At 60.4% G+C, this 48,027-nt stretch carries 46 protein-coding genes and 1 pseudogene; 45 read left to right on the top strand and 2 right to left on the bottom strand.

Features of this window, described 5'->3' with window-relative positions:
• The first annotated feature begins 443 nt into the window (after positions 1-443).
• From AB8C10_RS06880 to hemW, 32 genes are all read left to right on the top strand, one after another.
• Positions 444-746, top strand: coding sequence for a VRR-NUC domain-containing protein (locus AB8C10_RS06880; RefSeq protein ID WP_368867285.1), 303 nt, complete (start codon positions 444-446; stop codon positions 744-746).
• Positions 743-1,417 (top strand): DUF7341 domain-containing protein, encoded by a 675-nt coding sequence (locus AB8C10_RS06875; RefSeq protein ID WP_368867284.1) that lies wholly within the window; start codon positions 743-745, stop codon positions 1,415-1,417. The genes AB8C10_RS06880 and AB8C10_RS06875 overlap by 4 nt, the downstream gene beginning before the upstream one ends.
• Positions 1,418-1,630: 213 nt before the next feature.
• The gene (locus AB8C10_RS06870; RefSeq protein WP_070676444.1) at positions 1,631-1,954 is read left to right on the top strand and encodes an HNH endonuclease; all 324 of its coding nucleotides are present in this window, start codon (positions 1,631-1,633) and stop codon (positions 1,952-1,954) included.
• Positions 1,955-2,146: 192 nt separating this feature from the next.
• The gene (locus AB8C10_RS06865) at positions 2,147-2,458 is read left to right on the top strand and encodes a hypothetical protein (RefSeq protein ID WP_368867283.1); all 312 of its coding nucleotides are present in this window, start codon (positions 2,147-2,149) and stop codon (positions 2,456-2,458) included.
• On the top strand, positions 2,421-3,869 hold the full coding sequence (locus AB8C10_RS06860; RefSeq protein ID WP_368867282.1) for a hypothetical protein: 1,449 nt from the start codon (positions 2,421-2,423) through the stop codon (positions 3,867-3,869). The genes AB8C10_RS06865 and AB8C10_RS06860 overlap by 38 nt, the downstream gene beginning before the upstream one ends.
• Entirely contained in the window at positions 3,866-5,341 is a 1,476-nt protein-coding gene (locus tag AB8C10_RS06855) for a phage portal protein (RefSeq protein ID WP_368867281.1), read from the top strand. Before AB8C10_RS06860 ends, AB8C10_RS06855 begins: the two co-directional genes overlap by 4 nt.
• 26 nt (positions 5,342-5,367) lie before the next feature.
• Positions 5,368-6,705 (top strand): VG15 protein, encoded by a 1,338-nt coding sequence (locus tag AB8C10_RS06850; protein WP_368867280.1) that lies wholly within the window; start codon positions 5,368-5,370, stop codon positions 6,703-6,705.
• The gene (locus AB8C10_RS06845) at positions 6,698-7,033 is read left to right on the top strand and encodes a hypothetical protein (protein ID WP_070593333.1); all 336 of its coding nucleotides are present in this window, start codon (positions 6,698-6,700) and stop codon (positions 7,031-7,033) included. The genes AB8C10_RS06850 and AB8C10_RS06845 overlap by 8 nt, the downstream gene beginning before the upstream one ends.
• Positions 7,034-7,169: 136 nt before the next feature.
• A complete protein-coding gene (locus AB8C10_RS06840) occupies positions 7,170-7,694 on the top strand; it encodes a hypothetical protein (protein ID WP_368867279.1) in 525 nt (174 codons plus the stop codon).
• Between the two features lie 31 nt (positions 7,695-7,725).
• Positions 7,726-8,631, top strand: a complete 906-nt coding sequence (locus AB8C10_RS06835; RefSeq protein ID WP_303975796.1) for a phage major capsid protein — start codon at positions 7,726-7,728, stop codon at positions 8,629-8,631.
• 27 nt (positions 8,632-8,658) lie between these two features.
• Positions 8,659-9,105 (top strand): Gp19/Gp15/Gp42 family protein, encoded by a 447-nt coding sequence (locus AB8C10_RS06830; RefSeq protein WP_368867278.1) that lies wholly within the window; start codon positions 8,659-8,661, stop codon positions 9,103-9,105.
• Between the two features lie 298 nt (positions 9,106-9,403).
• Positions 9,404-9,652, top strand: a complete 249-nt coding sequence (locus AB8C10_RS06825) for a hypothetical protein (RefSeq protein ID WP_070676428.1) — start codon at positions 9,404-9,406, stop codon at positions 9,650-9,652.
• A gap of 71 nt (positions 9,653-9,723) precedes the next feature.
• Positions 9,724-10,083, top strand: coding sequence for a hypothetical protein (locus AB8C10_RS06820; protein ID WP_368867277.1), 360 nt, complete (start codon positions 9,724-9,726; stop codon positions 10,081-10,083).
• 30 nt (positions 10,084-10,113) lie between these two features.
• Positions 10,114-10,644 carry a hypothetical protein gene (locus AB8C10_RS06815; RefSeq protein ID WP_070676424.1) on the top strand — a complete coding sequence of 177 codons (531 nt, stop codon included), beginning with the start codon at positions 10,114-10,116 and terminating at the stop codon, positions 10,642-10,644.
• Positions 10,645-10,813: 169 nt separating this feature from the next.
• A complete protein-coding gene (locus AB8C10_RS06810; protein ID WP_368867276.1) occupies positions 10,814-11,137 on the top strand; it encodes a hypothetical protein in 324 nt (107 codons plus the stop codon).
• Between the two features lie 35 nt (positions 11,138-11,172).
• Positions 11,173-11,547 carry a DUF5361 domain-containing protein gene (locus AB8C10_RS06805; protein ID WP_297606711.1) on the top strand — a complete coding sequence of 125 codons (375 nt, stop codon included), beginning with the start codon at positions 11,173-11,175 and terminating at the stop codon, positions 11,545-11,547.
• A gap of 21 nt (positions 11,548-11,568) precedes the next feature.
• Complete coding sequence (locus AB8C10_RS06800) at positions 11,569-14,901, top strand: tape measure protein (protein ID WP_368867275.1); 3,333 nt, start codon at positions 11,569-11,571, stop codon at positions 14,899-14,901.
• A gap of 20 nt (positions 14,902-14,921) precedes the next feature.
• Positions 14,922-15,776, top strand: coding sequence for a hypothetical protein (locus AB8C10_RS06795; protein ID WP_368867274.1), 855 nt, complete (start codon positions 14,922-14,924; stop codon positions 15,774-15,776).
• A gap of 10 nt (positions 15,777-15,786) precedes the next feature.
• Positions 15,787-16,692, top strand: coding sequence for a hypothetical protein (locus tag AB8C10_RS06790; protein ID WP_368867273.1), 906 nt, complete (start codon positions 15,787-15,789; stop codon positions 16,690-16,692).
• Positions 16,693-16,694: 2 nt separating this feature from the next.
• Positions 16,695-17,801: a hypothetical protein gene (locus AB8C10_RS06785; protein ID WP_368867272.1), complete on the top strand. Its 1,107-nt coding sequence runs from the start codon at positions 16,695-16,697 to the stop codon at positions 17,799-17,801.
• Between the two features lie 20 nt (positions 17,802-17,821).
• Positions 17,822-19,072, top strand: a complete 1,251-nt coding sequence (locus AB8C10_RS06780) for a hypothetical protein (protein WP_368867271.1) — start codon at positions 17,822-17,824, stop codon at positions 19,070-19,072.
• An 11-nt stretch (positions 19,073-19,083) separates the two neighbouring features.
• Entirely contained in the window at positions 19,084-19,281 is a 198-nt protein-coding gene (locus tag AB8C10_RS06775) for a hypothetical protein (protein ID WP_368867270.1), read from the top strand.
• Complete coding sequence (locus AB8C10_RS06770) at positions 19,271-20,740, top strand: spherulation-specific family 4 protein (RefSeq protein ID WP_368867269.1); 1,470 nt, start codon at positions 19,271-19,273, stop codon at positions 20,738-20,740. Before AB8C10_RS06775 ends, AB8C10_RS06770 begins: the two co-directional genes overlap by 11 nt.
• Before the next feature lie 7 nt (positions 20,741-20,747).
• Positions 20,748-21,866, top strand: a complete 1,119-nt coding sequence (locus AB8C10_RS06765) for a hypothetical protein (protein WP_368867268.1) — start codon at positions 20,748-20,750, stop codon at positions 21,864-21,866.
• A gap of 54 nt (positions 21,867-21,920) precedes the next feature.
• Positions 21,921-22,295 (top strand): hypothetical protein, encoded by a 375-nt coding sequence (locus AB8C10_RS06760; protein WP_368867267.1) that lies wholly within the window; start codon positions 21,921-21,923, stop codon positions 22,293-22,295.
• 7 nt (positions 22,296-22,302) lie between these two features.
• Positions 22,303-22,788: a DUF2746 domain-containing protein gene (locus AB8C10_RS06755; RefSeq protein WP_297606687.1), complete on the top strand. Its 486-nt coding sequence runs from the start codon at positions 22,303-22,305 to the stop codon at positions 22,786-22,788.
• A gap of 40 nt (positions 22,789-22,828) precedes the next feature.
• Positions 22,829-24,160 (top strand): right-handed parallel beta-helix repeat-containing protein, encoded by a 1,332-nt coding sequence (locus AB8C10_RS06750; protein WP_368867266.1) that lies wholly within the window; start codon positions 22,829-22,831, stop codon positions 24,158-24,160.
• A 12-nt stretch (positions 24,161-24,172) separates the two neighbouring features.
• Positions 24,173-24,757, top strand: coding sequence for an N-acetylmuramoyl-L-alanine amidase (locus AB8C10_RS06745; protein WP_368867265.1), 585 nt, complete (start codon positions 24,173-24,175; stop codon positions 24,755-24,757).
• On the top strand, positions 24,750-24,983 hold the full coding sequence (locus AB8C10_RS06740) for a phage holin (protein WP_070676396.1): 234 nt from the start codon (positions 24,750-24,752) through the stop codon (positions 24,981-24,983). The genes AB8C10_RS06745 and AB8C10_RS06740 overlap by 8 nt, the downstream gene beginning before the upstream one ends.
• Before the next feature lie 1,129 nt (positions 24,984-26,112).
• Positions 26,113-27,135: a PAC2 family protein gene (locus AB8C10_RS06735; protein ID WP_368867264.1), complete on the top strand. Its 1,023-nt coding sequence runs from the start codon at positions 26,113-26,115 to the stop codon at positions 27,133-27,135.
• Positions 27,136-27,231: 96 nt separating this feature from the next.
• Positions 27,232-29,073 (top strand): translation elongation factor 4, encoded by a 1,842-nt coding sequence (lepA, locus tag AB8C10_RS06730; protein ID WP_371260001.1) that lies wholly within the window; start codon positions 27,232-27,234, stop codon positions 29,071-29,073.
• Between the two features lie 179 nt (positions 29,074-29,252).
• Positions 29,253-30,539, top strand: a complete 1,287-nt coding sequence (hemW, locus tag AB8C10_RS06725; RefSeq protein WP_368867263.1) for a radical SAM family heme chaperone HemW — start codon at positions 29,253-29,255, stop codon at positions 30,537-30,539.
• Positions 30,540-31,240: 701 nt separating this feature from the next.
• On the opposite strand, the gene AB8C10_RS06720 is transcribed toward hemW, so the two are convergent.
• Together AB8C10_RS06720 and AB8C10_RS06715 are read right to left on the bottom strand one after the other, a co-directional pair.
• Entirely contained in the window at positions 31,241-31,660 is a 420-nt protein-coding gene (locus AB8C10_RS06720; RefSeq protein ID WP_368867262.1) for a DUF4870 domain-containing protein, read from the bottom strand.
• A 234-nt stretch (positions 31,661-31,894) separates the two neighbouring features.
• A complete protein-coding gene (locus tag AB8C10_RS06715; RefSeq protein WP_368867261.1) occupies positions 31,895-32,764 on the bottom strand; it encodes a DUF3097 domain-containing protein in 870 nt (289 codons plus the stop codon).
• A gap of 229 nt (positions 32,765-32,993) precedes the next feature.
• Between AB8C10_RS06715 and dnaJ the strand changes: the two genes are divergently transcribed.
• The 13 genes and pseudogenes from dnaJ to AB8C10_RS06650 form a co-directional block, all read left to right on the top strand.
• Entirely contained in the window at positions 32,994-34,130 is a 1,137-nt protein-coding gene (gene dnaJ / locus AB8C10_RS06710) for a molecular chaperone DnaJ (protein WP_296546127.1), read from the top strand.
• Positions 34,131-34,308: 178 nt separating this feature from the next.
• Positions 34,309-35,082, top strand: a complete 774-nt coding sequence (locus AB8C10_RS06705) for a 16S rRNA (uracil(1498)-N(3))-methyltransferase (RefSeq protein WP_368867260.1) — start codon at positions 34,309-34,311, stop codon at positions 35,080-35,082.
• 123 nt (positions 35,083-35,205) lie between these two features.
• Positions 35,206-36,339 (top strand): PhoH family protein, encoded by a 1,134-nt coding sequence (locus AB8C10_RS06700; protein ID WP_368867259.1) that lies wholly within the window; start codon positions 35,206-35,208, stop codon positions 36,337-36,339.
• Between the two features lie 3 nt (positions 36,340-36,342).
• On the top strand, positions 36,343-36,864 hold the full coding sequence (ybeY, locus tag AB8C10_RS06695) for an rRNA maturation RNase YbeY (RefSeq protein WP_005505992.1): 522 nt from the start codon (positions 36,343-36,345) through the stop codon (positions 36,862-36,864).
• 9 nt (positions 36,865-36,873) lie between these two features.
• Positions 36,874-38,340, top strand: coding sequence for a hemolysin family protein (locus AB8C10_RS06690; RefSeq protein WP_368867258.1), 1,467 nt, complete (start codon positions 36,874-36,876; stop codon positions 38,338-38,340).
• Positions 38,341-38,477: 137 nt separating this feature from the next.
• Positions 38,478-39,635: a GTPase Era gene (locus AB8C10_RS06685; RefSeq protein ID WP_368867257.1), complete on the top strand. Its 1,158-nt coding sequence runs from the start codon at positions 38,478-38,480 to the stop codon at positions 39,633-39,635.
• 187 nt (positions 39,636-39,822) lie between these two features.
• Positions 39,823-41,262 carry an LCP family protein gene (locus tag AB8C10_RS06680; protein ID WP_368867256.1) on the top strand — a complete coding sequence of 480 codons (1,440 nt, stop codon included), beginning with the start codon at positions 39,823-39,825 and terminating at the stop codon, positions 41,260-41,262.
• A 401-nt stretch (positions 41,263-41,663) separates the two neighbouring features.
• A complete protein-coding gene (leuA, locus tag AB8C10_RS06675) occupies positions 41,664-43,412 on the top strand; it encodes a 2-isopropylmalate synthase (RefSeq protein ID WP_368867255.1) in 1,749 nt (582 codons plus the stop codon).
• Between the two features lie 191 nt (positions 43,413-43,603).
• Positions 43,604-44,506, top strand: a complete 903-nt coding sequence (locus tag AB8C10_RS06670) for a hypothetical protein (RefSeq protein ID WP_368867254.1) — start codon at positions 43,604-43,606, stop codon at positions 44,504-44,506.
• 244 nt (positions 44,507-44,750) lie between these two features.
• Entirely contained in the window at positions 44,751-45,599 is an 849-nt protein-coding gene (locus tag AB8C10_RS06665; RefSeq protein WP_297606640.1) for an undecaprenyl-diphosphate phosphatase, read from the top strand.
• 158 nt (positions 45,600-45,757) lie between these two features.
• A complete protein-coding gene (gene mshC / locus AB8C10_RS06660; RefSeq protein ID WP_368867253.1) occupies positions 45,758-47,074 on the top strand; it encodes a cysteine--1-D-myo-inosityl 2-amino-2-deoxy-alpha-D-glucopyranoside ligase in 1,317 nt (438 codons plus the stop codon).
• Position 47,075: 1 nt separating this feature from the next.
• Positions 47,076-47,198: a hypothetical protein gene (locus AB8C10_RS06655; protein ID WP_306525624.1), complete on the top strand. Its 123-nt coding sequence runs from the start codon at positions 47,076-47,078 to the stop codon at positions 47,196-47,198.
• A gap of 224 nt (positions 47,199-47,422) precedes the next feature.
• Positions 47,423-48,027 (top strand): annotated as a pseudogene (locus tag AB8C10_RS06650) (tRNA (adenine-N1)-methyltransferase); the annotation flags it as partial.

Raw genomic sequence — 48,027 nt, 5'->3', positions numbered from 1 at the left:
TTCGGATATGCCGGGTCGGGACGGGACGGGAACGGGCAGGGCACCGCTCGCGGTAGCGAGCAGAGTGCCCCTGTAACTGAACCTTCCGCTGGGACTCAGGCGGCGAATTCCTCCCAATTACTCCGAATCGATTTGAATCATGAGGGTGACGGATTCGGATATGCCGGGTCGGGACGGGACGGGAACGGGCAGGGCACCGCTCGCGGTAGCGAGCAGAGTGCCCCCCTAACTGAACCTTCCGCTGGGACTCAGGCGGCGAATTCCTCCCAATTACTCCGAATCGATTTGAATCATGAGGGTGACGGATTCGAATCCGCCGGGTCGGGTCGGGACGGTAAAGCCGATAAGAACCTAACCACTTCAGAATCGAAACGTCCTCGTCATCGCCGAGCTCGACCCCGCCGAACTAGCAAGAGGTAGAAGTGAAAGCACAAGACTATTTGATGCTCAATGCACGAACCATGACTGAAGCTCAATTCCAATCAGCAATCATCACCCTGGCAACCCGCCTGGGATGGATGCACTACCACACCCATGACTCCCGCCGGTCGCCGGCTGGTTTTCCTGACCTGGTCCTCGTCCACCCCCTCAAGCGGCGAACCCTATTCAGGGAATTGAAGACCATGAAGGGGCGAGTCTCCGCAGCACAAGTCCAGTGGCTCGATGCGCTCGCTTCAGCTGGCCAGGACGCTGGAGTGTGGAGGCCTGACATGTGGACAGCAATCGTGAAGGAGCTGAGTCAATGACTGAGCAAGATGTCGCTGAGATGCGCCGCCGGGTGCGAGCCACCCTGAATGTCTTGGCCTTTGCCCACGTTCGAGCTGAGGACATGGGGGCATCAGCTGAGGCGCTCGAAGATGCTCCGTTGGAAATGGCGTTGCTAGATCAGCTTCGGCAGGCTGTGGTTGAACAGGGTACCGAGCACGGGAAAGGTCCTTCATCTGCCGGGTCGCGCTCGCCCTTGGATGTGGCGGCGTTGGATTTGTGGACTGCGGTGGGTCGTTCTGCTGCGGAGACTGCGACAGCTGTGGGGGTACCTGCGGGGAAATCTCCAGCTGACACTATGCGTGCCGTCATGCCTCATATCGCTCATGCTAGTCTTCCTGTTCTGATCTGGATTGGCGAGGAATGGAGCGAGTGGCAGTCAAAGATTCAGGAGTATCTGCAACCTACCCGCCGTACACCGATAGACCGCGTGTGCCCTGTCTGCCACCAGAAGCTCCGAATTTGTCGAGATGAATTCGGGGCGACGGTGCAGAAGCCATGCCTGGTAGCTGTCTGGGACATCGAGGGGGAGCAGGTTCAGCGCGTCGAGTGCTCTGCTTGCTCTGCGATTTGGCCGCGTGCTTTCCTCTGGAATCTGCTATCTGCCGATGAGGAGGAGGAGACGCTGGTTAGACTGTCCTCTGGTGTGTAACGGGGGTGGTTGCACAGGTGGGGATGATGACGCTAGACTATCCCGCTTACCACTGGTGTGTCCTCTGCCTAGCAGGGGGGTGGTAATGATGCGGGAGACATGTTCAGTCGTGTCGGATTCTTCCTCTGGTGGGGGAGGAGGGAAAGCAATAGCCTCCCCCACCAGGTACCAGCCCGCAAGCTACAAATGAATAGTGGAAGAAGGAGGAAGCGTATGGCGACTAGCCGCACCGGAACCGCCCGCTGGAAGAACCTCCGGAAGCAGGAACTCGCCGCAGCTTTTGAACGCGGCGACATGCGCTGTCCTATTTGTTTCGTTGCCTATGATTGGCACAGGTCGAAGCAACCGAATAGTCCCGAGCTTGACCACGTGACAGCTCACGCTGAAGGTGGCAAAGATGTTGTGGAGAATACCCGTGTCATCTGCCGCCAATGCAATCAGAGACTCGGCGGAAAGCTTGGAGGTAAACGCTCTCAAGCTCGCAAGACGATTAGAGTTGCTGAACCGATTCGACCGAAAACAACGCTGATCCTTTAGCCCCAACCACACACCCCAGCCGGTGACCTCTCACCGCTATAAGGGGGACATTATCAACCGGGGCAAGCCACCTGGAGCAAACAGGACCAGGGGGGTACCCCCTCCCCCGGGGGACGAGTTCGCGCCCTCCGGCGATAGCGATATATCCACAGCAAATTTCCACATAATACGGGTTCGACAAGGAGTGATACCTTGAGTAAAGGCAAGCCTAAGCAACTCGAACCTATCGATTTCGAGGGAGCCACCCAAGAGGAAGGCTCCCTTTCTCATGCCACCGCAACCGGCACGCGCCTCGACAGGCTCCGTGCCCTGCGCAGCAAACTCGCCGCGCACATCGACAACCCAAACACGCTGGCCCGTGACCTCGCAGCGCTCGCACGCCGATTCCAGGATCTCGATAAGGACATCGAGGAGCTGGAACAGCTAGAGCAGCAGTACGGGACCGAGATTGAAGGAGAGCACCATCATGAAGAAGATGCCCCCTTCGACCCGTCCACTCTCTGAGGTCGCCGCACAGCTCAAGATACCTACTGGAATTGTGGCGACCGGCTGGCCGTCCATTGCCCGGCAGCTCATGAAGATGAGCTACCCACTCGACCCCTGGCAGATTGATATTGGCAAGCTCATCTTCGCGAAGCGCAAGGACGGGTTCTACGCCGCAGGCGTGGGTGGCGCCGCACTGAGCCTGCCTCGACAGGTCGGCAAGACCCACATGATTGCTGGCTTTATCTTCGCCGCATGCATCGCTTCTCCGAATACGCTCGTCCTCTGGTCGGCGCACCGCGCTCGCACCCACAACGAAACCTTTCAGTCGATGCAGGGCATCGCGGCTCGCCCGGCGGTTGCCCCGTTCATCTCCCATGTCCGCCGCGGTGCCGGCCAGGAAGCCGTAGAGTTCGCGAATGGTTCACGAATTCTCTTCGGCGCTCGCGAATCTGGCTTTGGTCGCGGCTTCGCAAAAGTGGACGTCATTGTTCTCGATGAGGCGCAGATTCTCACCGAGAAAGCGCTTGACGACATGCTCCCTGCGACCAACGCCGCCCCGAACGGCTTGGTTCTGATGATGGGAACGCCACCGAAGCCGACCGACCCAAGTGAGGTGTTCACCCGTCACCGCGCCGAGTCGCTCGCTGGGGATAAGGACAAGCTTTATATCGAGTGCGCTGCCGACCCCGGAGCCCGAGCCGACGATAAGAAGCAGTGGGCTAAAGCCAACCCGTCCTTCCCGACCCGAGTCAGCGCCGTCGCAATCGAACGCATGCGCAAGAACCTCACTCCCGATTCATTCAGGCGTGAGGCACTCGGAATCTGGGACGAAGCCACAGCAACCCAGTCAGCCTTCACCCCTGAAGCTTGGCACGCCTGCGAGGGCGAAGCCCCCAAGGAGGGCCGCACCGTATTCGGTGTGCGATTCTCGCCCGACGGTATGGAAGTCGCGCTCGCTGTCGCTCGCCGCCCGGATACTGGCGGCCCAATCTTCATCGAGGGCCTGCGATCTGAACCTCTGTCCAATGGCACCGGCTGGCTCGTAGACTTCCTCGCCGCGCATGCCTCCCGCGCCGCCCAGATTGTCATCGACGGCAAGGCGGGTATCGGCTACCTTACGAACGCGCTCCGTGAAGCAGGCGTGAAATCCAAGACGCTCATCTGGCAGCCATCACTGGACCAGGTCATTGTTGCGCACGCAACGGTAGAGCAGGCAATCATCGGCAAGGACCTCGCTCACAGCAACCAGCCTGAACTAACCCAGCAGGTGCTCTCCTGTACCCGCCGAAAGATTGGCAACCGAGGAGGTTTCGGCTGGCAAGCTGCAGAAGGCGGTAGCGTCACGATGTTTGAAGCTGCCACGCTGGCTTACTGGGGCGCACGCGTAACCAAACGCAACCCCGCACGGAAACAAAGGATTAGCGTATGAGTGACTTCTTCCCTATCCCCGCCGATGGTGGGGATATTTTTACGCCCACCGAGTTGGCGCAGCTACGGCTCATGCGAGACCAGCTACAGGCCAAGCGCGCCAGGAACCGGGTACGACAGAACTATTACGACCAGCGTGTAGGACTCAAAGATCTGGGCATCTCGATTCCTCCGCAGCTGCGGAATATCGATTCAGTGCTCGGATGGCCTGCCAAGACCGTGGATGTACTTGCTGACCGTATCCGATTTGAGAAGTTCATCTCGACTCATGAGAGCAATACCGACCCGTTTGGCTTGAATGAGTTGGTGGCGCAGAACGATTTTCAGGAGGTGTTCGCCCAGGCGGCATCCTCCGCTCTGATTAATTCGTGCGCGTTCATCACGGTCACCCAAGGTGATACGGAGGCGGGCGAGCCGGAGGTCCTTTGGCTACCTCGTAGCGCTCACTGGGCTACCGGACTGTGGGACCAGCGCAAGCGCTCGCTCGCCGCAGGGTTGTCTGTGACCCGTACGGATACGGACGAGTTTGGGGACGTGACGGTACGTGAGGTGACCGTGTACCTGCCGGATAAGACGGTGGTGCTCGGGTTCCCTGCGGCTGGTGAGCGTGCTGAGGCTACCGCTGTTGTGCTGCCGAACCCAGTGGGGCGTCCTTTGATGGTTGCTCTGGTGGTGGGGGCTGACCTGCGCCGCCCGTTTGGGCGCTCGCGGATTACGCGGGCGGTCATGTCGCTCACGGATTCGGCGGTGCGTACGATTGTGCGTTCCGAGGTTGCGGCGGAGTTTTTCTCGACGCCGCAGCGCGCTATTTTGGGCGCAGACCCGGAGGCGCTGGAAGCGTCGAAGTGGGACGCAGTCATGTCGAAGATGCTCGCGATTAGCAGGGATGAGAACGGTGAGTTGCCGCAGATTCAGCAGTTCTCACAGATGTCGATGCAACCGCACACTGAGCAGTTGCGACAGTGGGCGGCGTTGCTGGCGGCGGAGTCGTCTATCCCGTTGGATGAGCTTGGTTTTCCCTCTGATAACCCTTCGAGTGATTCAGCAATTCAGTCGCAGCGCGACCCGTTGCGGCTGGCGGCGGAGCGCTGTATCAGGGGGTTCCAGTCTGCGTTGCGTCAGGTTGCTGTGCTGACGGTGGCTTTGCAGCATGGGTGGGAGACCGCCCAGGAGGCAACAACTGTACAGGCGCACTTCGCACCGACGGTGCATGTCTCGGATGCGGCTGCGGCGGATGCTGTGCTGAAGCAGGTGCAGGTCATGCCGTGGCTCGCGGAATCCGGCGTGGTGTTGGAGAAGCTCGGATACAGTGCAGCGACAGCGGAGCGGCTCATGAGTGATAAGCGGCGTGCCGAAGGCGTCCAGGCTCTTGGGTTCTATAAGCGGTACAAGGAACGCAAGGATGCTGAGAAGGCGCAGTGGCAGGAGAAGCTCGCGAAGCAACCGCTGGGTGAGTTTGAAGTAACAGAATAACGGAATGATAGCGAGGTACCCCCGGTATGGAAATGCAGGATATTAGGTACCTCGCCGAAGGCTTGAACGGTATCGTGGCGGAGGCTACAGATCTGTTTGAGGCACGCATCAGGGAGCTTGTTGAGCAGGGTGCACCGTGGGAGCTGGTGCGTGAAGAAGCACGCCGCATGTTCATCTCACTGGTGGACGGATACCGTGTGCAGGCTGAAGCTTCGGGGGAGGAATGGTACCGGTATCTGCGGGAGCTCGCTGTGGGGGAGGCCGCAGGGTTGCCTTCTGTTGAGGTGCCGCTGGTGGAGCGCAGGAAGTTGAGCTCTGCTGTCTGGTGGGCTTCGCAGTGGCTAGAAGAGCCGAACGTGGATGTGGAGCGTGCACTGGCGGTGCTATCCGAGCGACTCGACCAGTTCATCAAACATGCCGGGCGTGAGAAGGTCACGCAGCTTGCGGTGGCAGATCCGGCGGCGAAGCGTTTCGGGCGTGTGCCGGTGGGCTCCACCTGCACCTGGTGCGAGATGCTCGCTTCGCGCGGGTTCGTCTACACTAGCCCTAAAAGCGCCGGTATGTTTATGCGGTTCCATTACAAGTGCGATTGCCAGGTGGTGCCCGGGTTTGAGGGCAAGAACCCGGTGGAGGGTTACGATCCTGGCGTGTATAAGGCTCGGTATGATGCGGCTGTTGAAGCGTTGCGTGCGGAGTCGAAGCCTGGAACACGCTTTGTTGATCGGGACGTGGCATTGCAGATGGGGGCGATGTTTCCCGAGGTGTACGGCCGTAAATCGGCGGCTCTGGCATGGGAGGGTGAGACTATCCCTCTTGGAGATGGTGTTGCTGCACGTGTGGCGGCAAAGCATACCAAGCAGGATGCTCAAGCGTTGCAGCGCTGGGCAGAAGGTAAACAGCCAGATGGGACACCATATTATGTGCGTCTGCAGAAGGCGATTCTGGGTGAGATTCCCTGGACTCGTGAGCTGAAAAAGCTTCGTCACGACTTGGATAGCGCGATTGACCGGTCTGTGGTCTTAGAGTCGTTTACGGTATCGCGATGGGCACCATTAGAGACTTTCGGTGTGGGCAAGATTGAGGAAATATACTCGCTTCGAGGCTCATTCATAGAGCACAGACCGTATATCGCTGCTGCTGATAAACCTAGTGGGGTAAAAACTAGTAGTGGACGAGTTCAGATGCACGTGTACGTTCCTGCGGGGTCTGGGCTCGCGCCGGTCTGGACACACACAGAGAAATATCGGGGCCAGCGAGAAATTCTGTTGTTACGAGGTGGTATGCTAGACATAATAGACGTCATGAGTATGCCTGACGGTTCCCCGCTGGTTTTTGCATATTATCAGGAGGTTCCCCATGAGTAGCGAGATCGCAGAAGAAGCTTACGATTATCGTGAAGACCCTGAGTATTGGCGTGCCCCGTTCGATTTTACGAAGCCCATATCTGATGCAAATACTCCGGAGGGGTGGATGCGTGCTGAGCTGAAAGGGCGTTTTTTCAACGCTCCGGTGGCACGCCCCGGTGCCGAATATGAGTGGGGTTTAGCAGAGATTAAGCGTAGGAACGAAGCTAAGGAATTCCCCTTCAAATATAGCGAAGTAACCAGGTTGTATCGTGAGAAGGTAGCTAATGGTGAGTTGCCGGATGTTTATGCTGGCACTCCATACGATTTGGCGCTTCTGCCTTTCTAACATAGTTTCCCTTTCCGCCCGGGGTTTTGGGCGGCATAACCGAATATAGAACATATTTTTTACAACACCACCCGTGTAGACGAGTTTTCGTCTGCACCGGGTGGTGTTGGTGCTTAACGAAGCAAGGAGCAACCCTATGAGTGAGAACACCACAGTCGAGACGGCAGAAGCCTCCGAGCAGCCGCAGGTAACCCCCGCGGATGTCGCGGCGGCGCAGCACGAGCACATGGAGGAACCCGCGTTTCGCACCATCACCTCGCAGCGCCAGCTTGACACCATTATCGCCGAGCGACTCAAGCGTGAACGTGCAAAGTTTGCCGACTACGCCGACCTGCGCGAGAAGGCAGCCACCGTGGACGAGCTGACCACTCGTGCCGAGCAGGCAGAAGGGCGTCTAGCCGAGCTCGAGCACGCGGAGAAGGTGCGCGGATGGCGTGAAGCCGCCGCCGCCGAGTACGGTGTTCCCGCTTCCGCCCTGCGCGGGGAGACGCAGAAGGAGCTAACCGAACACGCGGCGCTCTTGTCTGAGCTGCTCCACGGCGGTGCTACCGGTGGTGCGGCGGGTAACCGCACCGTCATCAAGACCGAGGGTGAAGGTGCGGGGCTTGCGCTCAATGGCGACCCGCTACTGGACAAGCTCAAGGGCGTCCTCGGCATCTAGCTAATCCTCTTCTAGGAAAGGAAAAACCGTTATGGCTATTACCGCCGCAACTAAGACCAGCAACCTCGCCGGGTTTATCCGCCCCGAGATTGCGCAGGCATACTTCGCAGAGGTTCAGAAGGCCTCTGTGGTGCAGTCTCTGGCACGTCAGGTGCCTCTCTCTGTCTCTGGTGAGGCTATCCCCGTCCTGACTGAGAAGCCCACCGCCTCCTGGGTGGAAGAAGGCGCTAAGAAGCCCACCACCCAGGCGGGGCTGACCATGAAGACCATGACCCCGAAGAAGATTGCCGCCATCGCGGTGGTCTCCGCCGAGGTCGTCCGTGCGAACCCCGGTAACTACATGGAAGTCCTTCGTCAGGAGATCGCTGAGTCGTTTGCTCGCGCGTTCGACGATGCCGTTATTCACGGCACCTCGAACCCGTTCGGTGTTGGTACTAACCTCGCCTCCACCAGCAAGACTGTGAAGCTCGGTACTTCTCCCGCGAACAAGGGCGGTATCTTTGCCGACCTGAACTCGGGTCTGGATCTGCTGGTGAAGGACAAGAAGAAGCTCAACGGCTTCGTGTTCGATGACGTTGCTGAGCCGCTGTTTAATGCCTCGGTGGATGCTAACGGTCGCCCGCTGTTCGTGCCTGAGCCGACCGTGGCAACCGCTGCTGTGCGTTCCGGTACCGTGCTGGGTCGTCCTGCTTCGTTCGCTGATACCGTGGCGAACGGTACCACTGCCGGTTCGGTGGTCGGTATCGGTGGTGACTTCTCGAAGGCGCTGTGGGGCACTGTGGGTGGCATCAACTTCGATGTGTCCACCGAGTCCACCGTGACTATCGGTAACCAGCTGGTCTCTCTGTGGGAGAACAACCTGGTCGCGATTCGCGCCGAGGCAGAGTTCGGTTGGCTCATCGAGTCCAACGCCCACTTCGTGAAGTACACCCTCTAACCTGGGCTGGGAGGTGCGTGACCTGTGATGATGGATGATTTTCCCGAGGTCACCGTGGAGGCGTTGCGGGCGCGTTGGCCGGATATGCCGCCGGGCTCCGAAGAGCATGCTCGTGTCCTTCTTGAGGATGCGGGCGTACTCATCCGTGCGGCAGCGCCCGGCTGGTTCAACCTGCCGGCAGAGGCTATCACGATTGTGGCGTGCCGGATGGTCAAGCGCGCCATGGCAGCAGGGGCATTTGTGGAGGGTGCGTCATCTTTGACGCAGACGGCGGGGCCTTTTAACCAACAGGTTAGCTTCGCAAACCCGAACGGGGATTTGTACCTATCCCGAGCTGAGAAGAAGCTGCTCGGTATCGGGTCGCAACGCGCCACCACCATTGACCTATTCCCTGCCCCCGGTTGCGGGATGGGAGGTGAAGTGCATGGGGTGGCTCAAACCCCGGTTCACGGTCTCACACTCGGCCTGGACTGAAGAAACACCTGATAGTTGGGGTTCCCCTACACGAGGCTGGAGTGCTGCAGTGCAGGTTGAGGTGTTTGGGTGGGCTCCACCGGGCGCGGATTCTGAGATTCGGGATACCGCGACCGGGGTTCGCCGTGACCTTGACCTGTACGCTCCAACCGGGTTCACCCGCCCCCGCGACCGGGTAACCGTGGACGGGGTGCTGTACGAGTGCGTCGGCTGGCCAGAAGACTACACGCACGGCCCTTTCGGATTCGAGGCGGGGTACCGTATCAATCTCAAACGAGTGGAAGGATGACAGACGAGTATGGGCAAGACGAAGGTGAAGCTGACGTTGGCGGGGTTCTATGGGCTGCGCACCAGCCCGGAGATGCTTGCCGCCCTGAACACGGAGGCGGCGAAGGTTCAGGCTCGCGCCGGAGCCGGGTTCGCGTCCTCCGCGAAAGCTGGCGCGAAAACAGCGGTGGCGCGTGTCTACCCGACCGGTGCCGCTGGTGTCCGGGCGGAAGCTAAGCACGGTGCCCTGTCCAAGGCCGTGGGCGGGTGGAACCGATGACACCGCAGGTTGGTTCTGGCAGGTTGTATGCTCCGGATGTGTTCGCAGCGCTCCGCAAGGAGGCAAAAAGCTTGTGGAGTTCCCCGGTGTATGTAGCGGAGCCGCCAAACCCGCGCCCGGACGGTGTGTTCGCGGTGTTCACCCCTTCGGGTGGTGCCGAGGGGTCCCCGGCGCATGGGCAACGAGCATTTATTGCCGATGTGTGGGGTTCCACCGCGCAGGATGCGTACAACGCTGCGGAGACGTTGCGGGGTGCGCTGCGCACCATCGTGAACCAGGAAATCCTCGTAAGTAATGGACAGAGCGTGCTGGTCTACGGTGTGGAGCCTGTGGGGGGTGTGGTATGGATGCCAGACCCTGACGATAAGATCCCGCGATTCCGGATGAACTTCACGGTGACGTACCGGAACGCACAGACAGACCTGTTATAGCCCCTGTTGTGGGGCAGGAAGGAGCATATTATGGCGCTTGTTGCTGATAATGTGCGTGTCGCTGTTACCGGCGGCGTTTACGTTGGTGCCATCGGCACCGCAACCCCGGCTAACGCGACCGCCCCGGTGGACGCGAAGCTGAAGGACCTCGGCTACATTAGCGAGGACGGGGTAACTCAGAGCATCGACTCTGACACCAGTGAGATTAAGGCTTGGCAGAACGGCGACGTGGTGCGTGTCATCCAGACCTCGCACAAGGTCACTTTCCAGTTCACGCTCATTGAGACGAACGAGGAAGTACTCAAGCTGTTCTACGCGGACACCACTGCGAACGGCTCGCTGGTGCGAATGACCGGCGCACAGTCCCCGCACCAGACGTTCGTGCTGGACGTCCTGGACGGCAAGAAGGTTCTGCGCATCGTCATCCCCGACGGTCAGGTAACCGAGCGTGGCGAGGTGACCTACAAGAACGGCGAGGCTGTCGGCTACCAGGTGACCGTCACCGCGTACCCTGACTCGCAGGGTGTGAAGGCGTACAAGCACCTGGGCACCAAGCTCTAAGAGGCTGGTTTAGGTTTGCGGCACGCCCCCTTCTTCTGGTTGTGGCATTGTGGTTGGCTCCCTTTTAGGGTTTCTGGAGCCACAGCCTGCGCACACCATGGGGGGCGTGCCGCGCTCGCTTCCCCTACGAAACCCTACCCGATACTTTTGATTTGGAAGGAAACCCCTCATGTCGGAGAAGAACTACGCGTTTACCCGCACCAGCGATAAGAAGGCTGCAGGTGGCGCGCCGGTCGTGAAGGTGAAGCTGCGCGGCAAGACCTGGCAGGTAGACCCCGCAGCGCTGGATGATGCGGAGCTGATGGAGCAGCTGCTCGCGATTGACGAAGGCAACCCCAAAGGCATGTTCTCCGCGGTGGAGTCATTGCTCGGTGCCGAGGCAAAGCAGGACGTGTTCGACACGCTACGCGACCCTGAGACGGGGCGTGTACCCATGACCTTGTTCACCGGGTTCTTTACCGACATGATGAACGCTTTGAACCCAAACTCCTAAAGCTCGCGGCTCTCCTGCGGGAAAACCGCGAGCTTGTGGAGATTGACCTCATCCGCTACTACCATGCCCCGTACGCCGCCCTTGCCGCGGAGTATGGGGCACAGTTGGTGGCGGCGATGGTCGTGAACCTGCCGCCAGATTCGGCGACCATGCGGCATTACGCGCAAGGTTGGGGGCTGGAAGCCCAGCTGCTGGCCGGGGTGTTTGACCGGCTGGTGGAGGCGAACTGGCAGCGCAGTGCAGACGGGCAGAAAGGCAGAAACAAGCCGAAGCCTCTGCCTCGCCCCGGTGTGCAGGGCGCTGGTGTGCGTGTCGGTTCGGGCAGTATGAGCCTGGACGAAGCGAAATACTGGCTGGCGCAGCGGCGAGCCGGTGGTGGCGCAGTGGTGGGACAAGAAACAATCAAATAACCGGATAGAGGAAGTGATGATATGGCTGGCGGGTATGAGCTTGCGAAGGCGTACGTGAGTGTGCTCGCCTCGACCAAGGGCGCGGGCGCACAGATTGTATCTGAGATTGGTGAGGCTGGCGACCGTGCAGGTTCGCAGGCAGGCACTAAAGCGTCCTCAGCGTTCGGGCGTATCTTCTCATCTTCCGTTGCCCCGCTGGTGGCGAAGGCTATCGGCGGCATCAGCATTGGCTCGGTTTTTGGTACCGCGTTTGCGAAGGGTTTTAACCGCCTGAAGGCTATTGATGTGGCGCAGGCGAAGCTCCGAGGCTTGGGCAATGACGCTGACGCGGTGTCCGTGATTATGCAGAACGCGTCCGCGTCTGTGAAGGGAACGGCTTTCGGCCTGGACGCAGCGGCAACCGCCGCAGCTGGCGCGGTGGCGGCTGGTATCCAGCCGGGCGAACAGCTTGAAGCTGTGCTCAAGTCCGTCTCGAATTCGGCTGCGGCATCAGGCTCCAGCATGGAGGAAATGGGCGGAATCTACGCTAAGGTCGCGAGTGTCGGCAAGGCACAGAATGACGTCCTCGCACAGGTCGCAGACCGAGGAATCCCGATCTACCAGGCATTGGGTAAACAGCTTGGCGTGACGGCAGAAGAAGTTTTCAAGATGGCCTCTGACGGCAAGATCAACTTCGAGCAGTTCGAGAAGGCGATGACCGCCGCCGCCGGTAACGTCGCATTTGAGATGGGCAACACGCTACCTGGCGCGTTCGCCAACGCACAGGCCGCGCTCGGTCGCTTCGGTGCAAACATCCTTACCGGCATATATCCCGCGCTCACCAAATTCTTCCTGGCATTCCAGCAGTGGATGAAGCCGGTCGAAGCATTCGGTAAGGTTATCGGCGCACAGATTGGGGCGGGTATCACCAAGGCTGGAGAAGCCATTAGCGCCTTTGCTGCGGGCTTCAAGTCCACCATGGGCGATGGTAAGAGCTTCACGGTCACCTTCGAGATTATCCGTGAAGAGATTGCCCGGTTTGCCTCCGCGTTCCAGACCCAAGGCACGGGCATTGTCGGTGTAGCCCAGAAGGTAGGGGCATTCCTTGGGACCGTCTTACCTCCTCTGCTGCATTCCTTCGTCTCGGTTGCACTGAATATTATCCGAGTGGTGGGCTCCCTGGCGGTTGCGTTCAAATCCGTACTCCCTAACTTCAGTGGAGCAGGGGACGGCGCAAACATAGCAACAAGTGCATTCGATATCCTCGAATCTTCTATCCGTCTACTCTCAACTGGCCTCTTCCAGCTCTCCCAGTTCATCGAAAACCATCAGCAGGGAGTCGGCAGGCTCGTCCTCGCACTCGGGACCGCCGTCACCGCATACAAAGGTGTGACAACCGCAATCGGGCTGGGAAAGAGCACCATCGAATCCTACAACACCGCTATGGGCGCCATTTCGTCGGCCAAAGACACCGTCATGGGCGTAGCCGAAGGATTCAAAATGCTAACCAGCGGAGCAGGCTCCGCCCGAGAAATCGCAGAACTCGGAAGGAACTACCAGCTGGGTGCAACCGCCGCCTCCGTCTACGAGGTCGCAGTCCGCGCAGCAGCTACAGCACAAACCGCCTTCAACACCGCCGCCGCAAACATCGCAGGCAACCTCTCCAAAGCATTTGGTCTGATGAAGGCTAATCCCTTTACCTCTCTGGTCGGTGCTATCGGCATCGTAGCAGGTGCGCTCGCCTACTTCTTTACTCAGACGGAGACTGGGCGCGCCGCGTGGGAATCGTTGATGCAGGCTATCCAGCCCGCACTGAACACAATCCTGCCACTCATTGGCCAGCTGGGCGAGAAGCTCATCCAGTCACTGCAACCGGCACTTCAGCTCATCATCCCCGCCCTGCAGCGGTTCGCAGTCATGGCAACCCAGCTATTCACTGAGGTTGTCCAGGCTGTCCAGCCAGTCATTGACAGGCTTATCCCGCTCATCGGTCAGGCAATCGCGGCGCTCATGGCGTCCCTGGGACAGATTGGCCAGCATCTTGCACCGCTGCTCCCGATGATTGTCCAGTTCGGCACCCAGATCATGCAGGCGCTCGCTCCGGTGGGAGAACAGCTGATGAATCAGCTTGTCCCTGCGCTCGCTCAGCTGGGAGCTGCGGTCATGGCGATGCTCCCGCAGATTATGGAGATTTTCCGTCAGCTGGGGGAGATGTTGCTTCAGCTCGTGCCGGTGTTTGGTCAGATTGTGGCGGTAGTCGTGGATTTGGGTACTCAGGTGCTCGCTGCGCTGCTGCCTGCAATTCAGAGCCTTCTGCCAGTGCTTGCGGCAATCGTGGGGGCGGTGGCAGGTGTTGTCGTTGTCCTCGTGACCTCGCTGATTCCTGTCTTCGCCTCCGTGGTGCAGGCAATCGTCCCTCTCATCACGACGCTGATTGACATTCTGGTGCCTGCAATTCAGGCGGTCCTGAATGTGGTCACGACCGTGGTGCAGGCAATCGTCCCGATTGTCCAGGGCGCCCTCAATATCGTCGTCGGCATCATCAAGACGGTGACCGCAATCATTAAGGGCGACTGGAGCGCTGCGTGGGAGGGCATCAAGCAGATTGTCGCTGGTGTCTGGGAAGTCATCAAGGGCATTGTCGTTGGTGCAATCAACATCGTTAGCTCCATCATCACGAACGCTGTGAACCTGATTCGTAGCATCTGGGATGCCGCCTGGAACGGTATCGGACGAATCGTCTCAACCATCTGGGAAGGCATTAAGAACGGCGTGGCTGCAGGCATCAACACCGTGGTCGGATTCTTCCGCTCGATGGGCTCAGATATCATCGGCGTGGTGCGGGGCATCCCTGGTCAAATGATCTCTATCGGCCGCGACATCGTGGGAGGTATCGCATCTGGTATCCGCAACGCCGCCGGCGCGGTGATGGATGCCGCCCGCAGTGTCGTCAACGCTCTGCCTGATTTCGTGAAGTCTGCTCTAGGAATTCACTCGCCGTCTCGTGTCATGCGTGACCAGGTGGGCGTGTGGATTCCTGCGGGCATCGCCGCCGGTATCGACAAGACATCCGACATGGCTGTGGACGCGGTGCGGTCGATGACGGACGCTGCTGTTGAGGCAGCACAGGATGGGATGGGTTCTCTCTCGATGGCGCTCACCCCGGGCGCTATCAGTGGCGGGTTCAACATCGGTGGAGTTGCCGCTGGTGTGGGTCGCGCTTCGGCACGCGCTGCTGTGGCGACCCCTGCTGTTGGTAGGGCGTTGCATGTGCATGTGAATGCTGGTGAGGAGATGGCTCCCGAGCGGTTCGGTCGGCGTGTTGGTGAGGCCATGTCGCACCAGCTGAGCGGTTTGGAAGGAGCGTTGCTTTGATAGGTAAGGATGGGCTCCGCGTGGAGCTGACCGGGGCGCACGGCACCCTGGTACTCACAACCTTTGAAGAGCCGGCAGGAGACTTGGAAGTGTGGGTAACCGACCTGGCGGGCTGGGTCGGCGGCGTTGGGGTTGAGTCTGATGATGCGCAGCGCAAGCTCGGGCACGGCATGGTTCACGCCCCGGCGCGCCGTACCGGGCGCACGCTCACGCTCAAAGGTAGCGCTGTGTCGAACACGGGCGTGCAGGTGCGCGAGCTTGCCGACCGGTTCGTTTCATCCCTGCTGTGGGATGGGCGACTCGGCACGCTCCGGGTCGCCACGGACACGCTCGACCTAACGGGAGAGGTCCGGTTGGATGGGGACGTGAAGGTAGAGTTCCTTGGGGATTCCGCCTTTCTATTTGAGGTGCCCCTGTTTGCACCCGAGCCGTGGCTGTACGCGCCACCGCGCACCTATCAGCTTTACCCAGCCGGCGCGGGGGTTGGTTTGCGATTCCCGCTGTTCGTGCCTGAGCAACCCACACGCGGTGTGCTCTCGTTTGGCTCGCAGGCTCCGATGACGACTTCGATTGTAAACGAGGGCAACGTGGATGCCTACCCGATCTACACAGTGCGTGGGGATTGGTCTAGCGGGTTCCGCATCACTGCGGAGAACCGGATTATCGAGTACCCGTACGCGGTATTGGCAACCGCGCCAGTCACAATCGATTGCGCCCGAGGCAGGTTGCTGATTGGTGGCGTGGACAGGACGAGTGAGCTGGTGTCGCGCGAGTGGCATAAAATCCCGCCGCGTGCCGGGTTCGTGCCGGTTGTGCAGGCGCTCGCGCCGGCAACCGGTTGGGTCGATGTAACCGCACGCTCAACATACATTTAGGAGAGAACATATGAGTGTTGGTTTTGGAATGGCGCCGGACGCGCAGGGGAACGGAACCACCCCTGACGACTTGCAGGCAGTGCTCGCGGCGCAGTACCCCGAGCCGGGCATTATCTCCGGCTGCACGGTGGGCACCCGCTCCAGCATGGAATACGTCATCGCCCCGGGCGCAGTCGTGGTACATATCGCGCCGAGCCGTGCGGTGCTGGTGCCGGTGGTCGGGCAGACCATCACCACGCGTCCAGCGCCGGCGACCGGCGCTCGCACCGACTACATTTATGTGGAGCAGCAGACCCAGCCCGTGAACGGATCCATCAGCGCGCGAGTCGCGGTCGGCACCCAGGTGCCAGACAACGCGGTGGTAATCTCCAAACGCGAGATCAAAGCGGGCATGACTGGCACGAACGCTGCACCCGAGACCGCCAACGTGACATTCGCCCGACCTATCGGCGGCACCCTCGGTGTGCTTTTCTCGCACAAGACCGAGACGGATACGGTACACGACAAGACGGACGGCGTGATTACGCGCGGCAAGGGCATGTTCTTCCTGCCCACCGACCGTACCCTCGATATTCGACTCACCTCGTCCATCTCAAGCGTCGCCGCCAACGTTGCGAAGGGGACACTCTCCACCTCCGCAGCTTCCAGTTCCCCGTCCGACCGGGGCAGCGTGAACTACGACATTTATATTGACAATAAGTTGGTGCTGCGCCGCGAGCGAGTCTTCACCAATGTGTGGGACACCGTCGATTATTCGGATGTGGTGGTGCTGCCGAAGGGCTCGCACACGATTCACTACACCGTGAGCCTGCGTGTGTGGGGTTGGGAGAAGTGGACCACCCGCTATGAGGGCTTCGGAGCGAAGTACCCCTCGGATGTTCTGCGGGTTATCGATATGGGCGTGGCGAAGGAGTAGCTGTGGGATTCAGGCTGTATTGGCTGGATACGGTGACCGGTGCGGTCGGTTCCCCCATCCAGGACGTGACCGCATGCTCCTGGGCGATAAGCCTGAACAAGGTCGAGGAACTTACTTTCACGATTCCGAAGCGGAGCTTGGCAGAGCACCAACGCACAACCTATGAACCGCTCACAGGCGGCGTGCTTCTCACCCACACCGGGCAGGACGGCACCGAGTACCCGCTCATTGCCGGACCCATCATCGATTGGGGCACAGAGACCGGCACGAACCTGGAACTCAAGTGCGCGGGTGTGCGTGAGCTGTTCGAGCGACGCACCATCTGGGACACCCTCACCTATAAGAACATGAGCCTAGGCGAGATTGCCTGGGCTCTTGCTGTTCACGGTATGAACCGCCCCGGCGGCGGACTACCGGTGGTGCACGGCGTGCAGGGTGGGCTCGGGGCACAGACCCGAGAGCGCACCTATGAGCGATGGAACGTCGCGAACAACCTCATCGGCAAACGCTGGAGCGAGCTGTCCGCGGTTATCAACGGCCCCGACATCATGCTGCGCCCCCGCTGGAAGAGTGAGGCGCACACTCATATTGAGTGGGTGTTCATGCACGGGGTTGAGGAATACCCATTCATCGCGCAGAAGTTCACGCCGGACTTCGACACAACCGCGCTCGCCGCAGCCGACATTGAGGTGAAGGTGACCTCCACGGGCAAGGACATCACGCACCGCATCTGGTGCACCGGTGCAGGAGAAGGCGAAGGAACCGCCATCGCCTGGGCGGAGAACCTCTCGCAGGTGTGGCGCGACCACGCTCCGTTTGTCGAGGGCATCATTACCGATGCAGATCAGGCCGACACGTTCGTGCTGAAGCAGAAAGCTGAGGGTGCTTTGGCTGCGCGGGCAAAGATGATTGACCAGGTCACCATTGAGATGGGCACCGACAGACTCGGCGCACCGCTCGGGTCGTGGTTTGTGGGCGATACCGCCACCGTAACCCTGGCAGGTTGGCTGTCGGTGCCGGATGGGACGCGGCAGATGCGCATTATCAAGATGACCGGTACCCTCGCCGGGTCGGTGACGCTGGATTTTCAAGAAGCATCCTGGCAATAAAAAAGACAGGGAGGTAACCGGTGGTTGATTATATTGACCAGCGCCCTACGCCCGCGCAGGCGGTGGACACGCTACGTGCGCAGCTCATTAGGGCGCGCACGCCCGCATCTACGCCGCACGGTATTAAGATCGCGCGCCAGAACGAAGCGACCCTGTACCTGGATTCCACCGGTTCGGCGCGCCGCTGGGACGGAGACACGCTCGCGAACTTCGATGAGCGTCTGTCCGAGGCAGGCAAGGTCGTAGTGCAGGCACGACAAACCCTTCAGAAGGCCGAGCTTGGGCTGGTCGAGGCGGAGTCCCGCATCCAGGCGGTGGAGCAGCAGACCAGCAAAGACGCCATCACCAAAAAGGCGGTGGCGGGACTTAAGGGTTTGTCGGAGCCGTGGATTGGGCGGGACATGATTGTGCCCGGCACGATTGATGTGCGGCGTTTGAACGTGACGCAGGAGTTGGCTGCGCAAGTGGTGCGCGCGATGAATGCGGAGACGAAGAACCTGGTGGTGACCGAGGACGCGATTCTGAACAGAGCCACGATTATCGAGGGGCTGGTAACTTCGAAGGTCGCGGCGAAACTCGTAACGAGCGGCCTGCTTCAGACGACGGATGCGGAGCGGCGCGGCCTGAAAATCAACTCGTCCGGCATCACCGCATACAACCACTTGGGTGAACAGACTGTAAAGATTGACGCCAATGGTGTGGAGAATGAGTTCCGCGGCACCTTCCACACCTCCGACAAGTCCAAGCCTGGCCTATCGATTTACACCACCCCCGGTCGCGGCCCAGCGGGGAGCATAGACTCGGTCATCGAGATGCGCACCGGCGCGAGCAATGCCACCACCCCCTCGGGTGTGGTCCGCATGAACCCGCAGGGCGCGCTCACCCTCGGTGTGCAGCCCTCGGGTACGAACCCCGCCGATGTGAAGGGACTCGTGGTGCTCCCTGACGGAGATGTGACCGTGCAGGGGCGCATGATTATGAACCAGGGCATGTACCTGCGCACCCTCATCGAGCAGTCCGAGACGACCATCTTCATCGCGGTTGGGCCGCTGGAGATCCCGCGCCACTCTGCAGTGCGGAGGCGCATCACATTCCGTGAGCAGGTGCAGCTCCCTGTGGTGGTCACGCAAGCCGGCAACTCGATCTGGCCGATTGTGTCGAACGTCTACTCAAGTTCCAGAAGCCACGTTGAGGTGATTGTGCACAACGTGACGAATGAGCTCATCCGGGATGCGTGGGTGGATGTCGTCGTCCTGCCCATCAAACGATAAGGAGAAACGAAGTGACTTTGGAGCAGTGGCAGGCTAAAGCCTTGTACCTTCAGCAAGAGAACGAGAAGCTGCGGCGCGAGCTGCTGGATGAGCGGATTCTTGCCGGTGTCATCCGCCTAGAATCCCCTGAGACCACCCCGGCACCTGATTCGGAGCCGGTGGTGGGTGAGGTTATCGACCCGGGCGAGCTGGTGGGCGATGGGCTCTAAAATCGAGGTGAACTTCGGCAAGACCGGGTACCCGCCCGGCACCACCGGAGCCGTCGCGTTCATCCCCGCACACCCCGGCATCGAGTCCGGTACCGCCGAGACGGCCGGGTGGCTCGGGGTAGGGCAGCAACTCTATGAGGCTGCCACCGAGACGGGCATGGTCGAGCTGGCTGTGCCAGAATCTGGTGCAGTGTCCTATGACGTGGTCGCTTACCTCAAAGACGGGGATGGCGTGATGCTGGAGGGGCAGCCCGTGCAGCGTCTCACCATCCAAGCCGGAGACGGTACCGTGACGCTGCAGGACGCACCACTGCTCGTCCAGGCGGGGGAGACTGTCACGACGCAGACCTATGCACGCCCCTCCTGGGCGTCCAGTCCGGTAGAAGTACCCGCTCCCGCGCCGGTACCGCGCCCGGATAAACCCGGTAGTGAGGATGAAGAGCATGTTGCCCCGGTTGCGCCTACGGTGCGTCCCATCCTGGACATGTCCGAGGTACGCGACTATGTAGACAAGCAGCAACGCATTTTGGACGCGAAGCGCTCCTACCGGGCACGGATGCGCTCGATTGTGCCGCCCACCTATTTTTACCCCGACTACTGGAAGCCGGTCGCGGAGCAGAACTGGCACACAATGGCGCAAGCATCCGAAGTCTGCCCGTTCCTCATCATCAACCCGGCGTCTGGCCCTGGAGAAGGCCCCGGCTCCCCGCAACACAAGGATTTCACGAATCAGCTCAAGCTCAACAGGGGTGAATACGGGCAGAAAATCTACGGCTACATTCGGACGGGTGCATCGATTGGGCAGCCACGCGACCTAGAGACCCTGTTCGATGAGGTGCGCAAGTACATCGACTGGTACGACGTGGACGGCATCTTCTGGGACGAAGCGTATAACGGCTGGGGCGACCAGGCAGGCAAAGAGGAATTCCACCACCGCATCGCCGACCGTTTCAATGCCCTGTACCCGTGGATGCCCACAATCGTGAACCCCGGCGCGAACACCACCGCCGGAATGGTCGGCACTGGCTGGCACATGATGACCTTCGAACAAGAAGCCTCCCTGTATCTGACTGATAAGTACCTGGTGCAGGAGCACTATAAGGGGCAGCCGAGGCAGATGTTCTGGCATTGCATCCACGACATCACGGGGTTTGAGCAGGCGGTGCAAGTGCTGCGCCTGGCGGACACCCTGAACGTGGGCATCCTTTATCTGACAGACGACACGATTTGGGAGATCAAGGACGGAGTACGTTCCAGGACGGCGAACCCGTACGATCGTTTGCCTGCCGCGTGGCTGTGGAGGTTGCAGATTGCATGGGCGAAGGGCGAGCTGGATGATTACCTCACCCAGGTTGATATTCTGCGGCAGAACCTTGCCGTGCTCCAGTCTGTAGGTGCTCCGGCGGAGACGCTAACTGTTGCAAGGTTGAAAATTCAAGCGATGACAGGAGGAAACTAGCATGGGTGTGAGTGACAACCTGGCAGAGTCCGGGTTCGTGCCTGCTTATGGGCTGGTGAAGGCGAAGTTCGTTACGCACCAGCACGCGGCGGGTAATGAAGCGGATGGTGTGCCGGTGCAGGGACGTGTGGTGTTTACCCCGACTACTCGGGTTGCGGATGCTGAGACGAAACGAGTTTTTGTTCCTGCGCCGGTGACCGGGTGGCTGCGTGACGGGGTGCTCTGGGACGCACCGCGCGGCGGGAACCAGGGAGTGCGCCTGATGGCTCCGAGCCCGGGGGCGGTGCCTTCTGAATGGGGGTACCGTGTGGAGACGCAGCTACGGGATGTCGCGGGATGTGCCGCGCAGCTGCCGTACCCGAGCATTTATGTTCGCGCGGGTGTGACGCTAGATTTGGCGACGGTTGCCCCCGCCGGTGCGGAGAGTACGATTCCTGCGCCGGTACCGGTGAAGGGTGACCCTGGCGAGCCTGGCCCCAAGGGTGAGCGTGGTGAGGCTGGAGAGCGAGGCCCCAAGGGCGACCCTGGCGAGCCTGGCCCCAAGGGTGACCGTGGGGACCGTGGCGAGCGTGGAGAGCCCGGACCCAAGGGCGACCCTGGTGAACGTGGCGAGCGTGGCGAGCAGGGTCCTAAGGGTGACCCTGGCGGACTGGACGCGGAAGCCGCCGCACTTGTGCAACGCCTCGCCTCCGGGGCAGCCCCGCGCGATACTGGCTGGCGCCGCGAAGAGTCCCCAGCCCTTGCCGCCGGAGCTCTCTTCTACCGTCGCGTCGGAGACTGGTGCATCATCGCCGCCCGCGGCGGCCCATGGGACACTATCACTGTCCACGACCGCCCCGACATCACAGATTTGAATTACCAAGACAGGGGCGAAAAGATACGTCTCAGCAACAACGTTCCACCCGGGTGGCAATCCAACAATCCTGTACTAGCCCCCGTGGTCACAGACACGGGAGAACCCCGAGGTATCATTCTCCTCCACTCAAGGGGCGACGGTAACCGGATTACCTGGCGCCGCGGGACCCTTGACCTTTCCCCACAAAACCGCAGCAACCTGCGGTGTGGCCTGCTCATCTACCCAGCCTACGATACGTTCCCGACCGTGCTGCCGGGCACCCCAGCCTAAACGTGGCGCGGGAACACCCAAAAAATTATTCACTTAGAAAGGACGGAACCAGACATGGCTACCATCGCACAAGAACTCGCTGCCTCCCAGGACGCCGACCTGCTCAAGCGCGCCACCCAGGCCGCCCAGCGCCAGCGTATCCCCAACGCACAGTACTCCGTCGAGGCAAACATTGGGCTACTCGTCTCCCTGCCCGCCGGGGCAGGCTCCACCCAGACCATCGCAGACGAACACGCCTACGCCGTCACTGAGCACGCCAAGGCAGTGGCAGCACTAAATGAGGCGCAGGCCGAACTGGACGCCAAGCGTGCCGCGCTCGCTTCTCCTGGTGCGGACCCGGCTCGTGTGACGGATGAGTACATCATGCACGCCATCGGAGTTCTCTTCAAGGCGCCCAACGCCGAAGAAGCCCCCGCCATGAGCGAATAGGAGCGGTATGTTGCCAGAGATTCCCCGCATCGGGCACCCGGTGCTGGACGGCATCATCCAAGCTACAGTCTCAGTTGGAGCCGTGCTCTTCGCCTTGCTGGTTGCCTGGAATAAGTGGGGCGCCCCTCAATGGGAGCGCCTGAATTCCAGGGTGAGCTCCATCAAGGAGCAGACCAACAATAGCCACGAGACGAACCTGCGCGATGACCTGGATAAGGTTCTCGCGCAGGTGGAGCAGGTGAGTGGGGCGCTGGAACAGATGAACTCCGAGACGAACACCGCCATGCAGAACGTGATGAAGCAACTGGATGTCATCGCCGAGGACTTTACTGCAGCTCGCGCCGAGCACGCCGATTTCCGGAAAGATATTGGTGGGCTGCGGGATGAGATGCGGCATGCGCGCAAGCGCCATGATGCCAGCGAGGACAGGATTACTGCCATCGAAACACGAGGCAGCTCATCTTTTGCCCGCGCTATGAAGAAGGAAGATTAGCCCCCAACATGGGGGCTTCAACGTTTAAGAAGAGGGAGCGATGAGGTATCTCGTAGAAGTTATTGAGGCTGAACAGGCGCCGCCGGGTCAGTCGGCTCAGCCGCAGTCAGAGCAGGCGGCGGTAGCGCCTACCCACCGCACTGTGAATGTGGTGGACGCTGGTGCAGACCCGACCGGTGTGAAGGATTCTACCGCTGTGATTAACGCGGCTATTCGCCGTGTGCATGAGGCTGGTGGCGGCACCGTGCACCTGCCGGCAGGTGCGTACCGCGTGTCCGCGCCGTTCATTGAGCTGCTTGGTGGTGTGCATCTGCAGGGTGCTGGTCGCGAGTCGACCATCATCTTTGCGGACACTGGTGCCGGTTCGGAGCAGAAGACGGCAATCATCCACGCCGGCACTTGGTTCACCCCGCGTGTCGGCAAGGACAATTTGTTGATGGGTGTCTCTGACCTCTGGATTAAGAGCTCGCATCCTCGCCCGTCACACGTCTCGTCGATGACTCCGCGCCCCGGCCAGGACGGGATGCATCCGAATATCGGCGGCATCCTGCTACACACTGAGCTGGGGGACAACCCTCCCGAGCCTGACGGAGCCCACCGCATCGAGAACGTCCTCATCTGGGACACCGCGTTCGGCGTAGCAGTCCTCGGTCTGGATGATCAGGGATGCCAGCTGCGGAACATCCGTGTCCGCCGTACCCTGGGGCCCGGCGTCGTCATCGGCAAGTCACCGGAGCACATCACCTCCGTGACGGCTGGTCGCCGTGAAATCGGTGCAGCAGACAATATTCTCGACGCTGTCGACGTATCGGGTGCCAACATTGCCGGCGGCACGTCGGCGGGCTTCGAAATCTACGCCACCAACACCACCCTGACCTCGTGCAAGAGCTGGTACAACCGACGAAGCATCCACGGCATCGACGGCAAGCCGGCAGGCATCTGGGACACCTCCAACATGCACCGCTTCACCGCCGCCGGCGCAGGCTTCTTCATCCGCGGCGGACGCAACATCCTCACCGCGTGTACTGCTCAGGAGAATGGCGGTCACGGCTTCGTGCTGGTCGGTCATTCCTCGCAGGTCACCGGGTGCCGTTCTGCTTCGAGCTCCTGGCATGACTGTGTCAGCGGTGATGCTAAGCCCAGCGAGGCGGCGGACTTTTTCGTTACGAATTGGGCGCATCACCTCATCTTCTCGAACAACATTGCGCAGGCAGAGTACAAGGGCAAATCCGCGAAGTACGGTGTCGCCGTCGAGAAGTGGGCTCACGACATCAGTGGCACCTCAAACATGACCGTGGACATCCCCACCCCGCACCGCGCCACCGACATGGGCGTGGCTGTGAAGCTGGAAATCAACAACACCATTAATTAAAAGGAGAAAACAATGAAGTATCAGGACATCACCGAGTACGATGCGACTTCGTTCACCGCAGCGAATCGCACTATCAACGACATCGACACCATCGTCATCCATCATTGGGGAAACGACGGGCAGCGCTTCGAGGACGTCTGTAATTTCTTCGCCGGCGGCCCCGGCACCTCCGCACATTTTGTGGTGGAATCGGGTCGCTGCGCCCAGCTTGTGGAGTTCAAGGACATCGCCTGGCATGCGGGCAATTGGGCGGCAAACCAGCGCTCGATTGGTATCGAGTGCCGCCCCGAGATGAGCAACGAAGACTTCGAGACCGTCGCCCAGCTCATCGCCGATATCGAAACCTACTACGGCAAGAGCTTCTATGTGCATGGGCATAAGGATTTCTTCAATACTGCCTGCCCGGGGCGCTGGTATGACCAGTTGGACCGCCTCATTGATCGTGTGAACGCAATCAAGGAGGGTAAGGTTGAGCGCGGCGTTGAGAATGTCCCCGCGCCGCTGGACAAGGCGGAGGTCTCGGCCCTGCGTGCGTCCTGGGAGAAGCTGCAGAACGTAGTAGACGAGCTCGGCAAGGAGATTGACAACAATGCGTAAGATGTCCGCATCTCAGGCAGCGGCGTTTCGTAAGTCGCTGTATGCGTGGGCTCCTGTAATCTCTGGCTTGCTCACCACATTTGGTGTTGTTACTGAGCAGCAGGCCGCCGCGGTAGCGGGTGCGATTATCTGTACTGTCACGACCGCGCTTGCGTACTTCAATACAGACCCGAGCCTGTACAGCGACAAGGCGCCTTCTTCAGAAGCTTCTTCAGAAGTCGAATAAGTGCGTCAAAGTGGGGAGTAAATGGGGACCAACCCCAACTTCACCCTATTTCTACCCCGGAATATCAAGGAAGTCAGGCTTTTTCATAAACAAGGCTTTCTAAAACTTGCGGGGTACGTGAGTACCTCTCTGGTTTAAGGGCAGAGACCCCCTGTGTTCCCCCTCCTCTAAGGGGAACGCAGGGGGTTTCTTTTTCATGTATACTTGGGGTCAAGGAGTTAAACGACCCCTCTGAAACCCTGAGCCTCACCTATTGGTGCGGCAATAACGCTTGGGCGGCCGCGGCTTTACGCTTCGGTCTAGAAGACACCGGAGGCACCACCGGTTAACTCCATATAACTTTTGTGAAAGGCATCCTGCTAAGCGGCAGGGTGCCTTTTGCTATGTCCGGAAGGAACCCTAAAGATGCGGTGCATGTGTACCATGCCAACAGAGCTCAGTAAGAAGCTAGACTAGAATACTCACATGGAACCTGAAAAAATCCCTCCGACGCTGAGCGACCCTATCACTTTCTGCGTAACTAAGATTACGCCGCCGGCACCAGCTAATAAGGCTGAAGCCATGAAACGCCAATGGGTTCTTGAGGAGCGCTTTAAGCGGGGGTCGCATGTTCCAATGCGTACTATCGCACGCGAGTATGACGAGCGTACCGCAGCTGGTGAGGTTCTTATCCCAGAGAGAATTCCACCGTTTCCCCCAATAAACGGAGCTTGATCAGGATAATCACATATTCTGATGTCCTATGAAACCGGCCAGCATCATGTGTCCGTATCTGGAAGATGTGAAATTACTTGGGGCAAACCTATTTGCAGGCTACGTTAGGTCCCATGTGAAAGGCATCCTGCTAAGTGACAGGGTGCCTTTTGCTATGCCCGCACGCTGTGGTTTTATGACGCCCGGATTTTTTTGGGGGGGGGAGGTGCCCGCCCGGTGACGAAACCGCTTGCGGGTCGCGCGGGAGCCCGTATAGTGGGAACTATCGGCGGTACCGCACACCGCCCGCACCATATATATAGCGTGGGGGAGTGAGCATCGCCGATACACACTACACAACCACCGACAGTTCACCGGCAACTTTCCATACACCCCCCCATGTACCCGGTGAACCGACCACGAGCTAAGGACAACGATGAGCCAGCCGAACTTCCCTCCCGCCCGACTCTTTGACGCTTTCGCCAAGCCCGCCTCCACAGAACAGCCCGCGAAGAAGGGACTGCTCGGCAAGCTGCGCCTGAGCGAATCCTCCGAGGAAGACAACTACACGACCGTCATGCTGGTCGGTTTCAACTCCGCTAAGGAACCCCCGGGCAACGGTGAGGACGCCCTCGACGTGATTCACCGCGCGTTCGACCCGTGCGATGAGAGCCCCGGCTTCGACATGGACGACTTCTACGACTACGGTTCCGTCGCCCCGCAGCTGCAGAACAGCGACGACTCCGATTCCACGGTTCTGGTGTGGCCCAAGATGTTCTACAACATGGTCACTATCCCGGAGCGTCGCCTGCGCCTGCTCGTGGTGACCGGCCCCGCTCCCAGCCTGTGCCTGCGGCGGTTCATGACCCGCTTTTTCAAGTACGTGAAGAAACTCCACGTAGACCACGCGATCTTCGTTGAGACCTTCGAGGATGAGGTGGCGCACACCCGCCCGTACCCGTACACGCTGACCACTCACGAGGAGAAGCTAGCAGCAATCCCCGGTATTCTGCACGAGGACTACACCGGTTCTACCTCGGTGACGATGGCGATGTCTGCGCTCGCCGCCGAGCACGGCCTGTCTTCCTCGGTCATGCTGCGTATGAGCATCCCGGGGTATCTGAGCTTTGACCAGCAGAACCCGCGCGCGGTCGTGAGCCTGATCGAGGCGCTGGAGGTCATCCTCGGCATTAAGGTCGAGTCTGAGGAATACGACCGCCTGCGCACCCACGCTGATGAGTGGGAGGCGGAGCTCGCCGAAGAAATGGCGAAGGACTACGAGAAGGTTGAGCTGGTGCGTGAGATTGAGCAGAAGATGGATTCGACTCTGCGCACTGTCTCCGGCGAGGTGATTGCCGAGGATATTGAGGGCTACCTGGATTCCCTCAGCGGCGCCTCCGAGGGCGTAAATCCTGCCGATGATGGTGCGGATTCCGCGGAGGATTCTTCGGAACGTTAGGTCCGTTCGCGCATATGGCGCGGGTATGGGAAAATGATAGGTAACTATGCCCATACCCGCGCCCAGCATCTCGAAAGGATGATGTGATTGGCACCCATGTCGAAGAACCCGCCCGTTCCGGCGGCGACCGACCCCGCGATTATTCGCAACTTCTGCATTATCGCCCACATTGACCACGGTAAGTCCACCCTCGCAGACCGTATGCTGCAGGCCACCGGCGTGGTTGCCCCGCGCGATATGAAGGCGCAGTACCTGGACCGCATGGACATTGAGCGTGAACGCGGTATCACCATTAAGTCTCAGGCTGTGCGCATGCCCTGGGACGTTGACGGCACCTCCTACGCGCTGAACATGATTGACACCCCCGGCCACGTGGATTTCACCTATGAGGTGTCCCGCTCCCTGGCCGCATGTGAGGGTGCGCTTCTGCTCGTGGACGCCGCCCAGGGTATTGAGGCTCAGACCCTGGCAAACCTGTACCTGGCGATGGAGAACGACCTGACCATCATCCCGGTGCTGAACAAGATTGACCTTCCCGCGGCTCAGCCCGATAAGTACGCTGAGGAGCTGGCGAACCTGATTGGTTGCGAGCCGGACGAGGTTCTGCGCGTATCGGGTAAGACCGGTGAGGGCGTTGAGGCTCTGCTGGACCGTATTGTGGAGGCGATTCCCGCCCCGCAGGGTGACGCATCCGCCCCGGCGCGTGCCATGATTTTTGACTCGGTGTACGACTCGTACCGCGGCGTGGTCACCTATGTGCGTGTTGTGGACGGCAGCCTGCAGCCGCGTCAGAAGATTAAGATGATGTCCACCGGCGCCGAGCACGACCTGCTCGAAATCGGTGTGATTTCCCCTGAGCCTGTCCCGTCGAAGGGCCTGGGCGTGGGCGAGGTGGGTTACCTCATTACCGGTGTGAAGGACGTGCGTCAGTCGCGTGTGGGTGATACCGTCACTTCCGCCGCGAAGCCTGCGCAGGAGTCCCTGGGCGGTTACGAGGACCCCAAGCCGATGGTGTTCTCCGGCCTGTTCCCGATTGACGGTTCGGACTACCCGGCGCTGCGTGACGCACTGGATAAGCTGAAGCTCAACGACGCCGCGCTGATTTACGAGCCGGAGACTTCTGCCGCTCTGGGCTTCGGTTTCCGCTGTGGCTTCTTGGGTCTGCTGCACCTGGAGATTGTGCGTGAGCGTCTGGAACGCGAGTTCAACCTGGACCTGATTTCGACCGCACCGAACGTTATTTACGACGTGGTGGACGAGGCCGGCAACGCTAAGCGCGTGACCAACCCGAGCGAATTCCCCGAGGGTAAGGTCGCGACGATTCGCGAGCCCATGGTGGCGTGTACGATTATTGCCCCGAGCGAGTACATTGGCGCAATCATGGAGCTGTGCCAGGCTCGCCGCGGCCAGATTGGCGGCATGGATTACCTCTCCGAGGATCGTGTGGAGATGCGTTACCGCCTGCCCCTGGCGGAGATCGTGTTCGACTTCTTCGATCAGTTGAAGTCCCGTACCCGCGGTTATGCGTCGCTGGACTGGAAGTTCGACGGTGAGGAAGAGGCTGACCTGGTGAAGGTCGACATCCTGCTGCAGGGTGAGAAGGTGGATGCGTTCAGCGCCATTACTCACCGCGATAAGGCGTACTCGTACGGCCTGATGATGACTTCTAAGCTGCGTGAGCTGATTCCTCGCCAGCAGTTTGAGGTGCCGATTCAGGCGGCTATCGGTTCGCGTATTATTGCCCGCGAGAATATTCGCGCGATGCGTAAGGACGTTCTGTCTAAGTGTTACGGTGGCGATATTTCGCGTAAGCGTAAGCTGCTGGAGAAGCAGAAGGAAGGCAAGAAGCGCATGAAGATGGTCGGTCGTGTGGAGGTTCCTCAGGAAGCCTTCATTGCGGCACTGTCTTCGAGCGAGGAGAAGGAAAAGAAGAAGTAGCCTTCGCCGTTTCCTGGCTTTTCCGGCTGTGTGCCGACCTGTTTGTGTAGAGAACCCGGCTGGTGCCCCGTGTACCGCCGGGTTCTCTGCACGCTGTCTGTTGATGCCGCCCGCGTAGCCGCATACGCGGTGCCCGTATTGTTGATTCACTACTCGTACACCTAGTTCCAGGAGGCAGAATGCCCGCCCAGCCCACCGGCGACCCCGCACCCCGCGACGGGCGCATCCCCGCCACCAGCGCCGCAGGATGCGAAAACCGCGACTTCAGCCTCTACGTACACATCCCCTTCTGCTCCGTACGCTGCGGCTACTGCGACTTCAACACCTACGCCACCGAAGACTTCGGCGACGGCATCGGCCTCGGCACCTACGCCGACGACGCCATCGCAGAAATCCTCTTCGCCGCACGCACCCTCGAAGCATCCGGCGTCGCAAAACGCCCCATGCATACCGTCTTCTTCGGAGGCGGCACCCCCACCAAACTGCCCGCCCGCGACCTCGTGCGCATCCTGCAGGCAGCCATCGACGTCTTCGGCATCGTCGAGGGCGCAGAAGTCACCACCGAAGCCAACCCCGATTCCGTCACCTTTGAGGACCTGCAGACCCTCAAGGACGGCGGTTTCACCCGCGTGTCCTTCGGCATGCAGTCCGTCGTGCCCGAGGTGCTACAGGTGCTCGACCGCACCCACACCCCCTCGAATGTGCCGAAGGTTGTCGCCTGGGCTAAGGAGGTCGGCCTGCAGGTGTCCGTAGACCTGATTTACGGTTCGCCGGGGGAGAGCCTGCAGCAGTGGGAGCAGAGCGTTCGGGCCGCAATCTCTTACGAGCCGGACCATATTTCCGCGTACTCGCTCATCGTCGAAGACGGCACCAAGCTTGCCGCGCAGATTCGCCGCGGCGAGTACACCATGCCCGATGAAGACCTTATGGCGGACATGTACCTGCTCGCCGAGGAGCTGCTCACCGAAGCTGGCTACCAGTGGTACGAGGTGTCCAACTACTCGCGCAGCGAGGACACCCGCAGCGACCACAACCTCGCCTACTGGCGCAACCAGGACTGGTGGGGCATCGGCCCCGGCGCGCACTCGCACGTGAATGGCACCCGCTGGTGGAACGTGAAGCACCCGGTGCCCTACGCGCAGAAGGTGCGTGCGGGGGAGTCCCCGGCGGCGGCACGTGAGGTGCTGGACGCTTCGACCCGCGCCTTCGAGATGATCATGCTCATGATTCGTGTGCGCGAGGGTTTGGCGATGCGCGAGCTGCTTGCGGTGCACGATGAGGCTCAGCTGGGTGCCTCGTTGCGCTGGCTGGTTTCTCAAGCTCTGATTGAGCCTGATGCTTTGACCTCTCAGGCTGAACCTGACCCTGAAGCTCACGTGCGCCTGACCCTCAAGGGCCGCCTGCTGGGCGATGCTGTGACGCGCGAGCTACTCCCGGAAGTTACTGAAGAGCACGAGGAGCACTAAGAAATACCTGCGTGATAAGGGGCTTTTTAATCTGAGCGGCGCTCCGGTTCTGGTCTGTTGCAGTGCCACTTGGGTGCCGTCTCTGCCGCCGCCTGCGTGCGGCGTGCACCCCGGGATTGCCGTAATATTTCGGTGATTTCGGGGTGTTTTCGCGGGTTCAGAAAAATTTTTAAAAAAATTTTCGGGGCTGTTTGGGGGAGTGCGAGGAGAGCATCAGACCTTACACCAGCGTGCTAATTGTTCGCATTTGTGCTGGACTAGCTGAAAGAATTTCCCGCTCGTTCATGCCGCTTTCGGAGTGCTTATTTTTCGAATACTTTCCTGAGAAAAAATTTTCCAAAACACCCAATTTCAAGTTGTGGTTGAAGGTTACGCTGTGCCATAATAGGTCATGGCAGGACGGTATATGTCTAACAGCGTGTTCTCGTCTTTGCTGAAGTTGAGTGAATACGGTTGTGGGCTCCTGGTAACAGGGGCCCACGATCGTTTAACAACGATTATGTACAGCACCATTCGGTAGAGTTTGCGGCAATTCACGCGCACTAGGCAAAGAAGCTCGGTAGAGCAGTTACAACCCCACCGGGTTACCGCCTCCGCCAGCAGCCTTTAGAACAGCAGTACTTAAACGTAGAACGCCCTGCACACAATGTACGGGGCGTTCAAACGTAAAAGCTATCAGCGCGGTTCTGAGACAGCGCGGTTTAGGACTCTGCGGATTCTGCGTTCTCGGTGGAGTAGAAGTGGTCCAGCAGACGCGGGTTCAGGCGGTAGCTGTACGGCTCGCCGCGGTTCACCTCAATGCCGGCACGCAGCGACGCAATAGCCATGAACAGCCACACGAGCGCACCCAGAACCATGGCAATGTTGCCCATGCCGGGCAGGAACGACACAACCCACAGCACCACCAGAGCGATGGAGGGCAGGAGGGTGAAGTTCATTGCCTCGCGAGCTTCCTGCTCAGCGAAGGGCGCGTTATTGCGGCTGACGTAGAAAACCGCTGCGGACGGGATGATGCCGAGAATACCGCCGAAGTGCGCGAGAGTTGCGCGGTTGCGGTCCTGAATCACGCTAATCTTGCGGGTTTTCTGGGGCCCGGTTGCCGGGCGAACATCGTTAGTCACGAAAATCCTAGTTCGATAGAAGTTTCTTGTGGTGATCACCGAGGCCGGTGGATTTGCCCTCTGAAGAGGTGAATCGTTTGAGCGGTGGCGACCTAGAGTGTAGTGATGTCGCGGCACAGCCCGCGGGGGCAATGCCACATGCTCAACCATTGTACCGCCTCGGGCAGTGCCTGCCGCCGGTTAATGCCCCCGATTGCAAGGTTCTGAGCAAACTCACATTCGGGGGTGGTGCGGCTACGCGCCGGGCTCGGTCAGAAAGTCGATGAGCGATTCGACCGGGCCGAGCAGGGTCGGGTCCAGGTCTGCGTAGGAGTCAACGCGGGAGAGGATGTGCTTCCACGCCTGCGCCACATCCGCCTGCGTTTCGTGCGGCTGACCCAGACGACGCAGCGTACCCTTCTTGAAGTCCTCACCGCGCGGAACCTGCGGCCACGCCTTCAAACCCAGCACCGAGGGCTTGACCGCCTGCCAAATATCGATGAACGGGTGGCCCACAATCTTCACGTGCCCCGCCGCACCCGGCACAGCCAGCGCCTCCGCGACGATGCGCTGCTCCTTCGTGCCCTCAATGAGGTGATCCACCAGGATGCCCAGGCGGCGGCCCGGGCCCGGGGCAAACTCGCGCACCGCGCCGGCCAGGTCGTCCACACCGTGCAGCGGCTCCACCACGATGCCCTCAACGCGCAGGTCGTGGCCCCAGACCTTCTCGACGAGCTCGGCGTCGTGCAGACCCTCAACCCAGATGCGGGAGGCGCGCGCCACCCGAGCCGGGGCGTTCTTCACCGCAATAGAACCGGAACGAGAAATCGTGCGTTTCGGCTCCTTCGCCGCTACCGGGGCAATAATCTCAACAGGCTCACCCTCAATCAGGTAGCCCGGACCCAGCGGAAAATTCTTTACGCGGCCCTTCGCGTCCTCCAGGCCGAAGAACAGGGCACCGCCGATGCGCTCAGCCTTCACGACCTCGCCCACCCAGCCGTTAATATCCTCAATCAGCAGGCCGCGCTGCAGCGGCACCTTACGCGGAGGCGGCGCCTGGCGGCTCATGCGGGCGGCGTTTAGATCCTGGGCACCCCAGCCGTAGGGGGAGTGGTGGGTACTCAACGTATTCTCCTTCGAGGCAATCTTCGCAGGCGGTAGGGGTACAGATACGGTAGGGCTACGGAGCCGATTTCAGGGGCACGCGCGCCGCAGATTAAGCGGATAGCGGGAGCGACCCCCATTCAGCCTAGCCATTGTATCGGGTCGGGGGTAGTATCCCCTAGAATTGATACGACCATTGTTGGCGGTGCACTCATCGAGCACCGCCATCGTCTCGAGAGGAAGGAAACGCATGAGCCACTACGATACTCTCGGCGTATCGAAAGACGCCAGCCCCGAAGAGATCAAGAAGGCGTACCGAAAGAAGGCACGCCAGCTGCACCCCGACGTGAACCCCTCCGAGGATGCAGCCGAAGAGTTCAAGCGCGTCACCCTCGCCTACGAGGTGCTCTCCGACCCCGAAAAGCGCCGCAACTACGACACCACCGGCGACGAACAGGGCCGCGCAGGCTACCCCGGAGGCGGTGGCTACCCGGGCGGCGGATTCAGCGGCTTCGGTGGTTTCGAGGATCTGCTGAACATGTTCACCGGCGGCGCGGCAGGTGCCCGCGGCCCCGCATCCCGCACCCGCCAGGGCCAGGACGACCTGATTACCGTCTCCATCACCCTGGAAGAAGCCGTGTTCGGTGTTGAGAAGACCATTGAGCGTCGCTCCGCCGTGACCTGTAAGTCCTGTAACGGCGAAGGCACCGCAGAGGGCACCCAGCCCGAAACCTGCACCACCTGCTCCGGCCACGGCTTCATGCAGCGCCGTGTGCAGTCCATCCTCGGTACCGTCATGCAGCAGGTTGAATGCCCCGACTGCCACGGCTACGGCACCGTCATCAAAACTCCCTGCGCCGAATGCCACGGCCAGGGTCGCGTACGCGAAGACGTTCCGCTGACCTTCAACGTTCCCGCCGGCGTGCACGACCAGGCGCGTATCCGCCTGCGCGGCAAGGGCGAAGCAGGCCTGTACGGTGGCCCCAACGGTGACCTGTATATTGACCTGAACGTCAAGCGTGACAAGTACTTCAGCCGCGAGGGCGACAACCTGGTCACCACCGTCAACATCCCCATGGCTGCGGCGGCACTGGGTACCACCATTCCGCTGAAGACCTTCGACGGCGACCAGGAAGTCAACATTCCCGCCGGCACTCAGAGCGGCGACGTAATCACCCTCAACGGTCTGGGCGCAACCGTGCTCGGCACCGAACGACGCGGCGACCTGCTCGTACGCGTTCAGGTGGTCACCCCGACCGACCTGACCGAAGAGCAGCGCGAGCTGCTGCGCCAGTTCGCGGCACTGCGCAACGAGCCGCTGAACGAAGGCGCGCAGGTTAAGCAGCGCGGCGGTCTCTTCTCCCGCCTGAAGGACCAGTTCAAGTAGGATTCCTACACCAAGCTCAGGATGCGGCGGGTGCGGTACTCAACCCGCACCCGCCGCTTTCCTGTCAGCACCTTTTCTTATTCAGCATTGCGCGGCATGCGCCCGCGCTACGCTGCACACCTATTTCACACGTCACCCGCACACTACCGGCACCTGTAGCCGCCCCTCAAGGAGAACCATGAGCGCCCCCATCTTCTACATCAGCACGGAAGAATACGACGCACTCACCCCCGGCGCCGTCCACGCGCTCGGCGGCTCCGAAGGCAAGCACGCCCTCGTCAAGCGCCTTGAGCTTGGCGAACGCATCGACCTGGGTGACGGCACCGGCCGCCGCGCACTCGGTACGGTCGCCTCCATTAACGCGGACGGTGTGAGCGTGCAGGTGCAGGAGCTGCGCGCAGAACGCAGCGTGCCCTCCATCTACTTGGTGCAGGCGCTCGCGAAGGACGGCCGCGACCTGCTCGCCATCGAGACGGCGACCGAGCTGGGCGTGTACGGTGTGCTTCCTTGGAGTGCGGACCGCTCCATCGTGCGCTGGAAGGGGGAGCGCGCCTCCAAGGCACACACCAAGTGGCAGAACACCGTCACCGCCGCGGCGAAGCAGTCGCGCCGCGCGCTCATTCCCGAGGTGTACGACCTGTACAGCACCACCGACCTGGTGGAACTCATCGAAGAAGTCGCCGGTTCCGAGCAGTCCGCCGCCGTGTTCATCCTGCACGAGCAGGCGACCGAACGCCTCAGCGCCCTAGCTCGCAAGCTCGTGGAGGCGGAGAACCTGCCCGAAGAAATCTACCTGCTCGTCGGCCCCGAGGGCGGCATCAGCGACCGCGAGGTGCAGCTCTTCACCGACGCCGGCGCTCAGCTGGCACTGCTGGGTGACGAGGTGTTGCGTTCCTCCACCGCGGGTTCTGCCGCCATGTGCACCCTGAATGTGGTGCTCGGTCGCTGGTAAAAGCGCCGCTGGTAGAACGCTACTCAGCCAAGCTGCACGCCTGTACCCGCCGCCTATCTCACCGGGGCGTGACGCATCACGCACATCTATACTTGTAAATACATCACTAGCCAAGGAGCCCATATGACTACCTCCCGACCGCTGTCGACCGCACGCACCGTATCCTTCAAAAGCGCCGCAGAGATGATTGCCGTGCTCGGCCCGCAGGACGCGCACCTGGCAATTATCGAGGACTACTTCGAGCAGATTAGCCTGCGCCCCAAGGACCTGGACGTGCTCATCACCGGCCCCTCCGAGGCCGTCAACACCGCCGCAAAGCTGCTGAACGAGCTGCGCGTGCTCTCCAGCCACGACACGCAGATTACCGTTCAGGTGATCCACCGCCTCATGGGCATGCTCGGTGAGGAGCTGAGCAACCCGGCGCACTCGCTGTCTACCAGCATCCTCTCCACCCGCGGTACCACGATTCGCCCCAAGACCATTAACCAGAAGAAATACGTGGACGCCATCGACGCGAACACCGTGATCTTCGGTATCGGCCCGGCGGGTACCGGTAAGACCTACCTGGCCATGGCGAAGGCTGTGCAGGCGCTGCAGAGCCACGAGGTGAACCGCATTATCCTCACCCGCCCCGCCGTGGAGGCCGGCGAGCGTCTGGGCTTCCTGCCCGGTACCCTCAACGAGAAGATCGACCCGTACCTGCGCCCGCTCTACGACGCGCTGCACGACATGCTCGAGCCCGAAACCATCCCCAAGCTCATGGAGGCGGGCACCATCGAGGTCGCACCGCTGGCGTACATGCGCGGCCGCACCCTCAACGACGCGTTCATCATCCTCGACGAGGCGCAGAACACCACCGCCGAGCAGATGAAGATGTTCCTGACCCGCCTGGGTTTCGGCTCGAAGATGGTCATTACCGGCGATATCACCCAGGTGGACCTGCCCGGTGGTGCCGCCTCCGGTCTGAAGCAGGTGCGCAACATTCTGCAGGGTGTGGAGGATATTCACTTCAGCATCCTGGAATCCTCTGACGTGGTGCGCCATACCCTGGTTTCGAATATTGTGTCCGCCTACGATCAGTGGGGCGAGGACCAGAAGGCTATGGAACGCAAGCGCAACCGCAAGGTCAAGCGCGCGACCATCGAGGCGGCGGCCGAGAAGCTGCTGGACCGCGCCGGTATTAACGGCGGCTCCGAAAAGAACGCTGAGAAGAACGCCGAAGAAAACAACGCACAGACCACCCCGGAAGGACGCTAAACGGTGGCAGAGATTGAATTCGACTGTGAAGAACCCGCAACCGGTGCCGACCCGGCAACCGATGCCTTCATCCGTGAATCTTTCGAAGCGGTAGATACCGAGGTGCTGACCCGTCTCGTCGAGCACGCCTTCAAGCGCATGCACCTTGCCGATGACACCTACCTGTCCATCGCCATCGTGAACGAAGACGAGATGGAGCGCGTGCACATCGAGTGGATGGACCTGCCCGGCGCAACCGACGTGATGAGCTTCCCCATGGACGAGCTGGAACCGGGAACCCCCGAAAACCCCTCCAGCGGCATGCTCGGTGACATCATCCTCTGCCCGCCCGTTGCCGCACGTCAGGGCGCAGATGCGGGCCACAGCACCCTTGACGAACTGTGCCTGCTCACCACCCACGGCATCCTGCACTGCCTCGGCTACGACCACGGAACCGCCGAAGAGGAAGCTGAAATGTTCGGCATTCAGCGTTCCATCCTCGAAGAGTTCCTGGGCCGCCCGGCACCGGTCGAAACCCGACACTAGGGGAGCGGCGTGGACATTCTACTCACAGCCCTCCTCGCCGTTCTCGCGCTCTGCCTGACCGTGGTTGCGGCAATCGCCGAAACCGCGTTCACCTACCTGCCGCACAACGAGGCGGAAGAAGCCGTGGAGGCGCACCCGGACACCCTCGGCGCCCGTGTCCTGCAGCGCACCCTCGACGGTGACTCCGAGGCATACACGCACCCGCTGCGCCTGACCCGCCTCATTGCGGCAGCTGCCGCGGTGCTCGCCACCATGACCTGCCTGCTGAACCTGGTCGAGGTGCACGCGCTCGCCGTCGTGCTGACCCTCGTGATTGTTGCGCTGGTGGGCTACCCGATTCTGCATGTGCTGGCGCGTGCTCTGGGTCGTAACCGCCCGGTCGCGTCGATTCGTGTGCTGGCTCGCCCGGTGCACTACCTGTCGGTTCTGCTGAGCCCGGCGACCGGTCTGCTCGATAAGCTCAGTGTGCGCCTGGCGCCGGAACGTTCGGCTGAGGCCCCTGTGGGCGTGTTCGATGAGGAGGAGCTGCGCGAGTTCCTGGACCGCGCCTCCGACGCTGAAACCATCGAGGATGACGAGGCGCAGATGGTGCAGTCCGTCTTTGAGATGGACGATACCCGCATCCGTTCGCTCATGGTTCCGCGCACCGACATGCTCACCGCTAGCCGTGACACCCCTCTGCGTGAGGCGTTGAGCCTGTTCCTGCGTTCGGGTTATTCGCGTATGCCGGTGATTGGTGATTCGAGCGATGAGATTCTGGGCGTGCTCTACCTGAAGGACGCGATGCGCGCCTTCATCCTGCACGGCGAGGCTCCCGAGGGTACCGCCCTGCCGACCGTGGTTGAGCTGATGCGCCCGGCTCGTTTTGAGCCCGAGTCGAAGCGCGCCATGGATCTGCTGCGTGAGATGCAGCGCGAGTCCACGCACGTGGCGATCATTGTTGATGAGTACGGCGGCACCGCCGGTCTGATCACGCTTGAGGACCTGATCGAGGAGCTGGTCGGCGACATCTCTGACGAGTACGATCACGAGCGCCCCGAGTACACGCTGAACGATGACGGCACGTTCCGTCTCTCTGCCCGCCTGGGTATTGATGAGCTGGGCGAGATTTTCGGCCGTGAACTCGACGATGAAGATGTTGATACGGTGGGCGGTCTGCTCGCTAAGCATCTGGGCATGGTGCCGATTGTCGGTTCTGAGATTGAGATTGACGGTATTCATATTCGTGCGATTGGTTCGTCGGGCCGCCGCCACCAGGTGGATATGTTGCAGGCGTGGTATGAGCCGCCTCGTGATGAGCAGCAGAACGCTGAAGGTTCCGCTACGTCTTCCTCGGAGCCTCATTCCGCGGAGGTTGCTGACATCTTCACCGTGGATACCGAGCCTCCCGCTGTGGCTGAGCCGCACGCGCATCCGGATCTTCCGGGAGATATTGCAGAGGCTGAACCGGCAACCGATCAGCACGGCAACCGCTAGACATCGAATATAGACGCCGCATTTTCCCTAACACACTTTGAGTCGGCCGCCCCGCCCCGGAAGGCGCAGGCAGATGAGGCTGGCACCCCATACACCCCGCCCGGGGTTTGACCCCGGGATTTAACAAGGAGAAACACATGGACCAGGAGTACACCCCGCTCGATTTGAGCACTCTGGACTTGAGCACCCCGCTGCCGACCTACCCGAAGGATTTCCGTTCGGGTTTCGCGTCGCTGGTGGGCCGCCCGAACGCGGGTAAGTCCACTCTGACGAACGCTATGGTCGGTCAGAAGGTGGCTATCACCTCGAACCGTCCGCAGACGACCCGCCACACGATCCGCGGTATTGTGCACAAGGACGAGTACCAGCTGATTCTGGTGGACACCCCGGGTATTCACCGCCCCCGCACTCTGCTGGGTGAGCGTCTGAACGACCTGGTCGCTAGCACCCTCTCGCAGGTGGATGTGCTGGGCTTCTGCATTCCGGCGAATGAGAAGATCGGTCCGGGTGACCGTTACATTGCGTCGCAGCTGGTGGCGTCGAGCAATAAGCCGGTGGTTGCTATTGTGACGAAGGCTGACACTGTGAGCTCTGAGGAGCTGCGTGAGCAGCTGCTGGCTGTTGAGGCGCTCGGCGAGGAGGTCATGAGCGCTGAGCGTGCGGCTCGTGCTAAGCGTGCCGCACATCGTGCGAAGCAGAAGGGTAAGGGCCCCAAGGGTAAGGGCGGCAAGAATGATGCTGTGCCTTTCGCGAAGGGTTCGGGTCCTGCGGCTAAGCGCCGTGCCGGTGAGGTTGCTGAGCCGATGCCGGTTGACGGTAAGGGTGGCTGGGCTGCGATTATCCCGGTGTCTGCTGTGAAGCATTTCCAGGTGGATGCGGTTGCTGACCTGCTGGCGCAGTACACTCCGCTGTCGCCGCCGCTGTACCCGGAGGGTGAGCTGACCGATGAGCCGGAGGCAACCCTCATCGCGGAGCTGGTGCGTGAAGCGGCACTGGAGGGTGCGCGTGAGGAGCTGCCCCACTCGATTGCTGTGACGGTTGAGGAGATGGAGTTCCGTGAGGGCCGCCCGGAGGATAACCCGCTGCTGGATGTGCACGTGAACCTGTATGTGGAGCGTGAGTCGCAGAAGTACATCATTATCGGTAAGGGCGGCTCGAACCTGCGCAAGATTGGCACGAAGGCTCGTGAGCAGATTGAGGCGATGCTCGGTACCCGCGTTTATTTGAATATTCATGTGAAGGTTGCGAAGGAATGGCAGTCTGACGCGCGTGCGTTGAACCGCCTGGGATTCTAGTAGCTTTCCTGAGCGCATCGCCCAGAGGGGTTTGTCCTTGGGGGCGGTCGCGCATCCCTATTTTCACCCGGTGGCTTGCAGAAATATGTGCATGCCTCCGGGTGAAACTTTTCACTCTCATTCGGCGCTCATAGGGAAGAGTGTTACTCTGAGAAAGCACTTGCTCACCGGCAGAAAGAGAAAAGGTATGCCCCAGGCACCTCGTTTACGAAGCACCGGTCGTCATATGCGCACGACGGTGATGACTTCAAACCGCAATAAGTGGATTGCTCTGCTTACTGCTTGCATGCTCGTCATTGTTGTTGGCTTTGGTGGCGTGTTGGCTCTGCGTATGCGCAATAATCTGCATACTCAGGAGCTGAACATCAGCAATTACAAGGACGGCCTGGAGAACGGCGCTTTGGACATTCTCGTGATTGGCTCCGATACCCGTAAAGGTAATAACGGTGCGTACGGTGATGAGGATGACCGCAATTCTGAGGCTCGCGCGGACGTGATGATGCTTCTGCAGATCAGCAAGGACCGCAAGAACGTGAGTGTTCTGTCCTTCCCGCGTGACTTGATGGTTGACGTGCCGCAGTGTACTGACCCTGAGAGCGGCACCGTGTACCCGGCTGAGGAGAACGTTCAGATTAACGAGTCTCTGTCTCGTGGCGGTGCTGGTTGTACTGTGGCGACCATTAGTAAGCTGACCGGCGTGAATATTGACCACTTTATGCTGGTGGACTTTAACGCTGTGAAGGAGCTGTCGAAGGTTGTTGGCGGCGTTCAGGTTTGTGTGGATGCTCCGATTGATGACGAGTACAGCGGCCTGAAGCTTCCTGCGGGTACTTCCACTGTTGAGGGTGAGCAGGCTCTTGCGTTCTTGCGTAGCCGCCACGGCTTCTCGGATGGTTCCGATATTGGTCGTATTCAGGCTCAGCAGGGCTTCTTGTCTTCGCTGCTGCGTAAGGTGAAGAGCGAGGGTACTTTGTCGAATCCGGGCCGTCTGATTAACATGGCTGAGGCGATTACTCAGAACGTGACGGTGGATAAGAACCTGGGTAATATCAGCACTCTGGTGGGTGTTGGTGCGGCTCTTGGTGGCGTGGACCTGTCGAACGTTGTGTTTGCGACGGTGCCGACTGAGCCGTGGAGCCAGGATGAGAACCGTCTGCAGGTTTCTGCGGATGCTGCGAACGTGTTCCAGCGTCTGCGTGACGATAAGTCGCTGAAGGAGGAGAAGGCTCCGGAGGCGCCGGCTACTTCTGCCGCTCCGGTTCAGCTGGATCGTACGGTTCCGGTGAGCGTGTACAACGCGACCGGTCTGGATGGCCGTTCGGCTACGATCGCCTCGGTGATTGAGGGCCTGGGCTACACGAATGTTACTCCGGGTACTTCGGCTAACCCGACGAACTTCACCACGGTGTTCTACTCGACCGGTTACGAGGCGGAGGCGAAGGAAATCGCCGCGAAGCTGAACGTGACCCGCGTGGTGGCGACCGAAGAGGTTCAGGGCGTGTCGGTGACTATCGGTACTGACTTCCCGTCCGGTGAGGCGATGGAGAAGCAGGAGGCTGCGATTGCGGGTAACGCGACCGGTCAGACTGCTGATCAGAACAAGTGTCAGACTGCTTTCGCCTACTAGGTTGTAGCTAGGGCATAGCGCAGATGCGTGAATTTTGAGTGAGGGGGCGTAGCGCCAGAAATGGTGGCTGCGCCCCTTTGCCGTTAATTCTTTCCAGATGATGGACGGCTTCCCGTGTGCCCTGCCGCCGCCTCCGACCCCTGTGATAGCGTGGAGGCATGACTATTGACGGTGAGAGCATGCGCGGGGTTACTCGCCAGGCAGTGAACCTGCTGCTTATTCGCCGGAACGGGGCACACTAGAATCTGCCGCGACCGTTCCGGCTTTTTGACGCGGCATCTCACCTTTGCATCCTTTCTGATGCACCGCCTTGACCACGGCTGCCGGGGACCGATACCCGGCACGGTACGAGCCCCACAATTGGGGTAGAGCGAGACGGACCAACCAACAGGAAATTCATCATGAAAAACCACCAGAAGCCCAGCCCCATGCCGGTACACAAGTACCGCCCTTTCCACGAGCAGATTGTTGTTGACCTGCCGGACCGCACCTGGCCGGATAAGGTCATTGAGAAGGCTCCGCGCTGGTGCGCAGTGGATCTGCGTGACGGCAACCAGGCGCTGATTGACCCCATGGACACCGACCGTAAGCTTGCGATGTTCAAGCTGCTGGTGAAGATGGGTTACAAGGAAATTGAGGTTGGTTTCCCTTCGGCGTCCCAGACTGACTTTGATTTTGTGCGCACCCTGATTGAGGACGGCCACATCCCTTCGGATGTGACCATTCAGGTTCTGGTGCAGGCGCGTGAGCACCTGATTGCCCGTACTTTTGAGGCGATTGAGGGTGCACCGCAGGCGATTGTGCACTTCTACAACTCGACTTCCGTGCTGCAGCGCCGCGTGGTGTTCCAGCAGGACCAGGAGGGCGTGCTGGACATCGCCCTGCAGGGTGCACGCCTGTGCCGCAAGTACGAAGAGCAGATGATTTCTGATACTAAGGTCATCTACGAGTACTCGCCCGAGTCCTTCACCGGCACCGAGCTTGAGTACGCGGCTCGCGTGGTGAACGCTGTGGCTGAGGAGCTGGAGGTTGGTCAGAACGGCCGCGAGCTGATTGTGAACCTGCCCGCTACCGTTGAGATGGCTACCCCGAACGTGTACGCCGACTCGGTCGAGTGGATGGACCGCCACCTGAACCACCGCGAGCACATCGTGCTGTCGCTGCACCCGCACAACGACCGTGGTACCGGCGTGGCTGCTGCTGAGCTGGGTTACCTGGCGGGTGCTGACCGTATTGAGGGTTGCCTCTTCGGTAATGGCGAGCGCACCGGTAACGTTGACCTGGTGACTTTGGGTCTGAACATGTACACCCAGGGTGTGGATCCGCAGATTGATTTCTCTGATATTGACGGTATCCGTAAGACTGTTGAGTACTGCAACCAGCTGAAGGTGCACGAGCGTTCGCCGTATGGTGGCGACCTGGTGTTCACTGCGTTCTCTGGTTCGCATCAGGACGCTATTAAGAAGGGCTTTGAGGCTCTGGAGCGTACTGCTGCTGAGGCGGGTAAGACTGTGGATGAGGTGTACTGGGAGGTTCCGTACCTGCCGATTGATCCTCGCGATTTGGGTCGTACTTATGAGGCGATTATTCGTGTGAACTCGCAGTCCGGTAAGGGCGGTATGGCGTACCTGCTGAAGCAGGATCACGGTCTGGATCTGCCGCGTCGTGCTCAGGTTGAGTTCTCGAAGATTGTTCAGGCTCGTACTGACGCTGAGGGCGGCGAGATGACCAGCGAGAAGCTGTGGAACATCTTCGCGGATGAATACCTGCCCGCTGCTGATCCTGAAAAGCGTTGGGGTAAGTACCGTATTGAGTCGATTAACATTGATTCGGCTGATACCGGTGCGACTACTCTGCGTGTTGGTTTGAATATTGATGGTCATACGTACACTCGTTCTGCTTCGGGTACCGGCCCGGTTGATGCTCTGCAGAACATCCTGTCGGGTGAGGGCGTGGATATTCGCGTGATGGATTATTCGGAGCACACGATGTCGTCTTCGTCGACTGCTAACGCTGCTTGCTATGTTGAGGCTGCTGTTGGTTCTCGCGTGCTGTGGGGTATCGGTGTGGACAACTCGACGACTCGTGCGGCGTTGAAGGCGATGATTTCGGCTGTGAACCGTGCGCTGCGTGATGAGCGTCAGGCATAAGCGATAACCGTAGATGCTTCGTGCAGGTTTGCGGGTGGTCGCTGGCTGGTGACCGTTAACCGTGCATGATGCGGGGGCGGGATGCATACTGGGAGTATGTATCCCGCCCTTACGCGTTAATGCGTGCTGGTGTTGCGCATTGGCGGACTGCGGGACGGATTAGGCGAATAGTCTGCAGAGAAGGAACTCTCATGAAAAGCTACGCGATGGTGTTTAGCCCCGTTGATGCGGCGGGCACCGATTCTTCTGCTCGTGCATGGAATTATGAGTTGAGCGGTGGTGATGATACTGCTCTGCCTGCCGGTTCCCCCGAGGTGTGGGAGGCTGGCTGGGTGGGTTCGACCGGTCCCGGTATTGAGCAGGATCAGTGGCCGCGCAGTACGTTTACTGGTTTGCCGATGCAGCATATTTTTACGGTGAGGCTGCCGGGGGAGTACCTGCCGGACGCGCAGAAGTATCCGGGCGTGGTGGCGTTTTCGTTCTTTGCCGGTGATGGTCAGTTCGCTGAGGATGATGCGACTGAGGGCGTTGCTAACGCTGCAAGTGATGACCCGTTTGAGGTGCAGTATGCGCAGGCGCGGGTGCATCCGTATCAGCTGTTGTTGCGTGATATTTTGGATGCCGAGTTTGCGGTGCTGTACCTGAGTGAGGAGGAGTTCTCGTCCCGTACGGAGCCGCCGCAGGATGTGCGCCGACCCGGTGAGCATCGTGGTGAGGAGGAGAGCTTCAGCGCCTGGGCTTTGGCGGATCAGCAGCCGCCGCTGGCTCGTAAGCCTGCTCTGGTGGGGTGGGTTCCGACGGATGACCCGAACGCCGGTAAGGTCCCCAGTGATGTGTTTGAGAATGTGGACCCGCAGACTGGTTATCTGAGTCCTTTCGATTGGGATGCTGAGGATTCGGCGTGGTTTGAGTGGGCGAAGCCGCTGATTGCGGTGGGTACTCACCTGGGTGGCACTCATTTTTATGCGCAGGCTCTGCCGGAGGGGCTGACGGCTCGTTATATTGAGTTCGATGAGTTTGATGTGCTGAATTTTGGGTGCGGTAGCGCTGTTTTTGATTTTGAGACTGGTGTTTTTGACTGGTCGTGTGGCTAGTACGCTTGCACCGGAGAACGCGCCGCTGATGCGCCTTCGCCGCGCCGGAGAGCGTGCCTTTGAGGTGTTTGCGCGGCCTCCTTGAACCGTAAATGAGCCGTGGATAAGCCCCGGTTGCACCGCGGTGCACCACCCAAAACGGTGCCCCGAGCGTTTCACAGTGTGGACGGGCAGGTTTGCGGAAGTCCCACATCACCCTCCGGGAACCGCCCTGGCTAGGCGCCCCTCCTGTATCCTTGAATGCGTGGAATGGATTCAAGCAATTATTTTGGGCTTCGTTCAGGGCCTTACCGAATTTCTGCCGATTTCTTCATCGGCGCATCTGAACATTGTTGGCCAGATCCTGCCGGAGAAGGCTGACCCGGGCGCCGCGTTTACCGCAATCACCCAGCTGGGTACTGAGACTGCGGTTCTGATTTTCTTCTGGCGCGATATTGTGCGCATCCTGAAGGCGTGGTTCGGTGCTCTTGCCGGCCGCGTGCCGCGTAACGACCCGGATGCCCGCATGGGTTGGCTGATTATTATTGGCTCCCTGCCCATCGGCGTTCTGGGTCTGCTGCTGGAAGACTACATTGACACCCAGTTCCGTAGCCTATGGATTGTGGCGACCATGCTGATTGTCTTCGCAGTGTTCCTGGGTCTTGCGGACCGTTTCGGTCGTGAGCAGCGTGAGCTGAAGGACCTGACTTTCCGTCACGGTCTGCTGTACGGTTGCGCGCAGGCGCTGGCGCTGATTCCGGGTGTTTCTCGTTCGGGCGGTACCATTACCGCGGGTCTGTTCATGGGTTACACCCGTGAGGCTGCGGCGCGTTACTCGTTCCTTCTGGCGATGCCCGCCGTGTTCATGTCCGGCCTGTACAAGACCTTTAAGGTGGTCACCGGCGAGGAGGCGACCGGCTACTACGGTATCCCGTCGACTATCGTTGCGACTCTGGTTGCGTTCGTGGTGGGCTACCTGATGATTGGCTGGTTCTTGAAGTACGTGTCTACGAAGTCCTACGGCATTTTCATTTGGTACCGCATTGCGCTCGGTATCCTGATTTTCGTTGGTCTGGGCACTGGCGTTCTGAACGCTACTTCTTCGGCGTTCTAAGGCTTTAGCCCTCAGCGTGATATGACATACCCGTCCGTGAGTTTCTCACGGGCGGGTATTCTTGTTTAAGTAGATTTTTTGGCACCCGCATGTGCCTGGGTTGGGCGGCGGGTGTGGCGCGTCCACCGGTTGTGGGCGTTTTTACGGAAAGGAAACCCATGCGAGCTTGGGATGCCCCCGCCTCTGTGACTCTGCCCGGTCAGGCTGCGCTGCCGCGTATTTTTGATACCGCGGCTGGTGAGATTGTTCAGGTTCAGGAGGATAAGGCGGCGAGCCTGTACGTTTGCGGTATCACCCCGTACGACGCGACGCATATGGGTCACGCCTCCACCTATGTTGCTTTTGACCTGTTGCACCGCGCTTGGCTGGATGCGGGCGTGCCGGTCACTTACGTGCAGAACGTGACCGATGTGGACGACCCGCTGCTGGAGCGTGCGACCGCCACGAACGTTGATTGGCGTGAGCTGGCTGAGGATCAGACGGAGCTGTTCCGCACCGACATGAAGGCGCTGAACGTGATTCCGCCGGCGCACTATGTGGGTGTGGTGGAGTCCATTGAGTGGCTGTTCCCGCTGATTGAGGATTTGCTGCGCCGCGGCCTGGCGTACCGCGTGCCCGGTTTCACGGACAAGCAGGGCGTTGAGCAGCCTGACGGCGACGTGTACCTGGATTTGAAGGCTGTGCGTGAGCTGCCCGCGAACGCTGAGGGCTACTCGTGGGCGCCGGGCGAGGTCTGCCACCTGACCCGTGATGAGATGCTGGAGATTTTCGCTGAGCGCGGCGGCGACCCGAACCGTGCCGGTAAGCGTGACGCACTGGATCCGCTGCTGTGGCGTGTGAAGCGTGAGGGCGAGCCGAGCTGGGATGCCGGCGAGCTGGGCGCAGGCCGCCCCGGCTGGCACATCGAGTGCACCATGATTGCCCGCCGTTTTGTGGATGGTTCGCTGACCGTTCAGGCTGGTGGTAACGACCTGACCTTCCCGCACCACGACCTGGGTGCGGGCCATTCGTGGGCTGTGTCTGCACGCCCGCACGCTAAGCATTACGCACACACCGGCATGGTCGGTTTGGACGGCCACAAGATGAGCAAGTCCCGCGGTAACCTGGTGCTGGTTTCGCGTCTGCGCGCGGCAGGTGAGGATGCGAACGCGGTGCGTCTGGCGATTATGGGTCAGCATTACCGTTCGGATTGGTTCTGGACTGATGAGCTGCTGGAGCATGCGAAGGCTCGCCTGGACACCTACCGTCATGCGGTGTCGGTGGCTGAGGACCGTGAGGGTTCCGAGGGCGTCACCGATGAGGCGGCTGTTGAGCTGCTGGCCGCTGTGCGTGAGGCGCTCGGTGAGGACCTGAACGCTCCGGCGGCGCTGGCGGCTGTGGATGCGTGGGCTGTGAAGGCTCTGGTGGACACCACCGTCGGTGGTGGCGCGCTGGTGCGCGATATCCTGGCGGCACGACTGGGTGTGGTCCTCTAAGATGGCTTCGTCGGTCGTGGAGGAACTGTACGCTTTCCGCCCGTATGACCGTGAGGCGGTCGATGCGCTCGCCGCAGAGATGTTAGCTGAGGTGCGCGCGTACGAGGCGCAGAAGGAAGCGTAGGGCTTCTGAAAACATTTTTGAAGCGCAGGATCGGCGCTACGGTGTGAAAGCCGTGGCTGCCGCCCTGCGCTTTTCTGCGCCCGCTGGCTATCACTAACGCTTGCGGGGTAACACTCCACAGCCGATTTGCAGACTCCGCTAAAATAGAAAAAGACTTTTTCCGTCCACAGTTCGCCGCGACGGCGAACAGCACAGACTGACCCAAACCCGAGGAGAATCACCCCGTGAGCAGCGGCACCCCCACCCCCACCGGCGCAATCAACCGCCGCGGCCCCTTCCGCCCCGGCGAGCGCGTCCAAATCACTGACGAACGCGGCCGCATCACCACCATCACCCTCGCCGAAGGCGGCGAATACCACTCCCACAAGGGCTTCCTCAAGCACGACGACCTCATCGGCGCGCCCGAAGGCACCGTCATCGCCAACACTCACGGCATCCTCTACCAGGCGCTGCGCCCCCTCTACAAGGACTTCGTGCTCTCCATGCCGCGCGGCGCAGCTGTCGTCTACCCCAAGGACGCCGCCCAGATCATCGTCAAGGCAGACATCTTCCCCGGCGCACGCGTCGTCGAGGCAGGCGTCGGTTCCGGTGCGCTGTCCATCGCCCTGCTGCGTGCAGTCGGTGACTACGGTTGCGTGCACTCCTTCGAACGTCGCGAAGAGTTCGCGGACGTCGCCCGCGGCAACATCGAGACCATGTTCGGTGGCCCCCACCCGGCGTGGAAGCTGAGCATCGGCGACCTGCAGGACACCCTGCCGCAGGTTGAAGAGCCCGGCAGCGTCGACCGCGTCGTACTCGACATGCTCGCCCCCTGGGAGTGCCTGGACGC

It is taken from the genome of Rothia mucilaginosa (assembly GCF_964210535.1).
In the GTDB taxonomy this organism is placed as follows: Bacteria; Actinomycetota; Actinomycetes; order Actinomycetales; family Micrococcaceae; genus Rothia; species Rothia mucilaginosa_F.
The sequence above is the reverse complement of the archived record's forward strand: the minus strand, read 5'-3'. Positions and strand labels throughout refer to the sequence as shown.

What these genes read in the sequence shown, in the direction of transcription:
- AB8C10_RS06860 (WP_368867282.1), top strand. Translation starts at nt 2,421, where the DNA reads ATGAAGAAGATGCCCCCTTCGACCCGTCCACTCTCTGAGGTCGCCGCA.
- AB8C10_RS06880 (WP_368867285.1), top strand. Translation starts at nt 444, where the DNA reads ATGCTCAATGCACGAACCATGACTGAAGCTCAATTCCAATCAGCAATC.
- AB8C10_RS06685 (WP_368867257.1), top strand. Translation starts at nt 38,478, where the DNA reads ATGGACCAGGAGTACACCCCGCTCGATTTGAGCACTCTGGACTTGAGC.
- AB8C10_RS06755 (WP_297606687.1), top strand. Translation starts at nt 22,303, where the DNA reads ATGTTGCCAGAGATTCCCCGCATCGGGCACCCGGTGCTGGACGGCATC.
- AB8C10_RS06735 (WP_368867264.1), top strand. Translation starts at nt 26,113, where the DNA reads ATGAGCCAGCCGAACTTCCCTCCCGCCCGACTCTTTGACGCTTTCGCC.
- AB8C10_RS06750 (WP_368867266.1), top strand. Translation starts at nt 22,829, where the DNA reads ATGAGGTATCTCGTAGAAGTTATTGAGGCTGAACAGGCGCCGCCGGGT.
- AB8C10_RS06740 (WP_070676396.1), top strand. Translation starts at nt 24,750, where the DNA reads ATGCGTAAGATGTCCGCATCTCAGGCAGCGGCGTTTCGTAAGTCGCTG.
- AB8C10_RS06680 (WP_368867256.1), top strand. Translation starts at nt 39,823, where the DNA reads ATGCCCCAGGCACCTCGTTTACGAAGCACCGGTCGTCATATGCGCACG.
- AB8C10_RS06745 (WP_368867265.1), top strand. Translation starts at nt 24,173, where the DNA reads ATGAAGTATCAGGACATCACCGAGTACGATGCGACTTCGTTCACCGCA.
- AB8C10_RS06835 (WP_303975796.1), top strand. Translation starts at nt 7,726, where the DNA reads ATGGCTATTACCGCCGCAACTAAGACCAGCAACCTCGCCGGGTTTATC.
- AB8C10_RS06825 (WP_070676428.1), top strand. Translation starts at nt 9,404, where the DNA reads ATGGGCAAGACGAAGGTGAAGCTGACGTTGGCGGGGTTCTATGGGCTG.
- AB8C10_RS06770 (WP_368867269.1), top strand. Translation starts at nt 19,271, where the DNA reads ATGGGCTCTAAAATCGAGGTGAACTTCGGCAAGACCGGGTACCCGCCC.
- hemW (WP_368867263.1), top strand. Translation starts at nt 29,253, where the DNA reads ATGCCCGCCCAGCCCACCGGCGACCCCGCACCCCGCGACGGGCGCATC.
- AB8C10_RS06655 (WP_306525624.1), top strand. Translation starts at nt 47,076, where the DNA reads ATGGCTTCGTCGGTCGTGGAGGAACTGTACGCTTTCCGCCCGTATGAC.
- AB8C10_RS06670 (WP_368867254.1), top strand. Translation starts at nt 43,604, where the DNA reads ATGAAAAGCTACGCGATGGTGTTTAGCCCCGTTGATGCGGCGGGCACC.
- AB8C10_RS06810 (WP_368867276.1), top strand. Translation starts at nt 10,814, where the DNA reads ATGTCGGAGAAGAACTACGCGTTTACCCGCACCAGCGATAAGAAGGCT.
- AB8C10_RS06700 (WP_368867259.1), top strand. Translation starts at nt 35,206, where the DNA reads ATGACTACCTCCCGACCGCTGTCGACCGCACGCACCGTATCCTTCAAA.
- AB8C10_RS06760 (WP_368867267.1), top strand. Translation starts at nt 21,921, where the DNA reads ATGGCTACCATCGCACAAGAACTCGCTGCCTCCCAGGACGCCGACCTG.
- AB8C10_RS06840 (WP_368867279.1), top strand. Translation starts at nt 7,170, where the DNA reads ATGAGTGAGAACACCACAGTCGAGACGGCAGAAGCCTCCGAGCAGCCG.
- AB8C10_RS06815 (WP_070676424.1), top strand. Translation starts at nt 10,114, where the DNA reads ATGGCGCTTGTTGCTGATAATGTGCGTGTCGCTGTTACCGGCGGCGTT.
- lepA (WP_371260001.1), top strand. Translation starts at nt 27,232, where the DNA reads ATGTCGAAGAACCCGCCCGTTCCGGCGGCGACCGACCCCGCGATTATT.
- mshC (WP_368867253.1), top strand. Translation starts at nt 45,758, where the DNA reads ATGCGAGCTTGGGATGCCCCCGCCTCTGTGACTCTGCCCGGTCAGGCT.
- dnaJ (WP_296546127.1), top strand. Translation starts at nt 32,994, where the DNA reads ATGAGCCACTACGATACTCTCGGCGTATCGAAAGACGCCAGCCCCGAA.
- AB8C10_RS06850 (WP_368867280.1), top strand. Translation starts at nt 5,368, where the DNA reads ATGGAAATGCAGGATATTAGGTACCTCGCCGAAGGCTTGAACGGTATC.
- AB8C10_RS06705 (WP_368867260.1), top strand. Translation starts at nt 34,309, where the DNA reads ATGAGCGCCCCCATCTTCTACATCAGCACGGAAGAATACGACGCACTC.
- AB8C10_RS06800 (WP_368867275.1), top strand. Translation starts at nt 11,569, where the DNA reads ATGGCTGGCGGGTATGAGCTTGCGAAGGCGTACGTGAGTGTGCTCGCC.
- AB8C10_RS06845 (WP_070593333.1), top strand. Translation starts at nt 6,698, where the DNA reads ATGAGTAGCGAGATCGCAGAAGAAGCTTACGATTATCGTGAAGACCCT.
- AB8C10_RS06855 (WP_368867281.1), top strand. Translation starts at nt 3,866, where the DNA reads ATGAGTGACTTCTTCCCTATCCCCGCCGATGGTGGGGATATTTTTACG.
- leuA (WP_368867255.1), top strand. Translation starts at nt 41,664, where the DNA reads ATGAAAAACCACCAGAAGCCCAGCCCCATGCCGGTACACAAGTACCGC.
- AB8C10_RS06790 (WP_368867273.1), top strand. Translation starts at nt 15,787, where the DNA reads ATGAGTGTTGGTTTTGGAATGGCGCCGGACGCGCAGGGGAACGGAACC.
- AB8C10_RS06875 (WP_368867284.1), top strand. Translation starts at nt 743, where the DNA reads ATGACTGAGCAAGATGTCGCTGAGATGCGCCGCCGGGTGCGAGCCACC.
- AB8C10_RS06830 (WP_368867278.1), top strand. Translation starts at nt 8,659, where the DNA reads ATGATGGATGATTTTCCCGAGGTCACCGTGGAGGCGTTGCGGGCGCGT.
- AB8C10_RS06870 (WP_070676444.1), top strand. Translation starts at nt 1,631, where the DNA reads ATGGCGACTAGCCGCACCGGAACCGCCCGCTGGAAGAACCTCCGGAAG.